The sequence below is a fragment of the Rhizobium sp. G187 genome (assembly GCF_051549525.1).
In the GTDB taxonomy this organism is placed as follows: Bacteria; Pseudomonadota; Alphaproteobacteria; order Rhizobiales; family Rhizobiaceae; genus Allorhizobium.
This window is the reverse complement of sequence record NZ_JBPUGM010000001.1, coordinates 682,448-737,959: the sequence shown is the minus strand read 5'-3', so window position 1 is coordinate 737,959 and position 55,512 is coordinate 682,448. Positions and strand designations below refer to the sequence as shown.

Genomic DNA, 55,512 nt, shown 5'->3' with positions numbered 1-55,512 from the left:
GGTAATCAAGAATCTGCACCACTTGTCCGGAGAAGCCACACTGAGGGAACTGCGGCGTTCCCTTCATGAACAGGACCACGTCATTGGTCTTGACTTCGTTGGCGATGAATTCGTGCGCGCTCATGCATTGTTCCTTTCACATGCGGTTCAAGGCCGCAGCTTTGATCTTGGTGACAAATAGCAAGGCAAAACGGATTTTGCCAGTACCCCGATCGGGTGAGGCTATTGGTTCAGCGACTGCGCTGCACGCTGCGTTTCTGAGCGGAGCGTCGACGGCTAACCTGTTTGCGCGCAGGCTTTGCCGCCTTGCCTGTCCGTTTGGTGGTCTTGCGCGCGGGTTTCGCTCGGGTCGCTGTCGCCGACGCGGCCTTGCGCTTGCGGCGGCGCGTCGTCCGGGAGGTGCCGCTCTTCTTCAGGATCTCGTTCAACACGCCCTGAATAACGTTCTCGACAACTTCCTTGATCAGGTCAGCCATGCCCGCTCTTCTCCGCGACGCACTTATTCGGGAATGCTGGTCTGCAGCGCAAGCGCGTGCAATACGCCGCCCATATTGCCTTTCAAGGCATCATAGACCATCTGGTGCTGCTGGACCCGGCTCTTGCCACGGAAGGCCTCGGCGACGACTTCTGCGGCGTAATGATCTCCGTCACCGGCAAGGTCGCGGATGACCACCTTTGCGCCGGGGATGCCGGCCTTGATCATGTCTTCGATGTCGCCTGGTTTCATCGGCATGTAATGGGTCCCTCATGCAAATCAGCAATAAAGGCGACTATCTTCCATTCGCCGGGGTCTTTCAATGGGGCAGCATCAGGCTGCCCCATGCTCCACAGGGAGGTGGGGTTTTCCGATCAGGCGAGTTCGCCGTCCATGAGTGCCGGGAACCAGGCTTCATGCGCCTGCTTCAGTTCCTCGACGCCAACCGGCTTGGCATCGCCGAGCACGACGTTCGAACCGCCAGTGCGACCGATCCACGGGCAGAAGACGCCAGCGGCTTCGGCGCGGACCTGCACCTGGTCCACATCGGCCTCCTTGACTGTCAGCACATAGCGGCCCTGATCTTCTCCGTAGAAGACGGCAATCGGATTGGCGTCGGTGAGCGCGTTCACATGGGCGCCAATGCCGGATGCCATCGCCATCTCGGCAACCGCAAGAGCAAGACCGCCCGACGAGCAGTCGTGAACGGCGGTCGCCAGACCATCCTGGATCAGGTCGCGAACGAAATCGCCGACCTTCTTTTCATGGGCAAGGTCAACATGCGGTGCCGGACCATCCGTGCGGCCATGGATATCGCGAAGATAAACCGACTGCCCAAGATGCGTACCCCAGCTGGACGGCGCGCCTGCCAGCAGGATGGCTTCACCCTGAGCCGCAAAGCGGATGCGGGCCATCTTCTTCCAGTCCTTCATCAGGCCAACGCCGGCAATCGTCGGTGTCGGCAGGATTCCCTGGCCATTGGTCTCATTGTAGAGCGAGACATTGCCCGAGACGATCGGGAAGTCGAGCGCCTTGCAGGCCTCGCCGATGCCTTTGATCGCGAAGACGAACTGCCCCATGATCTCGGGGCGTTCGGGATTGCCGAAGTTCAGGTTGTCGGTCGCTGCCAGCGGGAGCGCACCGGTCGCGGTGATATTGCGCCAGCATTCGGCGACTGCCTGCTTGCCGCCTTCGAACGGGTCGGCCTCGACGTAGCGCGGGGTGACGTCAGACGAGAAGGCGAGCGCCTTGGAGGCGTGGCCTTCGACGCGGATGACACCGGCGTCACCGCCCGGCAGCTGCAGAGAGTTGCCCTGGATCAGCGTGTCATACTGTTCATAGACCCAGCGGCGTGAGGAGTTGTTGGCTGAGCCGACCAGCTTCAGGAGCGCGTCCGCCACATCGCCAACCGGGATGTCATTCTCGGCGAGCGGGGCAGGGGTCTTGGGCTCGATCCAGGGACGATCGTATTCCGGAGCCTCGTCGCCCAGTTCCTTGATCGGCAGGTTGGCGACTTCCTCACCTTGGTGCAGGACGCGGAAACGCAGGTCGTCGGTGGTGTAGCCGACAATCGCGAAATCGAGACCCCATTTCACGAAGATCGCCTTGGCGACCTCTTCCTTGGAGGGTTCAAGCACCATGAGCATCCGCTCCTGGCTTTCCGACAGCATCATTTCATAGGCCGTCATGCGCTCTTCGCGCACCGGCACCTTATCGAGCTGCAGTTCGATGCCGAGGCCGCCCTTGGCGCCCATTTCGACCGCCGAGCAGGTCAGGCCGGCAGCCCCCATGTCCTGGATAGCGATGACTGCACCGGTTTGCATCAGTTCGAGGCAGGCTTCGAGCAGGCACTTTTCGGTGAAGGGGTCGCCGACCTGGACCGTCGGGCGCTTTTCTTCGATCGATTCGTCGAATTCGGCGGACGCCATGGTGGCGCCACCGACGCCGTCACGGCCGGTCTTGGCGCCGAGATAGACGACCGGCAGGCCGACGCCCTTGGCTTCCGACAGGAAGATGCCGTCTGCCTTGGCAAGGCCGGCTGCGAATGCGTTGACCAGGATATTACCATTGTAACGGGCGTCGAATTCGACTTCGCCGCCAACCGTCGGCACGCCGAAGGAATTGCCGTAGCCGCCGACGCCGGCAACGACGCCAGCGACGAGATGCTTGGTCTTCGGGTGGTCCGGCGCGCCAAAGCGCAGGGCGTTCATGGCAGCGACCGGACGGGCGCCCATGGTGAAGACGTCACGCAGAATGCCGCCGACGCCGGTTGCAGCACCCTGATAGGGCTCGATGTAAGACGGGTGGTTGTGGCTCTCCATCTTGAAAACGACGACGTCGCCGTCATCGATATCGACGACACCGGCATTTTCGCCAGGTCCCTGAATGACGCGCGGACCTTTGGTCGGCAGCGTCTTCAGCCACTTCTTCGAAGACTTGTAGGAGCAGTGCTCGTTCCACATTGCCGAGAAAATCCCGAGCTCGGTGAAGGTCGGCTCGCGTCCGATCAGGTTCAGGATGCGATCGTATTCGTCCGGCTTCAGGCCGTGGCTTGCGATCAATTCTGCGGTGATGGGACGGGAGTTGGAAACGGTCATCTGGCTCTCAGGGCAATGGAGATCGGTGGGAGATCGGTTTCGAGGCAGCCTATATCCCAAGCCTGCGCCGGGCGCACTTGAAAAATGCGCCGTATTGCCGCTTTCCTGCCGCTTTCACGGCAATCTGGTCCGATCTTGGTTGTCTCAGAGGATAGCGCTGGTGCCGAGCGGAGACTGATCGAGAATGCGCCGCACCTTCTTCAGGCCCTCGGTCGAAATCGACCTGTCGCGCCCCTCGCTGAAGCCGATACGCACGTGATGGAACACCCGCGAAGAGCGTGCCGGCTTAAACTCGTCCTCATCGTCGATGAGCACATCGGCATCCAGTGCTGCCTGCTTGAAGGTGCCGGAAAGCCAGGGTTCCTGGAGCTTAAGCCAGAAGAAAGGGAGCTTCGGATGCGAGCGAAACTCGTGGCCTGCGAAGAGATTTCGCACGATCGTCTCGCGTGCGGTGATTTCCGAAAGGACGTCCTTGCGGATTTGAAAAGCGGCGCCAGACAGGACCAGCCGTGCCGACAACTCAGCCAGCAGGAAGGGTAGGCCCCCGCTGACCATCTTCTGCGTAATGCGGATCCTCTGGCTCATATGGGGCGGACAGGCGACCCAGCCGCCACGCACGCCGGCAGCAACTGATTTCGATAGGCCATTCAGCAGAAATGTCCGGTCTGGTGCGATTTCCGCCAAGAGCGGAATGTCATCGCCGATCATTCCGCCGTACAAATAGTCCTCGATCAGCCAGACATTATGCTTGCGAGCAATGTCGACGATCTCCCTGCGGCGCGACAATGGGAGCGTGCTGAGCGTCGGGTTCTGGCCCGACGACATGATGAAAGCCGCCTTCGGGTGCTCTCGGGCGCAGACCCGTTCGAAATCCTCCGGCACGATGCCGTCGGCGTCGGACTCGACCAGTGCAATCTGACGCCCCATCAGATTGGCGCTGCGGGCGACTTGCGAATAGGTCAGGTGCTCACAGACAATCCGGTCGCCCGTGCCGCTGACGGCGGCAATCACGGCGTTTATGCCGGCATGGACGCCGAGCTGGGGCAGGATCTGTCCGGGCTCCGGCGACCATGTGCCGGATGACAGCCATTGGCGCCCTGCCTCGAGCCAGTCAGGGGATAGTGTGCGTGTGTAGCTGGAAATCTCGCCCGGATGCGCGGAAGCAATCTCGGTCATGATCCGCCCGACGATCTCCGCCTGGCCGACATCGATGGCGGCCGTGGTGTCGAACCGAAGTTTGCCCGGCGGCGGAACGATGGCGCGGGTGCCGCCATAGCTCATGGTGACCCGATCTTGCGCAATCGGTGCGCCACTTCGATCGTCGGACTGGACATAGGTTCCGCGCCCGACTTCGCCGGTGACCAGCCCTCTTTCGCGCAGAAGGGCATAAGCTCGTGAAATTGTCCCGATTGTCACCCCGACGTCGTAAGCCAGATCACGCTGCGGCGGCAGCTTGGTGCCATGCGGCAAGACACCTGATTTTATGGCACTTTCGGCATCATCTGCGATGCGCAGATAAAGTGGGCCGGAGCGACTGTCGAGATTGGGGAGCCAATTTGTCATGATGACAATTGTGTAGATTGTCATCGTTGCAAAGTCAATTCATACCGACCGCTACAAGCCAATCGCCGAAAGGAGACGAAGATGGTGACAATAGATACAATCGTGTCTGTGGCCCGGGCGCCCATTGCTGACGGTCAGGCCACTGATCAGATGATTGTCCCCGATAGGTCGGCTTGGATAAAGATCTTCGCCAGATGGCGGCTATGGGGGCGCCGACGCAGGACGCGTGTTCATCTGTCGGAGTTGACTGTTGATCAGTTGCGGGATGTCGGTTTGACGCCCGACGATGCGCGGCGAGAGGTCAGCCGGTCGCGGTTTCTGTCGATCGAGCGGCCATTCCAGCCGCCGTTCTGATCAGCAGTCCTTGGCGCCGTTGGCCCAGCGGACGACGTCCTTGCGGATGCGTGGCGCAACGGCTTCGTTCATCATCGGGCCGAACGCGTCGAGGCGCGCCGGTTTGCCTTCAGCCTGTACGACCAGCAGAGGACGTATATCGGCTGAATTCTTGCGGACAAGTAGAATGCGCGGCCGGCCGGAGAAGGATGTAAGTTCCGGAGCGAGAGAATAGGCCTTGAAAGCCGGATCGCCCGATTTGAACCAGCAGCGATTGGCGCCGACGGCGACCTTCTCCATGATGTCGAGCGCTGACTGGCTTGGTGCGGAGGGCTTCGGTGCCTCTGGCTTGCAGCCTGCCAGCAGGCCGGCGAATGCGAGGGAGGCGATCATGAAAAGGGGGGGGCGGCGCATGGTCTAATCCTGCTTGATGCCGCATCCCTAGCAGCGAAAGCGTTAATCGGAGATTAACTTACGCGGCGATCACGTCCAGAGCTGAAGCAAAAATGCCGCGTCCGTCGTTGCCGCCATGGGCTGCCTCGATCAGGTTTTCCGGGTGCGGCATCATGCCCAGTACATTGCCCTTGGCATTGATCACCCCGGCAATGTCGTTCATGGAGCCGTTCGGGTTGGTGCCGTCTGCATAGCGGAATACGACTTGGCCATTGCCTTCGATTGCCTTCAGCGTCTCAGCATCGGCAAAATAGTTGCCGTCATGATGGGCGACCGGGCAGCGGATGATCTGCCCCTTGGCATAGGCGCGGGTGAAGTCCGTATCGGCATTCGCCACTTCAAGCTTGATTTCCTTGCAGACGAACTTGAGCGACGTATTGCGCATCAAAGCACCTGGCAGCATGCCGGCCTCGACAAGGATCTGGAAGCCGTTGCACACGCCGATCACTTTGACGCCCTTTTCAGCCTTTTCCTTGATCGCCTGCATCACGGGCATCCGGGCCGCGATCGCGCCGCAGCGCAGATAGTCGCCATACGAGAATCCACCGGGGATGACGATCAGGTCGACATCCGGAATTTCCGTTTCTGTCTGCCAGATGGTCACCGGCGCGTGTCCGGAGATCTTGGTCAGGGCCGCGATCATGTCACGGTCACGATTGAGGCCTGGGAGCTGGACGACGGCTGATTTCATGGCTGTGGCTCAAACCTTATCTGGGCTTGCTGGAACTCGCGCAGTTCCAGTCTATTGTCGATCCGATCTAGTCGGCTTTCGAAGTGTCCGGTGGTGGCGCGCAGGTTGTTTACATCACCCTGCAGCGCATGCAGTTGCGCACGCATTGTCTGATTATCCGCGCGCAACTCGCCGATGGCAAAGTCGACCTTGTCAAATCGATGATTGAGCTTCTTCAGAAGCTCGAAGATCAACTCGTTGGTGACTTCGGCCATCGTGCATCCCCCTCAACCCTCAGGCGACGGAGATAGTATAGTTCTCGATGACCGTGTTGGCGAGGAGCTTCTCGCACATCGCCTTCAGCTCATTTTCCGCCTTGGCCTTGTCGTCGCCGGCAAGCTCGAGATCGAAGACCTTGCCCTGGCGAACCTGGCCAACGCCGTCGAAGCCGAGTGCGCCGAGTGCGCCTTCGATGGCCTTGCCCTGGGGGTCGAGAACGCCGTTCTTCAGGGTAACGGTCACACGTGCCTTGATCACTTGTCTTATCTCCAAACCTTACTTGACCAGAACCGGGCCAGTGCCGCGCACCGGTTCATTCTCATTCATGATGCCGAGACGGCGAGCCACTTCCTGATAGGCTTCGAGAAGGCCGCCCATGTCGTGGCGGAAGCGATCCTTGTCGAGCTTCTCGCGGGTTTCGATGTCCCATAAGCGGCAGCTATCCGGCGAGATCTCGTCTGCCAGGATGATCCGCATCATGTCGCCTTCGAAGAGGCGACCACACTCGATCTTGAAGTCGACAAGCTGGATGCCGATGCCAAGAAACAGGCCGGACAGGAAGTCGTTGACGCGGATGGCAAGGGCCATGATGTCATCGAGTTCGGCAGGATTTGCCCAGCCAAACGCCGTGATGTGCTCTTCAGAGACCATCGGATCGGCCAGCGTATCGGACTTGTAGTAGAATTCGATGATCGAGCGCGGCAGAACAACGCCTTCTTCAATGCCGAGACGCGCTGACAGGGAGCCGGCCGCAACATTGCGCACGACGATCTCGAGCGGAATGATTTCCACTTCCTTGATCAGCTGCTCGCGCATGTTCATGCGACGGATGAAATGCGTGGGAATGCCGATCTTGTTCAGATGCGTGAAGACGTATTCGGAGATGCGATTGTTGAGCACGCCCTTTCCGTCGATGACTTCATGCTTCTTCTTGTTGAATGCGGTCGCGTCGTCCTTGAAGAACTGGATCAGCGTGCCGGGCTCAGGACCCTCGTACAGGATCTTTGCCTTGCCCTCGTAAACGCGGCGGCGACGGTTCATGGGTGAATTTCTCTGTTGTTGGCATCGCGGCACATCGGCGCAGATGCTGTGGATCGGTCTTTGAAGCGGTCCCTTAAAGGAAAAGCGTCGTTTTCACAATGCAGCAGTTAAACCCTTCCCGCCAAAACGGCACCCCACCGGGCTTCATGCCGGAATCGATCAAGTTTACATTGCACTTTGTACTCCCTTTTGATTAATGGGGAAACGAATCTGAACGACCATGGACAAAATGGGAGACTGACATGAGCGGCATGAGTGATCGCGAAAAAGCCTTCGAAAACAAGTTCGCACACGATCAGGAACTTCGCTTCAAGGCGGAAGCACGGCGCAACAAGCTGATTGGCCTCTGGGCTGCCGGTCTGCTCGGCAAGGCCGATCCGGATGCTTACGCCAAGGAAGTGATCGCCTCCGATTTCGAGGAAGCGGGTGATGAGGACGTTTTGCGCAAGCTGAGCGCGGATCTTGCAGCCGGTGGCGTGTCGATCACCGATGAAGAGCTTCGCGCCAAGCTGGTCGATTTTCTCGGACAAGCGATCGAGCAGGTTCAGAACACCTGATCTCGCTTCATCGGGTTGAACGAAGCTGCTGCAGTCAGTCGACTGCGGCGGTTTTTTTGTGCTTGGCCAGAAGAGCCGTGGTGGCTGCGAAGTCGAGCGGGCGCGATAGGCCGAAACCTTGCAGGACATCGCAACCCAGCCGCTTCAGGATGCGTGCATGCTCCTCTGTCTCAACGCCTTCGGCGGTGACCTTGATCTTCAGCGATCGGGCGATCTGGATGATTGACATGACAAGAACGCGTTGTTCCTGGCTCGTCGGGAGATGCTCAACCAATTGTCGATCAATCTTCAGCGTGCTGGGCTTCAGATTGAGAAGGCCGACGATCGAAGCGTGACCTGTGCCGAAGTCATCGATTTCAATGTCGATCGAGAGCTCGCGCAGCGTCTCCAGATTGGTCATGACGGTCGCATCTTGCCGGTCCAGGAAGACGCTCTCCAGGATTTCGAAGGAGACGGTACCTGGCCGGATGTTCAGTGAGCCCAGTCCCTGGGCGAGGTCCGGATCCGTGAGCCGTCGAGCTGAAACATTGACGGAGATTTTCGGAAGATTCAGGCCCTGCTGACGCCATGTCTCGAGGTCGGCCAGGGACTTGTCCAGCATGATGCGGTCGATCTGCGCCAGCACACCGCATTCTTCCGCCATTGGCAGAAAACGATCGGGACCAAGAATGCCGTGTTGCGGGTGCTGCCAGCGCGCAAGGCATTCCGCACCGACGATTTGGCGTGTTCGAGCATCATACTGCAGTTGATAATAAGGAACGATCTCATCCTGCTCGAGCGCACGTAGCAGCTCGCTGGAGAGGCGTCTGGCGTCGGCCAGGATCGTTCGGCTCGATTGTGTGTAGAATTCATGCCGGCTGCGGCCGTGGTTCTTGGCGTTATAGAGCGCGATGTCGGCATTTTGCAGCAGTTGCCTCGGGTCTGCGAGTACATCAGTCGAATAGGCAATCCCGATGCTGGCACCAAAGCGGCATTCGTGACCCTTGTGCCATACGGGATGACGCATGGTCCCGATGATCCGGTCTGCCAGCAAGGAGAGGTTCTTCTCGGATCCGTCATAGTCGACCAGCAACACAAACTCGTCGCCACCAATCCGAGCGGCAAAGCCATCTGGCCCGATATTGTCGAGGAGAACGCGGGCCGCATGCTTGAGCATGGCATCACCGGCGCCGTGGCCGAGTGTGTCATTGATCTGCTTGAAGCGATCAAGATCGATATGAAGGACCGCGATACCCTGTCTTGGCGTATCGCCATCCTTGCGCCAGCTGTCGAGGCGTGCCTCAAGGAAGCGGCGATTGGGGAGCCCGGTCAGATGATCGTGCATGGCCGAATACTCGGCATCGATCCTTGTCTTTTCGAGTTCGGCATTTCGGGCCTCGGCAAGCGCCTTTTGTCTCTCCAGCTCTTCCCTCAGCCGGTGATCTTCGGTGACATCCCAGTTGACGCCGATCATCTTAAGGGCGCCGTCCTGATCCAGATAGGGCAGGCTGTTGGAGCGGATGAAGCGGGTCGAGCCGTCCTTGGCGATGATGCGGTATTCATCTGTAAAGGGGCGCAGTTCCTTGATCCGGGCTGCGACATAGGTAAGCGTGCGCTCTCGATCGTCGGGATGCAGCTTGCGCTCCCAGAAGTCGCCCACCTTGATATCGGCGTCGCCGGAAAACTCGAAGATCCGCCGCATACCGTCGTCCCAATCACTGGTCCCGGTTGAAAAATCGGTCTCGAAGATTCCGATCCGCGAAAGATCCAGCGCCAGTTTCAGCCGACGCGAAAGACCTTCCAGCCACTCTTCCTGATCCTTGCGTGCGGTAACGTCCGTATCGGTTCCAACGATCCTTGCAGGCTGGCCACTTTCATTCCGTTCGACGCAGGCCCCCCTGCATTCGATCCAGATGTAGTGTCCGTCCTTGTGTCGCTCGCGATACTCGAAGGTCATGTAGTCCGGATCACCGGCATTCTGTCGCTCGATACAGTGCAGGACCCGCTCGCGATCTTGCGGATGCACGAGTTCCAGCCACTCGTCTGTGTTCGGTGGGATCGGATCCTCTGGTTTAAGGCCGCGGATCGCACGCCAAACGTCGGAATAATAGAGTTCCCCCGTGCTCCTCTGGTCCCAGACGCCCGATACGGAACAGACCAAGGCATGGTTCCAGCGGCTTTCCCGCTCGGCCAGAAGATCGATGCTCTCCCGGAGGGACGTGATCTCGGTCAACTGCAGTAGAATGGCGGGTAGGCGGGGTGGAGGGCCAAGGTGAGGGCGCGCTAGCGCCGCAATGTACGTTTTCGTTGGGTTCGCCTTCGTGCGGATTTCCAATGTGGCGGACGGTCCGCCCATGGCAATCCTGCGCAAGGCAAGCCAAAAGGCGGAAGCATTCTCATCCAGAATGGCTGTCGCGAAATCATGGCCACGCGCGAGGTTGCCGATGACGGAGCGCATCGCCTCGTTTTGATCCTGCAGAATACCCGTTTCGCCGATCCATGCGGCTGGCCATGGCAAGTCGCGGATCTGGATCGAGTTGCTTCGGGCAACTGGCACCTCGGCGGCAACGTCTGGGCGCAAGAGCGGGCTCCGAACTCAAGAGTTTACCCCAAGAGTTTATAAGAGCCACCTTAAGAAGGCTTTAAAAGGTTGTAGTCCGTCTGCGTCTGTCGATCAGCGCGTGTCTGAAAGCCGTGTTTGAAGCTTGCGCTTAAAGCCGTCCTAGGAACTGCGCAAACACCATCGTGCCCTCAGGCCATGGACCATGGCCCGATTCCGCATTGATATGACCGGATTCGCCTGCATCGATCAGGAATGAGCCCCACGCATTGGTGACGTCTTCAGCATGGGCGTATGTCCCGAACGGGTCGTTGCGGCTGGCGATCGTGATCGAGGGAAAGGGCAGGGGATCGCGCGGATAGGGGCCAAAGGTCATCAGGTGTTTCGGCCGAATGTCCGGATTTGCGACATCTGGCGGGGCAACGAGGAAAGCCCCCGCGATCCGCTGCGTCATCCGCGGTACCGCATGGATGACGGTGGGCACGCCCAGCGAGTGGGCCACCAGCACAACGGGACGTGTCGCTCTGTTGACCTCTTCGACCACGCGGTCGATCCAGTCTTCGCGCACCGGCTTCGACCACTCGGCCTGTTCGACACGCCTTGCCGTCGACAGCTTCGATTCCCAGCGGGTCTGCCAGTGATCGGGTCCGGAATTAGTGTAGCCGGGGACAATCAGGATTTCTGCTTCTGAGACTTTCATGGCCCCTATCTGCGTTTCCACCGGCGCGACGTCAAGGTTCCAGAACGGATCCTGGCGAAGCTTTTTGCGCGCGACGGACCTCTTTTCCCGTGTCGATGCCATCACGACAACTTGTGGCGGCGGCCGCGACATCCTGGCCCAGGTCTGATAGTCTTGCCGCCTACGGCAAAGACTGGCCGTTTTATCTCGCTGTCCGATCCAAGAAGATCCCCGGCGGAGACATGGTGCGGCATTCTCAGTCGCCGCCCGCGCATGACACTTTGAAGCCTGCAAATTCATGTTTGAGGAGGAAGTGGAAATGTCGAATTTTCATGTGATGACAGGCGTTACCGGTACGATCGAACGGCCCGCAATCCGCAAGATCGGGGTCTCTGATGTGTTTGCCGCCCTTCAGGCCGGCTATCGTGACTTTGGCGAAAAGCCCACCCACTATGCGTTCGTGGCGCTGATCTATCCGATCGCTGGTGCGATGATGATTGGATGGAGCGCAGGTGTCGAACTCCTGCCGATGGTCTATCCCTTGTTGACCGGATTTGCCCTGGTCGGACCCTTGCTTGCCTTGGGGCTGATGGAAATCAGCCGCCGGCGCGAACGTGGCGAGGATACGGGCTTGGCCGATATGGGCGCGATCCTGAAGTCGCCGTCGCTTCCGGCCCTGCTGATGATGAGTATCTATCTGCTATCGCTGTTCATGGTCTGGCTGGTCGGGTCCCGCGGGTTGTATCTCTCGCTGATTGGTGACTATCCGTCGCCGGGCGTCTTCTCCTTCGCCAGTGACGTGTTGAGCCATCCGAACGCCATGGCCTTCCTCTTCTGGAGCAACGCCTTCGGGTTCGTGCTGGCGCTCGTCGCGTTGGTGATCAGCATCGTCGCCTTTCCAATGCTGCTGGACCGCGATTGCGGCGCTGCCTGCGCCGTGCAAACCTCGGTTCGCGCAAGCATGTTGAACCCGATACCTGTAGCAGTATGGGGGCTGATGGTTGCCGCGTTGCTGGCAATCGGCATGGCGACGCTTTTGGTCGGCCTGGTGGTGATCGTGCCGATCCTCGGACATGCGACCTGGCACTTCTATCGCAGGCTGGTGGTCTGAGCCGCCGTCTCCGCGAGAACGAACTTTTATAAGAAGAGGCCGGCTAGAAGAGTGAAGATCTCTGGCCGGCCAAAAACATGAGCGCCGCCACTCCTGCAAGGGCAAACGCGAGGCATCTTTCACGGAGGGATTCCGTGACGGCAGCGACAGTTCCCTGCGCCAAAAGGGCAGCCGACAGGGCGAGGCCCATCATGACCGTTCGGTTTCCGGCACCTTCGATCTGCGTTGCATCGATGGCGCCCTCCATACTCTCTATCCAGTCATACTCACTGCCACAGAACAGTATCATCACGAGAATGGCGGCGGCGTAGAGGCAATGCGCAAACAGTCGTAGCGGCGTCGTCATGGCCACCTCTTTCAGCGGAGATCATAAAAAAAGCGCCTCAGGTACAATGACCTGAGACGCTTCTCATCTACGGGGTCGATGGTTATCAGCCGAAGACGCGGGCGAAGATCGTGTCGACATGCTTGGTGTGATAGCCAAGATCGAACTTCTCGCGGATCTCAGCTTCCGACAGGGCTGCGCGAACTTCTTCGTCGCCCAGCAGTTCTTCAAGGAAGTCGGCGCCCTTTTCCCAGACCTTCATCGCGTTCCGCTGCACGAGACGGTAGCTGTCCTCGCGCGACACGCCGGCTTGCGTCAGCGCCAGAAGAACGCGCTGGCTCATGACCAGACCCTTGAACTGGTTCATGTTGCGCAGCATGTTTTCCGGATAGATCACCAGCTTTTCGATGACGCCCGCCAGACGGTTGAGCGCAAAATCGAGGGTGATGGTCGTATCCGGACCGATGGCGCGCTCAACGCTCGAATGGCTGATGTCGCGCTCGTGCCAGAGGGCCACATTTTCCAGTGCCGGGACGACCGACATGCGCACGAGGCGGGCAAGACCGGTCAGGTTCTCGGTCAAGACCGGGTTGCGCTTGTGTGGCATGGCCGAAGAGCCCTTCTGGCCCGGCGAGAAGAATTCTTCCGCTTCCAGCACCTCCGTGCGCTGCATGTGGCGGATTTCGATCGCAACATTCTCGATCGACGAAGCGATCACGCCAAGCGTGGCAAAGAACATCGCATGGCGGTCGCGCGGGATAACCTGGGTCGAGATCGGCTCCGGCACCAGGCCAAGCTTTGCGCAGACATGTTCCTCGACACGGGGATCGATATTGGCAAACGTGCCAACGGCACCTGAAATCGCGCCCGTTGCAATTTCTGCACGGGCATTGACCAGGCGGTCGCGGTTGCGGCGCATTTCGGCGTAGAAACGTGCGAATGTCAGGCCCATTGTCGTCGGTTCGGCATGGATGCCATGGCTGCGGCCGATGCGGACCGTATCCTTGTGCTCGAAGGCGCGGGCCTTCAGGGCCGCGAGCACCCGGTCCATGTCGGCCAGCAACAGGTCGGCGGCGCGCACGAGCTGGATATTAAGCGTCGTGTCGAGAACGTCGGACGAGGTCATGCCCTGATGGACGAAGCGCGAGTCCGGACCGATGAATTCGGCGAGATGCGTCAGGAAGGCGATGACGTCATGCTTGGTGACGGCTTCGATCTCATCGATGCGTGCGACGTCGAATTCCGCCGGCCCGCCCTTTTCCCAGATCGTGCGAGCAGATTCCTTCGGGATCACGCCGAGGTCGGCCAGCGCGTCGCAGGCATGCGCCTCGATCTCGAACCAGATGCGGAACTTGGTTTCGGGGGACCAGATGGCGACCATTTCCGGCCGGGAGTAGCGGGGGATCATGGGCTTAAGTCTTTCGTTCGAGCTGAATTCTGGCTCGCTTTAGCAAAGTGGAACGTCAAGCTCAACGGTTGCGGCGCGCCATGGTGAAACTGAGGACAAACAGGATGGCAAAGCCCACCGGAAAAAAGTGCCGGAGACCCGTCACGGCGAACTGGTAGACGGCGGATGCCGATGTGAAGACCTGCTGATACACCCAGATGCGCGAAGGGAATGGCGCATGCCAATGGGCATAGAAGATGCGGTAGTGCAGGGCAAAGAGGCCAGCGGTCGCCAGGATCGTCAAAAGGCCGAGCAGGAGCAGCCAGGCGGCAAGGACAGCCGGTGCTGGTCGCTTCACCGTGAGCCACCCAATCAAGGGTAGGGCGAAAAACCAGCCCAACGCTCCGCCGGCTGCATAGAGCAGGGTGAGGGCCGGTATATGGCTGCCCATATGGTGGCCGAAAACAATCGTCGAGGCGACGAGGCTGGCGGCCATGGCAAAGGCCCAGAGAATAGCACCACCAAACCAGAGCCGTATCGGGGGCAGACGGCGCGGGGCATTTACGCCTGGATCTTGCACTCTGTCTGCGCCCCGCTTCATCATGGTCTCACCGGTACGGCGAGCCAGCGGACATTGTTCCCCTCGAAGCCCAGGGTCAGCATCTGCACCATCACCATGTGCGGCCCTTTTGACCCATACCGAGGCGTAACAACGCCGGCGATCCCGTAACTGCTCGGGCAGTGGCGACTGGTTGGTACCCGCTGGTCCTCGTAGACCTTGCGGGCGTCGGCTGGTTTAGCGTCATCTGCAAGCGTCAGCCGAAATCCCTGAACATCAACCGTAAGGTCCTTACAGATCCCCTCCGCCGATGCGGGAAACTGCTCGAGTTTCAGCCGGTAGATGCCATCGGCGACGTAAAGGCTCGGGGTTGCCTGATAGCGCAGGTTCTGAAACTCTTGCCCAAGCTCGCTTACCGGATTGAAGGCTGCCAAATAGCCAGGATCCTCGCCGATCCCATGGGTCTCGAAGAGTGCCGACGCCTTGGTCGCGCTCTCGCGCCGTGCCTCACCAATGGTCGCATCCTCGCGCTTCACCAGGACATCGATCGGCGTGCCGGGTACAAAACTGTCAGTCTGCGTGTCGATGATGGAGACGCTGGAATACGGAAAGCCCGAACCGTCCTGCTCGCCGAATTCTTCATAGGCGAAGTAACGGCCATCCTGTGAAAAACCATGCGGCCGCATCTCGGCGACATCGCCGGCTTTGGCTGACGTCGTCAGAAGCGCGATCAGGACCAGAACGAGAGCGCTTGCTTTCACATGCGCCCCGTATCTGCAGCCTGGCGCAAGGCAGCGACCGTCTGGCGATAGTCTGCGACGCCCCGACCCTTGTAGATCGCCGATCCGGCAACCAGAACATTGGCGCCGGCGCGCGTGATCTCGGCGGCATTCGCAGCAGTAACGCCGCCGTCGACTTCAAGATCGATCGGGCGGTTGCCGATCAAGGCATGGGCCTTTGCGATCTTGTCGGTCATGGCAGGGATATATTTCTGACCGCCAAAGCCTGGGTTGACGCTCATGATCAAGATGAGGTCTAGATCGTCCATCACGTGCTCAAGGATCGAGAGCGGGGTTGCCGGGTTGAGCGAGACGCCGGCCTTTTTGCCGAGTGCCCGAATGGTTTGCAGCGAACGGTGCAGGTGCGGTCCGGCTTCGGCATGGACTGTGATGATATCACAGCCGGCGTCCGCGAAGGCTGCGAGATAGGGGTCGGCAGGTGCAATCATCAGATGGCAGTCGAACACAGCCGTGGTATGTGGGCGCAGCGCCTTGATGATTGCCGGGCCAAAGGAGATGTTCGGCACGAAGTGGCCATCCATAACGTCGAGATGGACCCATTCGGCCCCCGCTTCCACGACATCCGAGACTTCCTCGCCGAGTCGCGAAAAGTCGGCAGCGAGAATGGAGGGGGAAATCTTCAGCGGGCGGGTCATCGGAGCTCCTCGTTGACAGTCGTGCCATCTGGGTTCCCGGCGGACATCGCTCGGCATCCGCAGGATGGCTCTCTTGGCCGCTCGAATATCATCGGGGGCACGTGGCGGCAACCATGCCTTGGGATGAGGTCAATACCACCTTGACGGCGTGGCGTGGGACCTGCATCCCTGCATCCGCTTGAGGAATTTGTATGGGAGGACGGCATGTCGAAGTTTGCGATCATCACCGGCGGAAGTTCCGGTATCGGGCGTCATCTTGTGCAAGCATTTAGCGACAAGGGTTACGCTGTCGCTTTTACGCATCTCGGACAGACGGATGCGGCGAACGCCGTCGAAGCGGATGTGGCAGCGCAGGGTGGCCGGGCGATCGGCCGCGAATGCGAAGTCGCCAACAGCGCGGCTATTGAAGCTTTTCTCGATGAGGCCATCGCCTGGGCCGGTCAGGTGCCGGATGTGCTCGTCAACAATGCCGGCATCCAGACGTGGGCGTCCCTCCTGGATCTCCCAGAAGAACGTTGGGATGCGGTGATAAATACCAATCTCAAGGGCACATTCCTCAATACCCAGCTGGTGGCCCGCCGTATGGTCGCGGCAAAGACGGGTGGTTCGATCATCAATCTCGGTTCCGGCTGCAACAAGCTCGCCTTTCCCAAGCTCGTCGACTACACAGCCTCCAAGGGCGGTATCGAGCAATTCACCAAGGTCTCTGCAGTCGAGCTTGGACCATACGGAATCAGGGTCAACTGCATCGCGCCGGGCGCAATCGAGACGGCGCGCACCCAGGCTGAATCGCCGGATTATGCCAAGACCTGGGGCGATGTCACGCCGCTGCGGCGGGTCGGAACGCCGGAAGATCTGGCAGGCCCGATCCTCTTTCTCGCTGGCGAACAATCCGCCTTTGTGACCGGCCAGACCATTTGGGTCGATGGTGGCGTCTTTACCCAGGCCTTCTGGCCTTACCGGGAGTAGGTAGGGCTACTGGCTGGCGGCTGCAATCGGGACGAAGTCGCCGCCTCGCCATTCCATCAGTTGATAGGGATTGACGGCAAGTTCATGGTCGTCGCCAAACCGGATCGGCCCCAGTGCGGTCTCGAAATCGGTCCCTACCAGCGTTTCCGCAAGTGGTGTGCCCATGGCCGAGGAGATGCCAAGCGCATCGGCAAGCAGTGTCACGGCGGCATGGGCGGGCACCACATAGCCTTCTGCCGGGATACGCCCGGCGGCAAGCGCTTCTGTGATCGCTGCTGCCGATGGTCCTGCGGGCTTTTCGGCCAGCCCGACGGCAAGCACGCCCTCTTGAAGCGCAACGGGTTCATTCGGTGCCCGCATGGCGTCCCCGCCGAGAAACGTCATCGGGGCAACTTCAGCGGCCGCATCACGAGCCATGATCGCGACGTCATTGCGGTCTGCGCCCGCGAAGACGCGTGTGGCACCCGCACTGCGCAGGCGGCGGATGAGCGCGAGCTGGTTTTCTTGTCCGGGGCGGAAAGTGTCGACAAACACCGGTTTCAGGCCGCGCTCTTCCAGCGCGATGCGGATTGCTTCAGTGAGTTCGCGTCCACGAATGGTACCGTCCTCGACCAGCGCAATAGCTTCGCCCTTCCAGTCGCGCAGAATGATTTCGGTTAGCTTCTGGGCTTCCGAATCGCTGTGCGGTCCGAGCCGGAAGAACGGCCAGCCATTCTTGAGAGCGTCTTCCATCATGCCTTTCCAGCGCACAGAGAGCGTGATGGCTGGAATCTTTGCCTCGGCGAGAACGGGTAGGCCACCGACCAGGCTTTCGCTGCACAGGAAGCCGATCGCTGCCTTCGCGCCGGACTTGGCGATTTGGTCGGCAAGCACCGGTCCGCTGCCTTCCGTGCAGGGTTCGTGAATCTCGATCAGCGAAATGGAGAGACTACCGGCCGCCAATTGTGCCCCCTGGCGAACCTGATTGCCAAGGCTCTCGAAATTGCCGGATTTAGGGGCGACAATCGCGAGCGTCAGTTGTTGTGCACTGGCCGGCACCAGGCATGAGCCCAGAAGCAGCAGCGTCAGTGTCAGTCGTTTCATCAAGCGTCCCCGGATTGGTGACGCGATCCTAACCGAAAGCGCAGGCAATTGGAAACGTTCGCTTTCCAATGAATGGCAACGTCTTCGACAAATTGGTTCTTCATTGTGGAAACGGTAATCCTTGCTCGCCATATTCGATGCACCATCGGTTTGGCCTTAAGGAGATCGCATTGCAGTCGCAAGTCCTGGATTCGACCCTTTATCGCGAGGGTATGAGTCGTTACGCCGGCCATGTCCAGATCGTAACCACAGAATGGGATGGCCTCCGCCGGGGCGTGACCATCACGGCCGCCTGCTCGGTCTCCGACAATCCTGCGACAGTCCTGGTTTGCTTGAACAACGGCAATGCGAACAATGATGTGTTGTTCACCTCTGGCCATTTTGCGCTGAACACGCTGTCGGTTCGGCACCAGGAGCTTGCGAACGCCTTTGCTGGCTTCAAGGGCATGACGTCTGAAGAGCGCTTCGCACTGGCCGAGTGGCAAGTCGCTGTAACCGGATCGCCGCTCCTGTCGGATGCGCTTGTTGCCTTCGACTGTCGGGTCGTCGACCAGAAGGTGACAAACACGCATACCATCCTGTTTGGCGCTGTCGAAGCCGTACATTTTGGTCCCAAGGAGCCCGCACTCATCTATCTGGACCGATCCTACCACGCGCTGTAAGCTCTCTGTCAAAGCCGGGAGGAGACATGGCTGAGACGGATCGAACGCAGGTGCCCAGGTCGATCGATGGGGTCATCGACTTGCTGGCGTCGGAGGATTATCTGGCGGGGCGATCGCTGGCGACGGTGATCTTCCTGGCCCTCACAATGAAGCGGCCACTCTTTCTTGAAGGAGAAGCCGGTGTCGGCAAGACGGAAGTGGCCAAGGTGCTTGCCAAGGCACTCGACAGGCCCTTGATCCGGCTCCAGTGTTACGAGGGGCTCGACATTTCGTCGGCCGTCTATGAGTGGAACTATCCCGCCCAGATGTTGGAAATCCGACTGGCCGAGGCCGCTGGCCAGTCTGACCGTGACCGCTTGCAGCGGGATATCTTTTCCGAACGTTTTCTGATCCGCCGTCCAGTCCTGGAGGCACTTTGCGGTCAGCCGGGGCGAGCCCCGGTCTTCCTGATCGATGAACTCGATCGAACAGATGAAGCCTTCGAGGCGTTCCTGCTGGAGGTGCTCTCCGACTTTCAGGTCAGTGTGCCCGAATTCGGCACTATCAAAGCCGAGGAACCACCGATCGTCATCGTCACCAGCAATCGCACCCGCGAGGTGCACGACGCGCTGCGTCGCCGCTGTCTCTATCACTGGGTCGACTATCCGGCGGCGGCCGAAGAGCTGTCTATCATCCGACGCAAGGTGCCTGGTTGTGGCGATCAACTGTCACGCCAGATCGTCGCCTATGTGCAGAAGCTCCGAACGATCGATCTCTTCAAGAACCCCGGCATCGCCGAAACGCTCGATTGGGCAACGGCGTTGACCGAACTGGACCGGCTGGCACTCGATCCCGAAACCATTTCCGGCACGCTTGGCACGCTTTTGAAATACCAGGAAGACATTGCCCGGATTGGCGGCGGCGAAGGACAGAAGCTTCTGTCCGAAGTGAAGGCCGAACTCTTGAGTGTGGCAGGATGACAATGGAGGATGCGCCTGGACATGACGGGCTTGTCGTTCCTCCTGTGGCTTTCGGCGAGGGGCGACTTGCCGAAAACATCCTGCATTTTGCGCGAGTGCTTCGCCGGGCCGGATTGAAGCCCGGGCCGGGGGCGGTCATTGAGGCCATTGAGGCAATTGATGCCATCGGTATCGGCGCACGGCTCGAGTTTCATGCCGCGCTGTCGGCGATTTTCGTCAAGAAACACGAGGACCAACCCGTCTTTGATGAGGCCTTTGCGATCTTTTGGCGCTCGCGCGATCTCGTCGGCAAGATGATCGCCTTGATGTCGCCCGTCGCCGCCATTGGCGAGCGTCACAAGCCGAAGGCTGGCGCCGCCCGTGTCAGTGACGCGCTGTTTGCCGAGCGTCAACAGGAGGCCGCCAAGTCAGGCGACCCGGATATCGAGATCGATGCGCGCCTCACCGTGTCGGGGAGGGAAGTCCTTCGTCGCCTCGATTTTGGCCAGATGACCGCTGCCGAACTGGCAGAGGCCCGACGCGAGATCCAGCGTTTGTCCATGCCTTTCGATGCCGTACGCACCCGCCGCTTTCGACCGGCACCACAGGGCCGCCATTTCGATGCGCGTAGCACCATCCGCCAGTCCTTGCGCACGGGCGGCGATCTCATGCTGCCGAAATTCCGCGCACCGAGGCTTCGTCCGCCGCCGCTTGTGGTTCTCGCTGATATCTCCGGCTCGATGAGCCAGTACAGCCGGGTCTTTCTGCATTTCCTGCATGCACTGACCGAGAGACGCCGGCGGGTGCATACTTTCCTCTTCGGCACACGCCTGACCAATGTTACGCGAGCACTGCGTCACCGCGACCCCGATGAAGCCGTTGCGCGTTGCAGCGAGGCTGTGGCGGACTGGTCGGGCGGTACGCGCATCGGCGAGACCTTGAAGCAGTTCAACCGCGACTGGGCGCGGCGCGTGCTGGGGCAGGGTGCCATTGTCCTCTTGATCACCGACGGGCTGGAGCGGGAGGACATATCGCTTCTGGCGGATGAAACGGCGCGGCTCCACAGATCGTGCAGACGGCTGATCTGGCTGAATCCGCTTCTGCGCTTTTCAGGTTTTGAAGCCCGGGCCCGCGGTGTGCAGGCCATGCTGCCGCATGTGGACGAATTGCGTGCGGTCCACAATCTCAATGCACTGTCCGATCTTGTGCACGCTTTGGGTGGTCCAACGGATCGATCCGTAGATCCCAGGCGTTTCCTGGTGGCAATGAGGAGTGCCTGACCATGCCTGAACCCGCCATCGCTGAACTACCCATGCAAAAAGCTGCTGTTGCAGATCCTTTGGACACCGCCGAAAGCTGGCTTTCCTCCGGGAGGTCTGTCGCCCTTGCAACCGTCGTTGAGACCTGGGGCTCGGCGCCGCGTCCCGTCGGCAGCCATTTGGTGATCGACGCGGACGGCAATTTCGAAGGCTCCGTGTCAGGAGGGTGTGTGGAGGGCGCAGTGATCACGGAAGCGCTCGACGTCTTGGAGAGTGGCAAGGCCCGGATGCTTGAATTCGGCGTTGCCGACGAGACGGCTTGGCGCGTCGGCCTGTCCTGTGGCGGGCGTATCCGCGTCTATGTCGAAAGGCTCGACTGATGCAGGCATCGCTCGTGTTCGCTCTGAATGCCGCAAGGCGTGCCCGACAGGCCGCCATAGTCCTGACCGATCAAATGTCGGGAGAGACCCGATTGATCCTTGAGAGATCCCCTGAACGGAACAGCCTGGACGATACCCTCGCAACCGAAGTCACGAGCCGCTTTCGCTGTGGAACGTCCGGCAGCGCCGAGATCGACGGCAGGCCCCTGTTTTTCAACGTGCATCTGCCATCACCGCGCATCGCCATAATCGGGGCTGTCCATATCAGCCAGGCGCTCGCGCCGATGGCCGCTATTGCGGGATTTGCCGTCACGGTTATCGATCCCCGAACTGCTTTTGCCACGCCTGAGCGTTTTGCCGGCATAGATCTCGTCACCGAATGGCCGCAGGATGCATTCGCCCTATCGCCTCTCGATGCCCATACCGCGCTGGTGGCTGTGACGCATGATCCGAAGATCGACGATCCGGCGCTTCTTGCGGGCTTTGACGCGGGTGCCTTCTATATCGGCGCGCTTGGAAGCCGAAAAACCCATGCCAAACGCGTGGAGCGTTTGACCGCAGCGGGCGTTGCGCCTGCGGATATCGACCGCATGTCCGCGCCGATCGGCCTCGATATTGGCGCAGCGACCCCGGCAGAAATCGCAGTCGCCGTTCTCGCCGACGTCATTCGCGCCCTTCGCCAACGTGTGGTTCAGTCACCGGGGGCTGATGGATGATCTTCGGTGAATGTCCACTTGATGCAGCAAATGGTGTCATTCTCGCGCATGCGGTCCGCCTTGATGACAGTAAGCTTGCAAAGGGGCATAGACTCACCCCCTCTGATATCGCGAGGTTGAGATCAGAGGGTATCGACCGAGTGATTGCTGTTCGCCTCGAGGCGGGCGATCTGGATGAAGATGAGGCCGCTGACCGGCTTGCTGCATCCGTCGATCTGAAAGGCCTGACACGCAGTCCCGCCTCGACCGGGCGCGTGAATATTTATGCTGCTGACAATGGTCTCTTTCGTGCCGACAAGAAAATCGTTGATCAGTTCAACCGGATCGATCCCGCCATCACCCTGGCAACGCTCGCGGACCGAAGTGATGTGCGCACCGGTGACCTGGTCGCCACGATCAAGATCATTCCGCTTGCTGTGGCCGGATCAGCCGTTGCGCATGCCGAAACCGTCCTCCGTACAGCTGCTGCCTTTTCGCTCAAAGCCTACACGCCCCGCGCGGTCCACCTGATTGCCACCGAACTCCCATCGTTGAAGCCCACGGTGATGGACAAGACTGCACGCGTGCTGGAGATGCGCCTTCAGCCATCGGCAAGCCGTCTGGTGTCAGAGCAACGTGTTCCACACAAAGCGGATGCGGTTGCCGCGGCGATCACACGCAGCCTCGGCAAGACGGAAGCATCAACACCGCTTATGGTCGTCTTCGGTGCCGCCGCGGTCTGTGATGAGAACGACGTGATCCCGGAGGCGATCCGTCGTGCTGGCGGCATCGTTGAGAGGGTCGGCCTGCCGGTTGATCCGGGCAATCTGCTCGTTCTCGGCCATATCGGAGATGTGCCGGTGATCGGCGCACCCGGATGCGCCCGGTCGCCAAAGGAGAACGGCTTCGACTGGGTTTTGAACGGAATTCTGGCCGGCGATCCGCCATCAGAGGATGAGATGAGCGGCTGGGGTGTCGGCGGTTTGTTGATGGAAATTCCGGCAAGGCCGCTGCCGCGGCTGACCGCAACCGGCGACCAGCCGGCGAAGCAAGAGTTGGCAGTCGTGGTGCTCGCGGCCGGCCGTGCCTCGCGCATGGGGGAAAGCGGACAGCACAAGCTCCTCGCCACCTTCGGGGGAGAAAGCCTTGTCCATCGGGTCGTCCGCCATGCCGTGGAGGCAGACATCGGCCCGGTCATCGTTGTCACAGGCCACCGTGCAGCCGAGATCGCCGCCACTGTCCGCGATTTGCCAGTGGAATGCGTGGAGAACGCGCTTTACCTCTCCGGGATGGCCAGTTCTCTCGCCGTGGGTGTCCGTAGAGCGGAAAGCAAGGGCGCATCTGCAGTGATGGTCCTTCTGGCGGACATGCCAAATGTCGGCCCCACCGACCTGAAGCGCCTGGTTGAGGCGCATGTGGGCGCTGGCAAGCGGGCGATCATCCGGGCAACAGCCGGTGGAAAACGCGGCAACCCGGTGATCCTGCCCGTTTCGACCTTCGAGGCCTTAAGGCGGCTTGAAGGTGACATTGGCGCCCGCGCCGTTATCGAAACGGCAGGCGTTCCCGTCATCGATATCGAAATCGGCGCCGCTGCCCGTCTTGATGTCGACACACCGGAGGCTGTCCTCGCAGCCGGAGGCAAGTTGGAGGGCTGAGAATGGACAGTGCAGCGATCGAGGACATGTTCTTTTCCCTGCAGCCGATCTCCATCCGCCGGATGTTCGGCGGCAAGGGCATCTACCGCGACGGGATCATTTTCGCCATCGAGTTCGAAGGAGACATCCTCCTGAAAGCAGATTCGGAAACGGCACCCCTTTTTGCAGCGGCGGGGTCGACCCAATGGGGCTATGAGGGAAAGACCGGCAAGACGGTGATGATGCCCTACTGGTCGTTCCCAGAGGATGCGCTGGACGATCCGGAAGAGATGCAGCGATGGGCGAGACTTGCCTTCGAAGCGGGCGCCAGAAGTGCAAAAGCTATCCCAACGAAATCAGCATCGAAAAAAGGCCGCAAGGCCTGAAAAGCCGATGTGTCAGGTGGATGCCGTCCACCGGGCCGCGGCATCACGAGCAAAGACCGAAAGCGGCTGCGGCAGGTCGTCCGAAGCGAACCAGCCCATGTCGGATAGCTTGTCAGGCTCCGTAATCCGCGCCTCGTTTGCGTAGTCATCCGTCGTGTAGATCACAGAGATCCAGTGCTGGTCATCTGCCACGATCAACTGTTCTGACAGGCAGAGGAATTCGATCGCACCGATCGCAAGCCCTGTCTCTTCCTCGGCTTCGCGGCGGGCAGCATCCTCAGATCGCTCCATGTGGTCGACCTTCCCGCCGGGAATGGACCAGTGGTCCGCTTCCGGCGATTTGACGCGCTTGTAGAGTAGGATCCGACCGTCTGTGTCACGGATCAGCAATCCCACTCCGAATCCGGGAAAATCAATGCCGGGTGCGGCCATCAGGCAATCAGATCTTGGCGCTGGCCACGATCAGCATGAAAGCCGGAATTTCATCGCCGAAACCAACCGGTGTCGGACCGTCATCGTCGTCACGGCGACGGCGGCGCTCGCGGTGATCGTCGTTGGCGGGATAGGGGCGTCCCGGATTGCGGCCGCCCTGAGGTTTGCGATTGTCCGCTCTCTGGTTTTCGACTGCCACGCTTTCCGTCCTTACCGTTACAGGTGCTTCTTCAACTACGATGATGGGAGTATCCTCTCGCGGCGTGTCAGCCTTGTGACTGCGCTTGCCGCGGCCCCGGTCGCGATCACGTTCGCGACCCTTGCCACGACCGCGACCGGCATCTTCGGTTTCTACCCGTTCGGGCAGGCCGGAGAGGTCGCCTCCAAGCCATTCGATCTTCTGATCGATCAGCTTTTCGATGGCATCGAGGAACTTGGTGTCGCTGCGCGTCACCAGGGTGAAGGCGGCGCCCGAGCGGCCTGCACGACCTGTGCGGCCGATGCGGTGGACATAATCCTCCGCATGGATCGGAACGTCGAAGTTGAAGACGTGGCTTACGTCCGGAATGTCGAGGCCGCGGGCAGCGACGTCGGATGCCACCAGAAGCGTGATGGCATTGGCTTTGAAGTTGGCAAGCATGGTCGTGCGAGAGCGCTGGTCCATGTCGCCATGCAGGGCGCCGACGGAAAAGCCATGGCGCTCGAGCGAGCGGAACAGGTCCGCAACGTCCTTTTTGCGATTGCAGAAGATGATCGCATTTTTCAATTCGTCCTGGGCGCGGATCAGATCGCGCAAGGTCGAACGCTTCTCGTAGTCCTTGTTATGGCAGGCGACCAGACGCTGGGTCACCGTCTTGGCGGTCGAAGACGGCGGGGCTACTTCGATTCGCGTCGGGTTCTGCAGGAACTGGTCTGCCAGCTTCTGGATCTCCGGCGGCATGGTGGCGGAGAAGAACAGCGTCTGCCGTGTAAAGGGGATCATCTTGGCAATGCGCTCGATATCCGGGATGAAGCCCATGTCGAGCATGCGGTCGGCTTCGTCGATCACGAGGATTTCGACGCCGGTCATCAACAGCTTGCCGCGTTCGCAGTGATCGAGCAGGCGGCCAGGCGTGCAAATGAGCACATCGGCGCCACGTTCCAGCTTTCGGTTCTGTTCTTCGAACGACACGCCACCGATCAACAGGGCGACATTCAGCTTGTGGTTTTTCCCATATTTATCAAAGTTTTCAGCAACCTGCGCTGCGAGTTCGCGCGTCGGTTCCAAGATCAGCGTGCGTGGCATGCGGGCACGCGCACGGCCCTTCTCAAGAAGGGTCAGCATTGGCAGAACGAAGGATGCCGTCTTGCCCGTCCCGGTCTGAGCGATACCCAGAATGTCCCGACGTTCAAGCGCAGGCGGGATAGCACCGGCCTGAATAGGCGTCGGAATGTTATAGCCGGCATCGGTGACGGCTGAGAGGACTTTCTGGCTCAGGCCAAGGTCAGCAAAAGTGGTCAAAGGGAAATAGTTTCCGTTCCTGTTCAAACGAACATCGATGAGACGGCTCGGATGCGAACCGTATTGGTTGCGCCGAATAGTGGCAAACCATCCGAAAGTCAAGGAAACGGGCAGAATCAACAGAGGAAAGGCTTAACAATGCACGTTAAATTGGGCGGTCCGACAATAAAAGCGGCAGCTAGAAACGGTTGTCATGACGAAGGGCTTGAAAAGCCTTTGCGAATGTCAGTTGATCAGAGGCTCTAGCTTCATGCCGGCATTGAGAAAGCGCATCGGGTCCAATGCGTCACCATTGCGGCGCACCTCGTAATGCAGATGCGGGCCTGTCGACCGGCCAGTCGAGCCAGAAAGCCCGATCACGTCGCCGGCCTGCAGCGTGTCGCCGGCCTTGACCAGAATTCGGGAAAGGTGACCGTAACGCGTTGTCAGACCCAGGCCGTGATCGACCTCGACCATATTGCCGTAGCCACCCGCCATGCCGGCGCTGACCACTGTCCCGGTCCCCGTGGAGCGAACTTCCGATCCGGTCGGTGCGCGAAAATCAATGCCTGCATGCATGGCAAGGCCGCCAAGGAATGGGTCGGGGCGGTTGCCAAAGCGGCTGGTAATGTCGTGGCCAGGGGCGGGGTTGGCAAAAGGCAGCCGCCGGGCTGTGTCACGAACGGCTTCAAGCCGCGTGAGTGTCGTATCCAGCATGTTGAGGGAGGCGTTGAAGCTTTGTTCGTTCCGCGGCGCAAGGTAGGGCCCGCCGATCGCCTCGGGCACGATCTCGGCAGCGGCCGACTCGACTGGCACACCTTGCCGGTCGAGAATGGCTGCGATTTCATCCGCCGTCTTTGCTGCGCCTGTCGTCAGTTCCGCGATCCGCGCCATCTGTTCCGCCTCAATCTCCTTCAGGGAGAGCGTCATGTGGGAAAACAGGCGGTCCGCACGATCAGCAACATTGTCCGTGGTCATCGGCACGTAGCCGAGCGCAAGCGACGCATGTGCCTTTGGCTGATCAGCTCCTGTCGGCGCGCCGAGTAGCGATGCGAACGCACGCGAACCATCCGGGGTCACGCTGGCCTGATCGTCCTGGGCGCCGTCCTTCTTCTGGGCAGGCGAGGGGCTTTCAGACGGAATAGAAGTCCCGACATTTGCATCCTTCAGCAATGCGCCAATCCGACCATGCCGGGAGGTGAGCGCCATCTGCTGTTCGAGAAGCTTTTCAACTTTTTCCTCGACAACCTGCTGGTCGAGCAATTGCCGCGATGTCACGCGATCCACCTGCGCACGAAGTGCCGCGATCCGGTCTTCATATTCATGCTGCATGCGGGCCTGGCGTGCCATGGTGGCGCCAATCAGGTTGTCGCGCAGCACAAGGTAGGTTGTTGCACCCAGGTAGCCGATCGCCATGACACCGAGGAAGCATGCCGTCAGCGCCAGCATCCAGGGCCGTATCGTCATATGGCGGATGCGGTCGCCGCTCGCGAGGATGACGATATGCTGCTGACGACGCTTGCCGAAAACCTGGTTGCTGGAAGTCATACCCGTATTGTCCCCTGCTCTTATCCCCGAGCGTCGCCTCGAACAACTCCGGGAAAATCGCGAGTCGTCACAGATCTTCTCGCGAAGATTAGTAATGCATGATTAGGGTTAATGAAGGGTTAGGTGTCGGAAACTGCACGCTCTTTCAGGAATGGTTCTTGGACGACAGGCTGCGATAGAAGGAGGGCGTCAAACCGGCCTCGGCCCGCGCAACATCGTTGAAAGGCGCCTTCAGCTGGCCGCGAAAATTGGCGCGCACGAGGTCCTGGAATGTGGTCGCCGGGTTGCGTTTTTCGCGGGCGCAAAGAAAACGGAACCATTTGGCGCCTACCGCGACATGGCCCTTTTCATCCTCGTAGATGACAGAGAGCACATCGGCGCTGTCGATGTCGCCGGTTTCCCGCATCTTTTCCTGCAGCGCCGGGGTGACGTCGAGGCCGCGCGCCTCGAGGATGAGGGGTACGACGGCAAGTCGCGCCGTAAGGTCGTTGCGGGTCGAATGCGCGGCCTGCCACAATCCGTCATGCGCCGGCATGTCACCATAGTCCGCGCCGAGCGCCCGAAGACGGTCCCGCACCATGCGGAAATGCTTGGCCTCTTCATATGCCACCTTCATCCAGCCATCGAAGAAGGATTGCGGGACGGGCTCGGTCGCGAAGCGCGCGACGATGTCGAGCGCAAGGTCGACGGCATTGAGCTCGATGTGAGCAAGCGCATGCAGAAGCGCGATCCGGCCGGGAAGCGTATGCAAGGAGCGCTTGCCGACCGCCTTAGGCGGAACGAGTTCGGGCTTGTCCGGGCGGCCCGGTCTGTCGGGCAGGGGCGGATCGAGCGGCGACCGCAAGGACAGACGCCGCTCGTGCCAGCGGACCGCCGCTGTCTGGGCAAGAGCCGTCTTCTCGTCCAGATCAGCGCTTGAGATGGCAAGAGTGGCCGCCCCGCGCAGCGAATGGAAAGCGGTTGCCGGCAAGGGGCCATCCGCGAAACTCATAGCGATTGCGCAGCCCTAAGCACAGCCTCGGCATGGCCGGGGACCTTCACCTTGCGCCAGACCTCTACGATTTTTCCATCTGGGCCGATCAGGAAAGTGCTGCGCTCGACGCCCATGTAAGTCTTGCCGTACATGCTCTTCTCCTTCCAGACGCCATAGGCTTCGAGAGCGGTATGCTCTTCGTCTGCTGCGAGAATGACGGAAAGCGAATGTTTGGATGCGAACTTGTCGTGGCTCTTCACCGAATCAGGCGACATGCCGATGACCACGGTTCCGGCGGCGGCAAAATCCGACGCAAGCCCGGTAAAGTCGACAGCCTCGGTGGTGCAGCCGCTCGTGTCGTCTTTCGGGTAGAAATACAGAACAACCGATTTTCCGGCGAATTCCGAGAGCGATACCGTACCGCCGCCATTGCGGGGAAGGGTGAAATCGGGGGCGCTGTCCCCAGCCGTCAATTCCGTCATGGGATAACCTTTCTTTTGCCCGTTTTGTGAGTGATTGTGGGCGTCATCGATATATAGTCCGCTCCGAGGTCGTCCAGAGCGACTTGATAGCGGCATCGATCAGCGGAGACAATCACCAGGACATGTCTGAGATCCGGGGCGAAAAGCTACGGTTTCGCAAGCGGGACATCGTGCCGCTGCATGCCCTCCCGTCCGCGCAAGCCGAGGACCCCATTATCGTGCATTGCCCTCCGCCGAAGCGATCCATCGCTCGGCGATTGGCGCGCGTTCTGGCGGGTTTTCTGGCGCTGTGGGTTGTGGTCTTTATCGGAATCTATGCCGTGGTCGAAAGCGGCACGCTGGACAAGTCGCTCGCGGCCCGTGCCGAGGCCGTGATGAACAAGGCCGTCGGTCCGGACTTCGAAGCCAGGGTGGGCGCGGCCACCGTGCGTTTCTCGCAAGGCATGGAGATGTCGATCGAGGCACGGGACGTCGTCCTTGTCGATGCGGCTCAGAGACAGCAGATCGCGGTCACGCATTCCGTTCAGTTCGTACTGGACCCCTTGGCGCTACTCGGCGGCCGATTCGTGGTTCGTGAGGTCGTCAGCAATGGGATCAGTCTCGATGCGCGGCTTCTGCCCAAGCGCGAGCCCATGGATCTCTCCGGTGTCCGCATCGATACGGTTCCGGACATTTTCGAAAAGGCTTTTGTCGAACTCGAACGTATCCAGACCTTCCTGGCGCGTGGTGGCCTTGATCGCCTTCGCCTTGGTGGTCTGGAGGTCGAGACCACCAGCGTCAGTGGTCGACCACTGGTGCTTGGCGTTGACGACATTGCCCTGGAGCGTGGCGTCGATAACTCTCTGTCTATCTTCGGCGCAATCTCCGTTAACGGCCAGCAGACAGAACTGACAGCGCTTACCACGAATGAAAATGGCAAACCGCAATCGCTCACTGTCCGGATCGCCGATTTCCGCGTGACGCCGTTCTTGCTGCGGCGTTCGAGCGCCGGAATGGCACGCCAGGGGATCGACGGAACGGCCGAACTCTTGCTCAATGCAAAACGAGGCAGTCAGGATCAGCCGCCACAGATGGCGCTTGCCGTCAACGTCGACGGCGCGACCTTCTACTCGGACGGGCAGCCGCAATCCCTCGATCAGGCCAGGCTAAACCTGCTCTACGACTTTTCGAAGCGTACCGTCGAACTCTCGGACTCGGTCGCTCGATTTGGCGGAACCGTGCTCCCGCTGTCCGGCGGAGTGATCGACCTCGACCGTTTGCCCGAGGGCAAAAATTTCCCGAAGGGATTCGGGGTGGACATCGTCGTCACCGAAGGCCGGTCGAACGTAGCAAGTGCAAACGAAGCGTCCTTGCCCTTTTTCCTGAAAGGTTATGGTCGCTATCTCCCAGGAGAAAAGCGTCTCCAGCTCGATACGCTAGACGTCTCCAGCCCAGCCGGCAGCATGAAGGGCAAGTTGGGTATCCGCTTCGGCGGAACCGGACCTGAAATCCGCTTCAACGCCAAGGTCGAGAACATGAAGACGGCCGCGGTCAAGCAATTCTGGCCATACTGGATCGCCGACAAGCCGCGCAAATGGGTCCTCGAAAACATCTATGGCGGTATCATCCCGGCAGGCACGATCGATGTCTTTATTCCGCAGAACCGCTTGAGCATCGAGCCGAAACCTGTGCGGCTCGACGAGAATGAATTGCGCATCGGCTTCGATATCGAGGATGCCCGGCTCAATCTCACGGGCGAGATCCCTCCGCTGCGTGATGTCTATGGGCGCTTCGACATGGTGGGTGGGAAAGTCGATGTGGATATACGCTCGGCCGGATCCTATTTTCCGTCCGGACGCACAGTCATGCTCGAAGGCGGCGCCTTCAAGCTGGCGGAAGCCTATGACAAGCCGCTCATGGCAGATATCGACGTCAACCTGAGCGGCACGGCGGATGCCGTTGCGGAACTTGTCTCGTTCAAGCCGATTGCAGCTCTGCAACGCATCGGCTTCAAGGCGGATGATTTTACCGGCAAGGTGTCGGGCAACGCCAAGATCCGAGTCGGCCTGGTCGCTGACCAGAAGCCGCCTGCACCCGTATGGAGCGCCGGCCTCACACTCGACAAGGTCGATATCAAGAAACCGTTCGACGGTCGCGAGGTGAAGCAGTTCTCCGGCAAGATCGATGTTGATACAAAGCTGGCACGCATCGAAGGTGATGCCCGCGTCGAAGACGTGCCGATGGAAATTCGAATGGTCGAGCCGGTCGAAAAGAACCAGCTGGCGACTGTGCGTGAGCGCGTGATCAAGGCAAAGCTCGACAATGCGGCGCGGGAAAAGCTGGTGCCGGGCCTTGCGGAGATCATCGACGGCCCCATCTCGGTCGAACTGTCGCGCATCGATGACAAGAAGCAGTCGGTCAGCGTCGATCTTAAAAGTGCCAACCTCACCTTCCCATGGGTCGGCTGGGCCAAGGGGCAGGGCATCGGCGCCAAGGCTGAGTTCGAACTCATGGCAGACGGAGACGGGCAGAGGATCGAGAAATTCAACCTCGCAGGCGAGGGATTTGGTGTCTCCGGTGAGATGTCGCTCAATCGCAGCGGGCTGGTGGCCGCGAACCTCTCTCGTGTGAAACTCAGTCCTGGCGACGAAGTCGCCCTGAAGATCAGTCAGGCCAAGGGGCGATACAGTGTCACAGCAACCGGGGCATCCTTCGATGCGCGCTCGTTGATCTCGAAGGCCAAGAAGCCCTCGGACTCCAGTGGTGGCTCCGGCGGCGGCGCCAGCATTCGTGTGGAGGCGCAGCTCGACCGGGTGGTGGGATTTGGCAACGAGCAACTCTCCGGCGTCTCTGTCATCTATGCCGCGCGGGGCAGTCGGGTGACCGGTGTCGACTTTTCCGGCGTGACGGGACGTGGCCAGGCGCTTGTGGCAAAACTGCGCGACCAGGACGACCAGCGCGAACTGACAATGACCAGCAGTGATGCCGGCGCCGTCGTTCGCTTCCTTGACATCTACAATCGTCTCTCTGGTGGATTGGCCAACATGAAGTTGACCGAGGTTCGCGAGGGCGCGTGGACCGGTGGTCTCGACTTGCGCAACTTCCAGGTCGACAACGAAGAGCGCCTGCAGTCGATCGTCTCCACGCCGGCTGGAGCCGATGGCCAGAGTCTGAACAGTGCGGTGAAGCGGGATATCGACGTAAGTTCTGCCCGATTCCAGCGTGCCTTCGCACGGCTTGCCGTCATCGATGGGACGATCAGCGTCGAGAATGGCATCGTGCGCGGTGAGCAGGTCGGCGCCAGTTTTCAGGGCATCATCCGGGATGCCAGCGGTCGCATCGACATGACCGGAACTTTCATGCCGGCCTATGGTCTCAACCGCCTGTTTGGAGAGCTTCCGGTTATCGGTCTCATTCTCGGCAATGGCCGCGATCGCGGCCTGCTCGGGATCACCTTCAAGCTTACCGGTGCCAGCGATAAGCCGAACCTTGTCATCAACCCGCTCTCGATTATCGCGCCCGGGGTCTTTCGCCAGGTCTTCGAGTTCCGCTAGGTGAAGGCGTATTGAGCGGGATCAATCCCGTTCAAGCATGATGACGGGGATGGCGAGGTTGCGGGCTGCTTCCAGCTTTGCATAGCCCGTCATACCGCCTGAGTTTCGGCACACGAGATGCGTGACGCCAAACCGACGGAGGAGGGAGGCCTCCTCGGAAGCATCCCCGGAAGGCTTGCCCAGCATGAGTGTGTAGTGTGTAAAACCAAGCGGCTGGGTCGGCGGGTCTACCATACGGATAACAAACTGGCAGTCACTCCGCGGCAGAAATGCATCGAGATACTGGCGTCCGAGCGCAAGAAATACGGTCGCCCCCTGCGGCAGGGCGTCGGCCGCGGCCTCCAGGTTTCCGACCGCCGTCCAGAGATCACCCGGCCGGCGGATCCAGGCCGGTCGCTGTAGACGGCGAAGCGGGATGCCGGCAATCGCCGTCGCTCGTGCGGCATTGGCGCTGATGCGATGCGCAAAAGGATGCGTCGCGTCAATCACGCGGTCGAACTGCTCGGCCGTCAGATACTCAACCAGTCCGTCGATGCCGCCGAAGCCGCCGATCCGAACTTCGCCTGGCGGCAGTACGGGCTCCATGGTGCGTCCGGCAAGCGACGTCACCACATGATGGCCTTCGATGACCAATTCGCTGGCCAGGCGTCGCGCCTCCTCGGTGCCGCCGAGAATGAGGATACGTTCCGCTGGCATGGCACTGTCAGGTGGCATGGGCGATGATCTTTCCCTGGCGATCTGTGATGATCACATCGACCGATATTGGCGCGTTTCGAAGGGTAGAGAGCGCCGCGAGGCGAGCCAAGGCCGCGACCGATGGTCCGAGATCAATGTCATTTTCTGATGCTATTTTATAGGCTTCCAGGGCGGTGTTTGCATTCAACATCAGATTTCGTGCAGCGGGTGAAAGTGCTTCGCAGACGGGCAACGAAACAAGGAAGCCAAGATCAACCTGACTGCGCGAGGAATGTAGGTCGAGCGCTCCCTGGGCAAGCTTCGTCAGCTTGGCAAACCCTCCGGCGATCGTGAGGCGCGGAACGGGATGCGCCCGCAGATATTTCAGCAGTCCCCCGGCAAAGTCACCCATGTCGAGAAGCGCCGTCTCCGGCAGATTGTGAAATGCCTGGGCTGTCTTTTCCGAGGTAGACCCCGTGGCGCCCGACACATGGGTCAGACCGGCTGCCCGTGCCACATCAATGCCGCGGTGGATGGAATGGATCCAGGCGGCGCAGGAGAAGGGATGCACGACGCCAGTTGTCCCAAGGACCGACAGTCCGCCGAGGATGCCCAGGCGCGGATTCCAGGTCTTGGCTGCGAGTTCCTCCCCGCCGGGAATGGAGATGGTGACCTCAACATCCGCGCTGATACCCGCTTCGCTACACAGCGCTTCGATCACTGCCGTCATCATCTGACGCGGCACCGGATTAATGGCCGGCTCGCCGACGCCGAGCGGCAGGCCGGGTTTCGTGATCGTGCCGACGCCGGGACCCGCCACGAAACGGATCCCACTCTTCGGCGGCAGCAATCGGACCGTGGAAATCACTGTGGCGCCATGGGTGACATCAGGATCGTCGCCAGCATCTTTGACGATACCCGCGCTGGCCGCGCCGTCTTTCAGGTCTTCTGTGGCGAGCGCGAAGGCGGGGCATTCGCCACGGGGCAGGGTGATGGTGACCGGATCGGGAAAGTGGCCGCTGATCAGCGCCGTTAATGCGGCCTTTGTCGCTGCCGTGGCGCAGGCGCCCGTGGTCCAGCCTTTGCGCAGCGGCGCACCGTCAGGCTTGTCCAGCCTGTGCTGCTCTTCGTGCGGTTGGTTCGGCTGCTTCGCGTCGCTCATGGCATGCTTATAGGCGAGCGCGGAGGATCGCGGAAGGCATGGTCTCGGCAAGCTGTATCTGGTGTCGTGGGAGTGGCGCCGATGTGGAATTGCATTTTGCAGCGAGGAGACCTAGAGCTTGAGCATGAGTGACACGATGCGTCTTGCCCTGCCCACAAGCCTGCCCGCGATCGAGCCGGGGCACGTCTGGCTGGCTGGCGCTGGCCCGGGGGATCCAGGCCTGCTGACGCTGCTCGCTGCCAAAGCCCTCTCGGTAGCTGATGTCATCGTGCATGACGCGCTCGTCAATGAGGAGTGCCTGAAACTCGCGCGACCCTCAGCGCTCTTGGAATATGCCGGCAAGCGCGGCGGAAAGCCCTCGGCCAAGCAACGCGACATCTCGCTGAGGTTGGTAGAACTTGCCCGCGCCGGTCACCGGGTGCTCAGATTGAAGGGCGGCGATCCCTTCGTCTTCGGTCGCGGTGGCGAAGAGGCTCTGACGCTCATCGAACATGGTGTGCCCTTCCGCATCGTGCCGGGCATTACCGCCGGCATTGGCGGGCTCGCCTATGCCGGCATTCCGGTCACCCATCGCGAAGTCAACCACGCCGTCACCTTCCTCACCGGCCATGATTCGTCAGGCCTTGTCCCTGACCGGATCGATTGGGACGCGATCGGGCGGGGTTCGCCCGTCATCGTCATGTATATGGCGATGAAACATATGGGCCAGATCGCACGCAATCTGATTGCCGCGGGAAGGCGAGAGGAAGAGCCCGTCGCCTTCGTCTGCAATGCGGCGACCTCCGAACAAAGCGTTTTGGAGACGACACTTGGCCGAGCCGAAGCTGATATGCTGGCTGCCGGCATCGAACCGCCAGCGATCGTGGTGATCGGCGAGGTCGTGCGGCTTCGCCCATCACTCGACTGGGTCGGCGCCCTGTCAGGTCGTGAACTTCTGCCCGACCCGTTTGCCGAAGTCCGGAAAGACAGCGCGTGAGTGGTCTGCTGATCGCAGCGCCTGCGTCGGGCTCGGGCAAGACAGTGGTGACGCTGGGCTTGTTGCGTGCCTTGAAGCGCCGCGGCATTCCGCTGTCCCCGGCCAAGGCTGGACCCGATTACATCGACCCCGCCTTTCATGCTGCAGCCGCCGGCACCGATTGCCAGAACCTCGATCCCTGGGCCATGCGCCCTTCGCTTCTGACGAGCCTGTCCGAACGCGCTTCCATGGGCAAGTTCCTTGTTGTCGAGGGAATGATGGGATTGTTCGACGGCGCCGCCGACGGAACCGGCAGTGCTGCCGATCTCGCGCAGCTTCTCGGCCTCCCGGTTGTGCTCGTCGTTGATTGTGGCCGCACATCGCAGTCCGTCGCGGCCCTCGTCAGCGGCTTTGCCCAGTTTCGCGCAGGCGTGACCATAGCCGGCCTCGTTCTCAACAAGGTCGGCAGTGATCGCCATGAAACCATGCTGCGGGCGGCGCTGGACGCCGTGGGCGTGCCTGTCATCGGTGTGCTGCGCAACGACGCGGCACTCGTCCTGCCGGAACGTCATCTCGGCCTTGTGCAGGCTGCAGAACATGACGGGATCGAGCAGTTCATCGAAGCCGCCGCTGATGCAGTCGAACGCGGCTGTGATCTGGACGCACTTCTGGATCTGGCGGGACGGCGCGTCGAACCCGGCCGATCTTCACAACCGGATGAAATTCGCCGTCTGGGACAACGGATCGCCATTGCCCGCGACATCGCCTTCGCCTTTGCCTATCCGCACCTGATGGATGGCTGGCGACGACAAGGGGCGGAACTCACCTTTTTCTCGCCGCTCGCCGACGAAGGGCCGGCTGCTGATGCCGATTCGGTCTATCTGCCGGGCGGCTATCCTGAACTGCATGCCGGGCGGCTGGCCAATGCTGCCCGCTTTCAGTCAGCCATGAGACAGGCTGCTCACCGCCACGCCCGCATCTATGGTGAGTGCGGCGGCTACATGGTGCTGGGCGAGGGGCTGATTGACGCCGCCGGCACGCGCCATGCCATGCTCGGCCTATTGCCGCTGGTCACCAGTTTCGCCGAGCGAAAGCGCCATCTCGGCTACCGCCGCCTCCGCTCCCTCGCGTCGGATCTTTTTGATGGGTGCTACACCGCCCATGAGTTTCACTATTCGACCATTGTCGAGGAAGGTCAGGCCGACCGGCTCTTTGAAGCTACCGACGCGCTTGGTACCAATCTCGGACCCTCGGGATTGCGGCGGGGTGCCGTCTGTGGTTCCTACATGCACCTGATCGACAGGGCAGGAGCGTGAGATGAACGGCAGGATAACGCATGGTGGCGGTATTGCTGCAGCAGTCGCCATCCACGGCGGACGGATCGAGGATTGGCTCGACCTGTCGACCGGCATCAATCCTTGCCCGCCCGCCTTGCCGGATATCCCCGCGCGGGCATGGCATCGTCTGCCGGATCAGGAGTTGGAACTTGCGGCCCGTGAGGCGGCCCAGCGCTACTATGGGTCCGGTGATCGGTTGCCCTTGCCGGTGCCCGGCACACAGTCCGTCATCCAGCTCCTGCCGCGTCTGGTGCCGGCCGGCGGCCGGGTTGCCATTCTCTCGCCGACCTATGGCGAATACCGTCGTGTCTTCGAGCTCGCTGGTTTTACTGTCGATGCGATTTCTGATCTTGACGAAGTCACGGAGCGCCATGCGCTTGTCGTGGTGGTCAACCCAAACAATCCGGACGGCCGCGCTTTTCATCCGCAGCAACTCGCTCCGCTCATCGAACAGCTCGGCCGACAGGGTGGTTACCTCGTTGTTGATGAGGCTTTTGGCGATGCCACACCGGAGATCACGATTGCCGCCACGGACGACCCGCATGTCATCGTCTTCAGGTCCTTCGGCAAATTCTTTGGTCTGGCGGGTATCCGCCTGGGTTTCGTCATTGCAGGCAAACCGATCGCAGAGCGTATGGCGGATTGGCTCGGTCCCTGGGCTGTCTCAGGACCGGCCCTGACGCTCGCCACGCACCTTCTGTCTTCGGATGTCGAGCCAATCCATGCGCGTATCGCCGAGCGCTGGAACGGGCTCTACCAGGTCCTCAGCCGTGCCGGTCTGGAGATTGCGGGCGCTGCGGGTCTGCTGACGCTGGTCCAGCATGAGAGAGCCGCCGAACTCCACGAACATCTCTGTCGCCATCACATCCTGACGCGCCGGTTCGATTATCGGTCCGACTGGTTGCGCTTCGGTCTTGCCCCCGATATGGCCGGTGATGCCCGCCTCGCCGAGGCGCTCGACCGCTTTTCCCGGTGACGCCATGATACACATAGCCATCCTCGTCCTTGCGCTCATCCTCGATCGGGTTGTCGGGGATCCACCATGGCTCTGGCGACGTCTGCCGCATCCGGTCGTGATCTTCGGCAAGGCGCTCGACGTCTTCGAAAGCCGTCTCAACGGATCAGATCGCTCTTATGAAAATCGAAAGCTGAACGGCGTCGTCACAATTGTTGTTCTGCTGGGGCTTGCAAGCCTTTTCGGCTGGTTCCTGTCCTCGATCTTCTCTGCACTCGGACCGCTTGGATATCTGCTGGAAGCGGTCGTGGTCGCGATCTTTCTCGCCCACAAAAGCCTCGGAGATCACGTCGAGGCTGTGCTGGATGGACTGCGTCGTGATGGACTTGAGGGCGGCCGGCTCGCCGTCTCGATGATCGTCGGCCGTGACCCTAAAACGCTCGATACGTCTGGCGTGGTTCGGGCAGCACTCGAAAGCCTGTCGGAGAACTTCGCCGACGGCGTCGTGGCCCCGGTCTTCTGGTATGCGGTCGCAGGCCTCCCCGGTCTCCTGGCCTACAAGATGTTGAATACTGCTGATTCGATGATCGGTCACAAGAACGAGCGTTTTCGTGCTTTTGGCTGGGCATCGGCCCGGCTGGATGATGTCGCCAACTGGCCAGCAGCCCGGATATCGGCCATCCTGATTGCCTTTGGTGCGGCCCTCCGGCTCGGTCCCGCAGCCGGTCGTCTTTCCTTGTCGGTGGCCCTGCGTGATCACGGGCTGCACAGATCGCCGAATTCTGGCTGGCCGGAAGCCGCCATGGCTGGCGCTCTTGATCTTCAGCTCGCCGGCCCCCGCGTCTATCAGGGGGAGCGCGTGAACGAGCCAATGATGCACGCGGCGGGGAGGGAAGAGGCAAGGGCAGCCGATATCGTCAAGGGCCTGTGCGTGTTTCACGCGGCCTGGATCGGGCTTCTGGCCTCAACGCTTCTGCTTCTGGCGATCATCTGCGCATTCTGAGAATGCCTGACGCTGAGCGACCCGAGCCAGAAAAGATCAGCGATCAGCGTCGATGCCTGCCGAATCGCGCAGTCGGTCCAGCTTCGGCACGATCACATGGCGATTGTTCTCGATCACGATCACCCCGTCCTTGCGCAGTTTGGTCATCTGCCGGCTGACGGTTTCGATGGTCAGCCCGAGGAAGTCGGCGATATCCGCGCGTGACAGTGGCAGATCAAACGTTTGCGCGTGGCCGTGTTCCGGATCGATATGTGTGGCGATCAGATAGAGAAAGCTCGCCACCTTTTCCTGGGCGGTCTTGCGGCCAAGCGTCAGCATCCAGTCGCGCGCTTCGTCGAGTTCCTTCAGCGACTGGCTGTGCAGCTTGCGCTCCATATCGGGGACTTCACCGAGCATCCGATCGACAACGTGGCGCGGGAAGGAACAGATCTCTGTGTCCGTCGCAGCTTCCGCTGTCATCGTGCTTTCGCCCTGGAAGGGGCGACCGAGGAAGTCAGGCGCAAACTGCAGTCCGACAATCTGCTGCCGGCCGTCTGCCATCATCTTCGAGAGCTTGATGACGCCTTTGAGAATGTTGCTGTAGCTGCCGACCAGTTCGCCTTGGCCGATCACTTCGTTACCGCAATCAACGCGACGGCGAACCGAATGCTTATTGAGTTCTGTCAGCTGGCTTGCGGTCAATACGGAGCACAGTCCGCCATGACGCGCTTCGCAGGAACGACAAACCGCCGGCGCTTCGCACTCCGGCAGATGTTTACGATATGTGTCCATGGTCGAGCCGTCCCATCAACCGTCCAGCCCTCAATGGACCGCCGGTTTAGCGCCCTGTCGCGCTGCCGAGTTTCGCTGAACTCTACGTGATCAACCTAACATCGAATTGATCGAAGTCAAAGGGTGGATCCAGTTCCTGCGCTATCTTTGGTCGCAGTCTCGATACAGATCCTGGGTCCCGTGCGCCATGCAAAATTCGCTCCTGTCCAAATATTCCGGTGCGGTTCCGCGCTATACCAGTTATCCGACGGCCCCACATTTCCACGAGGGGGTCGACTGCGGCATATATACACAGTGGCTGAAGGCGGTGACCGGACGCGAGCGCATCTCGCTCTATTTGCACATTCCTTATTGTGATCGGCTTTGCTGGTTCTGCGCCTGCCACACCAAACATACGCTGAAATACGAGCCAATAGCGATCTATCTGGAATCGTTGAAGAAGGAGATTGCCGCTGTCGGTGCGATCGTCACTCCGGAAGCTGAGGTTACGGCCGTACATTTCGGCGGGGGATCGCCCACCATGCTGCGCCCCGAAGACATGATTGGCCTGATGGATGCGCTAAAGGCAGCCTTCCATTTTGCCAGTGATGTTGAGATCAGTGTCGAAATGGATCCGAACGACCTGGATGAACCACGCTATGATGCGCTCGCGGCCATCGGCATGACGCGCGCAAGTCTCGGCGTTCAGGACTTCCACCCAGACGTGCAGCGGGCGATTAATCGAATTCAAACCTTCGATCACACCAAGTCGGTGGTTGAGGCCGTGCGTGCGCGGGGCGTCCATTCGGTCAACTGCGACATTCTCTACGGATTGCCACACCAGACGGAAGCCACCCTCACGGACACTGTGAATGACATCCTCTCGCTCAAACCCGACCGTATTGCGCTCTTCGGTTATGCGCATGTGCCGTGGATGAAGAAGCATCAGACGATGATCCAGGAAGATATCTTGCCGGGTCTGGAGGAGCGGTTCGCCCAGATGAGCCTCGCGGCGGCCATGCTCGTCGCGGCAGGCTATGAGCCTGTCGGCATCGACCACTTCGCGCTTCCATCCGATTCGATGGCTGTGGCGGCCAGGGAAGGGCGTCTGAAGCGAAATTTTCAAGGTTATACGGAGGATGCGGCGGAAGTCTTGATCGGGCTCGGTGCTTCCTCCATTGGCCAGTTACCGCAAGGTTATGTCCAGAACATGCCGGCAACCGGCGAGTACCAGCGTATGGCCGACGGCCAAGGCTTGGCGACCGTGCGCGGGGTGGCGCTCACCGAGGACGATCGGATGAGGCGCACCGTGATCGAGGAAATCATGTGCCGTTTCTCACTGAGCTTTGATGCGCTGCGTGACGCCTTTGGTCCGCTTGCAACCGATGTCGTCGCCGAAGCGCGCAGCTTTGCAGCAGGCAATCGCGATGGTATCTGTCGCATCGAAGGCGAGCGTTTCGTCATCACGGACGCCGGTCGACCCTTTGCGCGCACAATCGCGGCCGTCTTCGATAGCTATCTTTCCAACGGTAAAGGGCGGCATTCGGTTGCTGTTTAGGCAACACTGAAGTCGCAAATTTCGCTGCTGCGAAAAACGGCCATTGGCATTTCGAGCCGTTTTCCCTATGTGGAACACAGAATTTGAGACTTAAGAGGTACAGGCGTGACCGCTACATTCGACAAAGTTGCCGACATCATTGCTGAAACCAGCGAAATCGATCGCGAGTCGATTACGCCGGAAAGCCACACGATTGATGACCTCGGCATCGACAGCCTTGACTTCCTCGACATCGTATTTGCGATCGACAAGGAATTCGGCATCAAGATCCCGCTCGAGCAGTGGACGCAGGAAGTCAACGAAGGCAAGGTTTCGACCGAAGAATACTTCGTTCTGAAGAACCTCTGCTCCAAGATCGACGAATTGCGGGCTGCCAAGGGCTGATCTGCCTTGAAAGGCGGAGATCGTCATGCTGCTTGAATATTTCCAGATGATTGACAAGGTCGAGAGCGTGGATCTCGGCCTTGGTCGTTTGAAGGCCACCTCTGTCGTGCCGATGGAAAGCCCCGTCTTCGAGGGGCATTTTCCGGGCATGCCGCTGGTGCCCGGTGTCCTTTTGATCGAAACCATGGCGCAGGCCTCCGGCATGCTGCTGCTGGCGGTCAAGGATTTTGAGGCCATGCCTTTCCTGATGTCGGTGGATGGTGCCAAGATGCGCACCTTCGTCGAGCCGGGTGCGGTCCTCGAAATCGAGGCGGAGCTTGAGCACGACGGATCCGGTTTCGCAGTGACCAAGGCGCGCATCACGAGTGGCGGCAAGAAGGTCTGCGATGCGCAGCTCAAGCTTCGCACCATGCCCTTTTCAGAAGTGCCGCTCGCACCCATCGTGCGCAAGCGCGCCGAGGAAATCGGGCTCCTGACGGCCATGGTCGCCGGAGCTTGAACCCTTCATTGCACCCAGGCTGTGCGATCTGCTCTTGACCTTGGGGCCTTATTCGGGAAAACCCGCATTTTACGCCGGCAGAGCTGCCCGCGAAAGGATTGCATATGGCCAGACAACCGAATGACGTGGTGATCACAGGTATCGGGATCGTCACCTGCCACGGGACCGGCAAGGAGCCGCATGTTGCGCTTCTGTCCGCCGCTTCTGCGCCGGAGCCGGTGCTCGAGACGGAAAAGTTCAAGCCGTATGTTGTGCATCGCCTGCCGGACATCGACTGGTCGACCCAGGTCGGTCGCAAGGACCAGCGGCAGATGGAGAACTGGCAGCGGCTCGGTGTCTTTGCAGCCGGTCTCGCGCTCGACGATGCCGGGATGAAGGATGACTTGGAAGCGTGCGGCTCCATGGATCTTATCGTAGCCGCCGGTGGTGGCGAACGTGACATTGCCGTTGACAGCCTGATCGTCGACGAAGCTTTGAAGCGCAATGATCGCGAGAAGCTTCTGATCGAGAAGCTGACCACCGAACTGCGCCCGACACTGTTCCTGGCGCAGTTGTCCAATCTCTTGGCCGGCAACATTTCCATCGTTCACAAGGTCACAGGCTCCTCGCGCACCTTCATGGGTGAGGAGTCGGCCGGCATTTCCGCAATCGAAACCGCATTTGCCCGGATCAAGGCGGGGCAGTCGACCCATACGCTGGTCGGCGGTGCCTTCATCGCTGAGCGTGCCGATATCCTGCTTCTGGTCGAGGGCATCCGCGCCCATCAGACTGGGCCTTGGCAGCCCCTTTGGGCCCGCGATGGTTCTGAAGGCGGCGGCATGATCCTTGGCACGGTCGGCGCTTTCCTGGTCTTGGAATCGCGCGAACACGCCGAAGCCCGCGGCGCCCATGTTTACGCCGTGCTCGACGCGGTCGAAGGCGATCGCGGCAATCGCGACAATGGGCGTTTTGAACAGCGCCTCGAACGCATTGCGCCGGAAGCCTCTGCGCTGTCGGCTGCTGATACGCTCGTCTTCTCCGGCGCCTCCGGTCTCGCTGATCTGACGCAACGTGAGAAGACTGTCCTTGCTGAACGTTTTCCAGGCATGCCCATCCGCGGTTTCGCCGGTTCGATCGGCCATTCGCTGGAAGCACAGTTTCCGGCAGGTCTGGCGCTCGCAGCTCTTGCAATAGACAGCGGCGCCATCGTTCCGGCTTTCGATCCGGCACATGAAGGTGCCCAGGCGACGCCCGCGAAACATGCCATCGTCTCGACGGTCGGATATGTGCGCGGCGAAGGCCTCGCCGTCCTGTCGTCCGACGCGCTGTAAGGAGAGATCCATGACCGACAACCGCTTCAAGGATCATCTTGGCCGCCCGATTGTTGCCGTCACCGGCATGGGTGTGATCACCTCGCTTGGCCAGGGATTGGCCGACAACTGGGGCAAGCTGACAGCCGGCCAGTCCGGTATTCACTACATCAAGCGCTTCGATACCGAAGGCATGTCGACCCGGATCGGCGGTACCGTCGATTTCGTCGCGGTGCCGGCCAACAATGCGGTCGAGCGTTCTTATGCGCTGGCACGCGAGACGGCGATCGAGGCGCTGGCCCAAGCCGGCATCAATGGCGATTTCAATGGTCCGCTCTTCCTGGCCGCCCCGCCGGTTGAACCGGAATGGCATGACCGCTTTGCTCTCGCCGAGCGCGCGCCGCCATCGACCGAACCTGGCGATGCCTACGTACGTTTTCTTGCCGCCATGCGCGAAAGGCCGGATCCGGTCTTCCTCGAAGCCGTTCAGTTCGGGTCTATCTCGGAGCGCCTCGCTGACAAGTTCGGTACACGCGGCTTGCCGGTCACCCTGTCGACGGCCTGCGCGTCTGGCGCAACTGCGATCCAGCTCGGCGTCGAGGCCATCCGCCAGGGACGCACGGAGCGCGCTTTGACGGTCGCAACGGACGGATCGATCAGCCCAGAAGCGGTAATCCGCTTTGCGCTTTTGTCCGCGCTTTCCACCCAGAATGACCCGCCGGAAAAGGCATCGAAGCCGTTCAGCAAGGAGCGCGACGGTTTCGTGATCGCCGAAGGGGCTGCGACGCTGGTTCTCGAATCGTTGGAGGCGGCAATCGCCCGCGGCGCCAAGGTCCTCGGCGTGATCAAGGGCTGCGGCGAAAAGGCCGATCATTTCCACCGCACGCGCTCGTCGCCGGACGGTGGCCCGGCCATTGCGACGATCAAGGCAGCACTCGCCGATGCCGGATTGTCGGAAGAAGCGATCGGTTACATCAATGCCCATGGAACATCGACGCCGGAAAACGACAAGATGGAATATGGCGCCATGCTGTCTGTCTTTGGTGAGCGCCTGAAGGATGGCATTCCATGCTCGTCCAACAAGTCGATGATTGGCCATACCCTGACCGCCGCTGGCGCCGTCGAGGCGGTGTTCTCGATCCAGACCATGCTGACCGGCACCGTGCCGCCGACGATCAATTATACCAATCCCGACCCTTCGATCGTGCTCGACGTCGTGCCGAACGAAAAGCGGGAAGCTTCGGTTTCGGCGGTGCTTTCGAATTCCTTCGGCTTCGGCGGCCAGAACGCCAGCCTTGTCATGACGCGGGAACCGGCGTAATCGCCCTCGCAACAAGCCTATAGACCAGATTTGACGCCCAGGGGGCGAGGACAGAACAATGCGCGCACTGCAACTGATCGATGACCGCAAGCTCGAAGCCGTCGACGTTCCCGAGCCGGACGCACCGGGCCCTGGCGAAGTGAAGCTGAGGGTCAAGGCTGTCGCTCTCAACCACATCGACGTCTGGGGCTGGCGCGGCATGGCATTTGCCAAGCGCAAGATGCCGCTGACGATCGGTGCGGAAGCATCTGCCGTCGTCGAGGCGATCGGCCCCGGCGTATCCAACGTCCTGCCGGGCCAACTCGTGTCAGTCTATGGCGCGCGCACCTGTGGTCTCTGCAAGCCCTGCCGCGAAGGCCGCGACAATCTCTGCGAACATGTCCAGGGCGTGCACGGCTTCCATCTCGACGGCTTCGCCCAGGAGCTGATCAACATTCCCGCCCGTCAGCTCGTGCCCGCACCGCATGGTGTCGATGCGATCGGCGCCGCACTTGCACCCGTAACGTTCGGAACCGTCGAGCATATGCTGTTCGACAATGCCAAGCTCGAACCCGGCGAAACGATCCTCATTCATGCTGGTGGATCCGGTATCGGCACGGCGGCAATCCAGCTTGCCAAGAAGATGGGCTGCACGGTCATCACCACTGTCGGCTCGGACGATAAGATTGAAAAGGCGAGGGCGCTCGGCGCCGATCATGTGATCAACTATCGCTCGGACCGTTTCGAAGGCGTTGTGCGCAAGCTGACCAAGAAGAAGGGTGTTGACGTCGTCTTCGAACATGTCGGCAAGGACACTTTTGCCGCCTCGATGTTCTGCCTCAAGCGTGGTGGACGCCTGGTGACCTGCGGATCGACCTCCGGCGTCTCGACAGATGTCAACCTGATGATGCTGTTCCAGCAGCAGCTGAAATTGCTCGGCTCTTTCGGTTGCCGGATGGAGAACATGGCGAACGCGATGCAGAAGATGGCGCGCGGCATCGTTCACCCGGTTATCGATACCGAAGTCACTTTCGGCGAGATCGACAAGGCGCTCGAGCGGATGGAAGGTCGCCAGATCTTTGGCAAGATCGTCCTCAGAATGGATTGATCCCGTGCGGATGCTGATCACCCGTATCGTTCTGGCGCTGCGAAAGTTTTACCACTGGTCGGTGGCGCAAGCGGTTTTCGGGTTTCTGACAGCGTTGAAAATCCTGCCGGCGGATGCGGCGATCAACTTTGCTGACAGGCTGATGCGCTGGCTTGGTCCGAAGACCTCTCGCCATCGCCTGATGCTGGTCAATCTGCGCAATGCATTCCCGGAGAAGAGCGAGGCGGAGCGCGAGGCAATCGCCTCGGCGAGCTGGGGCCATATGGGCCGGCTTGCTGCGGAGTATATCTTTCTCGACCGGCTGTTCGATTTTGATCCGAGCCGTCCGGGCGAGGGACGTATCGAGGTTTCCGGCATCGAACAATTCCTCGATCTGCGTGACAATCCGCGGCCCTTCATCGTCTTTACCGGCCATACGGCCAATTTCGAACTGCTTCCAGTCGCGGGTGCTGCTTTCGGTCTTTTTGTCAGCGTCCTGTTCAGGCCGCCAAACAACCCCTACATCGCGGAGAAGGTCTTCAACTTCCGCCGAAAGCGTATGGGGGACCTGGTGCCGTCGCATGCAGGCTCGTCCTTTGCACTCGCACGTCAGCTGGAAAAGGGCGGTGGCGTCGGCGTTCTTGTCGACCAGAAGTTCAAGAAGGGCGTGGAGACACGCTTCTTCGATCGCCCGGTCAAAACCAATCCTCTGCTTGCCAAGCTTGCCCGTCAGTTCGAATGCGAGGTCTATCCGGCGCGCTGCATCCGTCTGCCTGGAAATCGGTTCCGCCTCGAAATAGAGCCGCGAATCGCATTGCCACGCAATGCCAAGGGACAGATCGACGTGAACGCCACCGCCCAGGTGCTCAACGACAAGGTTGAAGCTTGGGTGCGTGAATATCCGGAGCAGTGGCTCTGGTATCACGACCGCTGGAACATCAAGCACTCCATCTAATTAAAGGATGTTCTTACAGAGGCTTACGTCTCATATTCGCGACACATCGCTCGCGGATATTTTTTGGGCTGCACGATCGAACTGCATACGAAATATTGAATGTGATTTGACCTCATGTTACGCCTTACGCACGGGTAGATTGTGATGGTGCGGGGCACGCCATCACATCCAATGCGGCGAGGTACGGATGTCCAGCGAATTTCAAGCAGCCAGTTTACTGGACCTGTTCGAGCAGGTGTCGAACAAGAATCAGCAGTTGCAGCGCGCCATCCATAGCGGTGATGATGCCCTGGTGGCCGCGCTTGACCGCGAAATCGATCCGTTGATCACGGAGATGATCAACCATCGCGCCAGCGAGCCGGAACAGATCTACCTTCAGCTCAGCCTCCTCACGCGTCTGTTGCGAGAAGATGCAGACGACCGCTCCTGCGTCTTGCGCCATGCCTCCATGCTGTCAGTTTTGATAGAGCGCTACTTTGGGCCACGTAAGCCGCAGCCAGCGCTCGATATGGGATCGTCTGCGGTGGATTGTCTTGCCGAACTGGGTGATGACGAGCAGCTCAACGAATCGATCCTGAACAACTTGCCGGATCGGGTTGCGGTCGTAACCCGCGATGATCGCTACCTCTTCGCAAATCCGGCGATGGCGGCATTGCTTAAGGTTCGCCAGATGGATCTGATTGGCCGCAGCATCTTCGACTGCAATCTCTCATCGGCCGCTGTGGTCGACATGCGCATGGCGCTTGATGCCGCTTTCGCGGGGCGCAGCGGCGAGTTCGCCAGCGCCTTCCACGATGGGTATGGCGATGAAGTTGTCTTCAAGGGGCGTTATGCGCCTTTGAAGGCCCGCCAGGGCCTGATCAACGGTGCAGTCCTCACATTGACCGACAGCATCAGTGTGGCCGAGGGCGTCGCTGCCTGAGCGGACATAGGCCGTCCTCAACTGTTGGCCGAAGCGGTCTATCCGTCCTGCATGTCCCGGAACAGATATTCGCGTTCGAATGCGATATGGCGGCGGATGCCCTCAAAGAAACCGCGCAGCATGTAGCCGACGGCTTCCATATTGACGATATCGCCTGAGCCCAGTTTCAAAAGTGCGTCCGTCAGCTCTTCCGCGAAACACTCATCTTCACAGTGTTCAAACTTGAGGCGCTCCAGCGTGGCGTCGATATTATGTCCGGCCCGCGGATCGGCGAGAAGCTGCGGAAAGAGAATGCTCTCTTCATAGCGGTGAATTCCCTGGATTAAGGGCCCCAGAGCCTTGGCGGCATAGATGCATTTCTGCCGGTTGACCGCAGATGGCAAGGAGTCGGCAATCGCCTCCAGCTCGCTGCATAGTGCCAGCTGTTCGTCATGGGCCCGACGAAGCCACTGGAGGTCCTCGCCGGTCCTGTCCGCCATTCCGCCCGCAGCTCCTCCGCCCGTATCCTGCTCGCCTGCCGTCTGCAGGAGCACCTGTGGAGCCGTCGCTTTGGTCAGCATGTGCATTTCTCCTCGCAGACAATGCTTGCGCCATCGCACGCACAGCACACCGGGTGCTCTGATGGCCAAGGTTCAAGCTATCGTCTCAATCGCCGCTTGTTTGCCCAGCTTCGCCAGTTGCACGCGATCCTGCATTGACTTGGATCAAGGTGGCTTCGTGTCCGCGATGCGATGGATGCAGACGACGCGAGAGGATTCCCTTCCCGAGGGCCTTCCGCGAAGAGATCAGCAAGCCGTTGGGGGATTCCAACAATGAACTATACGCTAGAGACTTTGGTGATGGCGGTGCTCGCCTTCGCCGCGCTGCTCGGGGTGGCTTTCGCCCATGACAGCCTCTTTGCGGCCCATATGTGGGTCGCCTTCTTTACACTGGCTGCGGGCACCGTGGTCATGCTGCGGCGGATGAAATTTGCGCCCGTCGGCGCAAAGCCGGTCACCGCGCCAAAGTCCGAATATTTCGACGAAGTCGTCAAGTATGGCGTCATCGCTACAGTCTTCTGGGGCGTCGTGGGCTTCCTGGTTGGCGTGGTCGTCGCCTTGCAGCTCGCTTATCCCGACCTCAATATCGAGCCGTTTCTGAACTTCGGGCGCCTGCGGCCGCTGCACACTTCCGCGGTCATCTTCGCCTTCGGTGGTAATGCGCTGATCGCCACCTCTTTCTATGTGGTGCAGCGAACCTCGCGTCAGCGACTGTTTGGCGGAAATCTCGGTTGGTTTGTCTTCTGGGGCTATCAGTTCTTCATCGTCATGGCGGCCACCGGTTATCTTCTGGGTATCACCCAGGGCAAGGAATATGCCGAGCCGGAATGGTATGTCGATCTGTGGCTGACCGTCGTGTGGGTGGCGTATCTGATCACCTTCATGGGCACGGTGATGACCCGCAAGGAGAGCCACATCTATGTGGCCAACTGGTTCTACCTGGCCTTCATCGTCACCATCGCAATGCTCCACATCGTCAACAACCTGTCGATGCCGGTCTCATTCCTGGGTGTGAAGAGCTACTCGGCTTTTGCGGGCGTGCAGGATGCTTTGACGCAGTGGTGGTACGGCCATAACGCTGTTGGCTTCTTCCTGACCGCAGGCTTCCTCGGCATGATGTATTATTTCGTGCCGAAGCAGGCCGGTCGTCCGGTCTATTCCTACCGCCTGTCGATCATCCACTTCTGGGCCCTGATCTTCATGTATATCTGGGCAGGTCCCCATCACCTGCACTATACGGCACTGCCCGACTGGGCGCAGACGCTTGGCATGGTATTCTCGATCATGCTGTGGATGCCGTCCTGGGGTGGCATGATCAATGGTCTGATGACGCTCTCTGGCGCCTGGGACAAGATCCGCACTGACCCGATCATCCGCATGATGGTCATCGCGATTGCCTTCTATGGCATGTCGACCTTCGAAGGTCCGATGATGTCGATCAAGGCCGTCAATTCGCTCAGCCACTACACCGAATGGACCATCGGTCACGTTCACTCTGGCGCTCTGGGCTGGGTCGGCATGATCACCTTTGGTGCGATCTACTACCTGACGCCGAAGCTGTGGCACCGCAATCGCCTTTATTCGATGCGCATGGTCAACTGGCACTTCTGGCTCGCCACCCTCGGCATCGTTGTCTACGCCGCGGTCCTTTGGGTTGCCGGCATCCAGCAGGGTCTGATGTGGCGCGAATACGACGAGCAGGGCTTCCTGGTCTATTCCTTCGCGGAATCGGTCTCAGCCATGCATCCCTACTTCGTGCTGCGTGCGCTGGGCGGTGCCATGTATCTCCTCGGCGGATTCATCATGGCCTACAACGTCCTGATGACCATCCTCGGCTATGAGCGCCAGGAAGCGCCTATCGCCGGAACGGTCGCGCCTGTTGCTGCTCAACCGGCTGAATGAAAGGAAGGCTCACATGTCCATTCTTGATAAACACGCAATCCTCGAGAAGAACACGAGCCTTCTCTTCCTCGGTTCGCTGCTGGTCGTGACCATTGGCGGTATCGTGGAAATCGCTCCGCTCTTCTACCTCGAGAACACCATCGAGAAGGTGGAGGGCATGCGGCCCTACGCACCGCTCGAACTGGCCGGCCGCAACATCTACATCCGCGAAGGGTGCTATGTCTGTCACAGCCAGATGATCCGTCCCTTCAAGGACGAGGTCGAGCGTTATGGCCATTACTCGCTGGCCGCGGAATCGATGTACGACCATCCGTTCCAGTGGGGTTCAAAGCGCACCGGGCCGGATCTCGCCCGTGTCGGGCAACGCTATTCCAACGAGTGGCACGTCCAGCACCTGATAGAGCCGCGCGATGTCGTGCCGGAATCGATCATGCCGAGCTATTCCTACCTGAAGGAAACGCCCCTCAAGGTGGCAAACGTCGGGATGGAGCTGATTGCCAACCGTCGTGTCGGCGTTCCCTATAGCGACGAAATGGTCGAGCAGGCCGAGGCGGATCTGGCGGCCCAGGCTGATCCGAATGCGGATACGACAGCGCTTCTGGCACGCTACCCCAAGGCACAGATTGGTGATTTCGACGGCGATCCGGCCAAGCTCACAGAGATGGACGCACTCGTTGCCTATCTCCAGATGCTCGGCACGCTGGTCGACTTCTCCACCTATGACGACGCAACCGGGTATCGCTAAGGAGGGCACCATGGAAACCTATACCGCCATGCGGCACTTCGCCGACAGCTGGGGCCTTCTTGCAATGGCTCTGTTCTTCGCCGGCGTCGTGCTCTTCACCTTCCGCCCCGGCGGCAAGACGCTTGCCGACGATGCGGCCAGCATCCCTCTCAAGGAGGATTGAGTTATGGCAGACAAGAAACACATCGACGAGATCAGCGGCGTCGAAACCACTGGCCATGAGTGGGATGGCATACGCGAACTTAACAACCCGATGCCGCGCTGGTGGGTCTACACCTTCTACGTGACCATCCTTTGGGCCATCGGTTACACGGTCATGTACCCGGCCTGGCCGCTTCTGACCGGCAACACCAAGGGGTGGCTTGGATATTCCAGCCGCGCCGAGGTCGCTCAGGAGCTTGAGGTGGCGAAGTCATCGCAGGCCGTCTACCTGGAAAAGATCTCCGCAATGTCCCTTCAGGATATCGTCGCCGACCGTGAGCTGGCCCAGTTTGCTGTCGCCGGTGGTGCTGCAGCCTTCAAGGTCAACTGCTCGCCCTGCCATGGGTCGGGTGCCGCCGGCGGCGCCGGTTATCCGAACCTGAACGACGACGATTGGCTCTGGGGCGGGGATCTGGACGCGATCCACACCACGATCGCACACGGGATCCGCTACGATCAGGACGCCGATACGCGCGTCTCGGAAATGCCGGCCTTCGGTGAAATTCTCGACGCCGATCAGGTCAAGCAGGCCGCGGCTTATGTGGTCAGCCTGACCGGAACGCCTCTCGATGCCACCATGGTCGAGCCGGGCAAGGCAGTCTTCGCTGAAAACTGCGCATCCTGCCACGGTGAAGATGCCAAGGGTGGCCGGGACTTCGGTGCGCCGAACCTTGCGGATGCCATCTGGCTCAAGGTAGATGGGGAAGCACAGATCGCAGCCCAGATCCGCCAGCCGAAACACGGTGCGATGCCGGCGTGGAGTGCGCGTTTGGGCGACACTACGGTCAAGCAGCTGACAGTCTACGTCCATTCTCTGGGCGGCGGCGAGTAAGTCTGAAAACCGACATCGCGGGCGGGCGTATCGAAAGGTGCGCCTGCCCGTTCTTCGATATAGGCTTTTCTCTATCTGTTGCGACGCTTCGCCGCTGCTTGACTTAAGTCAAGGCGGGATGGTGCCGGGGGTGGGACAAGGCGAACATCAGAAGAAGGTTCTCCTGCCATGACCATGCATACCGATGAGATGCGCTCAACCGAAGCCGGCGACGTCGAGAAGCTCGATGCTGCGCCGGTTATGTCCGCCCGGACACGCCAGCCGCTCTATGAGGCACGCAAGAAAATCTTCCCGAAGCGGGCCGAAGGCAATTTCCGCCGCTTCAAATGGTTCGTCATGGCGATTACGCTCGGCATCTATTACCTGACGCCGTGGCTGCGCTGGGACCGTGGGCCATTCGCTCCGGATCAGGCTGTCCTGATTGATCTCGCCAATCGCCGATTCTACTTCTTCTTCATCGAGATCTGGCCGCAGGAATTCTTCTTCGTGGCCGGTCTGCTCGTCATGGCCGGTTTCGGCCTCTTTCTCGTGACGTCGGCTGTCGGCCGCGCCTGGTGCGGCTATACCTGTCCGCAGACGGTCTGGGTGGACTTGTTCCTGGTCATAGAGCGCTTCATCGAAGGCGACCGCAACGCGCGCATCAAGCTCGACTCAGCACCCTGGAGCTTCGACAAGCTTTGGAAGAGGGTGTCCAAGCACGCGATATGGATCCTGATCGGCGTGCTGACCGGCGGCGCCTGGATCTTCTACTTCGCAGACGCTCCGACACTGGCGCGTGACTTCATGACCGGCAATGCCGATCCTGTCGCTTACATCACTGTCGCCATCCTCACGACCACGACCTATGTCTTCGGTGGGCTCGCTCGCGAGCAGGTCTGCATCTACATGTGCCCCTGGCCCCGCATCCAGGCAGCCATGCTGGATGAGAATTCGCTCGTTGTCACCTATAACGACTGGCGCGGCGAACCGAGAACGCGGCATGCCAAGAAGGCAGCGGCCGCCGGTGAAGCGGTGGGCGACTGCGTTGACTGCAATGCCTGCGTCGCCGTCTGTCCTATGGGGATCGATATTCGCGACGGCCAGCAGCTGGAATGCATAACCTGTGCGCTCTGCATTGATGCCTGCGACGGTGTCATGGACAAGATCGGCAAGCCGCGCGGACTGATCGCCTATGCGACGCTCGATGAGTACCAGTCGAACATGGCACTTGCGACCAACAACGGCGCAACGGCAATTGACCCGCGCCAGGTGCGCAATCCTGATGGCAGCTTCTCCGACAAGATTCGTCATTTCGACTGGCGCGTCATTTTCCGTCCCCGCACGCTACTTTACATGGGCGTATGGAGTGCAGTCGGTATCGGACTGCTGATCGCTCTCGTTGGACGTGACAGGCTCGAGCTCAACGTCCTGCATGATCGCAATCCGCAATACGTGCTGGAATCGGATGGTTCAATCCGCAACGGATATACGCTGCGCATCCTCAACATGGTCGCGGTCCCGCGCGACATTATCGTCCAGTTGGATGGCTTGCCGGAGGCAACCATGAAAATCAACGGAGTCAGCGAGATGCCGGCACGGTCGTTCACCGTCTCCGTTGAACCCGATGAAGCCACCACGTTGAAGGTCTTTGTCACCATGGCAGGAAAGATGGTGACGAACGAGAAACAGGACCTTCGCTTCGTCGCCAAGGACGTCGCCAGCGACGAACAAGCCATCTATGACGCCGTCTTCATCGGCCCAGGAGCCAAAAAATGAGCGCTGACGCAAAAAAGCCTTTCACCTTTACCGGCTGGCATATGGTGGCCGTCATGGTTTCGTTCTTCGGCGTCATTATCGCCGTAAACTTCACCATGGCCTATCTGGCAACCTCAAGCTGGAGTGGCCTCGTTGTGAAGAATACCTATGTCGCGAGCCAGGAGTTCAACGGCAAGACGGCGGCGATCCGCGAAATGCTCTCGACGGGCATTGTCGGCGAAACCAAGGTCACGGTGTCAGGCATTCGCTATCGCTTGATGCTTCCCGGGAATGTTCCCGTGGTTGCAGACAGCGTTCTGGCGCATTTCAAGCGTCCGGTCGGCGTTGAACATGATTTCGAACTGGCCCTAACCCCGGCTGGCGATGGGCTTTATATTGCCGACAGGGACATCCAGCCCGGCAACTGGATCGTCGAGATCATGGCTAAGACAGACGGCCGAACGATCATGCATGAAGCAAACCGGATCACCGTTTCGGGGGAATGACGATGAGTTGCTGTGCAGCCGGGACAGAAGGCGCATTGGATATGGAGCGGGCCGGACACGCGCTTCCCTCGGCCGAAGAGTTGCGACTGTCGAGCCGCCCGGTCGGTCCGGGGCTTCTGCAGGTCGATCTCAGCGTGCCGGCCGTGCATTGTGGCACTTGCATCACCACGATCGAAGGTGTCCTGAAGGCCTTGCCGCAAGTCGAGCGCGCCCGCGTCAACCTCTCGACCAAGCGGGTTTCCGTCGTGTGGAGAGAAAGCGTAAACGGCTTGGAGACGGATCCTGTCTCGCTGCCGCGCGCAATTGCCTCGACCGGGTATGAATCGCATCTGTTCACGGCAGCCGAGGAAGCATCTGACGCTTTGCGAAACCAGTTGATCCGCGCTGTAGCGCTGTCCGGCTTTGCGGCGACAAACATCATGCTGTTGTCGGTCTCTGTATGGTCGGGGGCCGAAGCCTCGACCCGCGACCTGTTTCACTGGATATCCGCTCTGATCTGCGCACCGGCGCTGATCTATGCAGGGCGCTTTTTCTATCAGTCAGCCTGGAACGTGATTAAGCATGGCCGCACCAATATGGATGTTCCGATCGCGATCGGTATCTCGCTGTCCTATTTCGCATCGCTCTGGGAAACGATCCATCATGGCGAACACGCCTATTTTGATGCGACGGCCTCGCTGCTCTTCTTCCTGCTGATCGGCCGCACACTCGATCACATCATGCGCGACCGCGCGCGATCGGCAATCAGCGGCCTGGCGCGGCTAAGCCCTCGGGGTGCCATGGTGCTGACGGCCGAGGGCGGCCGCGATTTCCGCACGGTCGAGGAGATCAGGGTCGGCGACCATGTGGCAATCGCCGCCGGTGACCGCATTCCTGTCGACGGCGTCGTTTTGACTGGTGAAAGCGACCTCGACATGTCGATCGTCAATGGTGAGAGCGCGCCCGTCTCTGTGCGTCCGGGAACGCAGGTCCAGGCCGGCACGATGAGCCTTACCGGCTCGTTGACAATCAGAGCAACGGCAACGGCGCAGAACTCCTTCCTGGCGGAAATCATTCACCTGATGGAGGCGGCGGAAGGGGGCAGGGCGCGTTACCGGCGCATCGCCGACCGCGCGGCGCAATACTATTCGCCAGCCGTCCATTTGCTCGCGATCACCTCCTTCACCACCTGGGGCCTTTACGACGGTGACTGGAAACATGCGATGATGGTGGCGATTACCGTCCTCATCATCACCTGCCCATGTGCGCTTGGCCTTGCCGTGCCGGTGGTTCAGGTCGTCGCGGCCGGGCGCCTGTTTAAGGCCGGCATCATGGTCAAGGACGGATCTGCCATGGAGCGGCTCGCCGAAATCGAGGCAATCGCTTTCGACAAGACGGGAACGTTGACGCTTGGACGACCTCGGCTTGTCGACAGCGGTCGGATCGACGCCCGAACCTTTGCCATTGCGGCCGGTCTTGCCGCCCATTCCCGCCATCCGCTGTCCAGGGCCTTGTGGGGTGCCTATGGCGGTCAGCCCGAAAGCTTCGACGCGGTGCGGGAAGTGCCGGGTGCAGGCGTCGAGGCGGAAACGGCCGAAGGCCGCTGGCGCCTCGGAAATCGTCGCTTTGCCGTCACTGCCCGGCCGATGGAAGACGCGGCAACTGATCAACCCTTCTCGGAAGTCGTGCTGTCTCTCAATGGCCTGGAACGGGGAATTTTCCTCTTCGAAGACATTCTTCGTCCGCGTGCGGTACAGGCCGTTGCCCAGTTGAAACAGGAAGGGTT

Annotated in this window: 58 protein-coding genes (2 of these 58 only partly in view); 31 read left to right on the top strand and 27 right to left on the bottom strand. The window is 60.3% G+C overall.

The annotated features are described in order from the left end of the window. From grxD to ACSV9I_RS03470, 5 genes are all read right to left on the bottom strand, one after another. A protein-coding gene (grxD, locus tag ACSV9I_RS03490; RefSeq protein WP_438327281.1) for a Grx4 family monothiol glutaredoxin crosses the window boundary here: on the bottom strand, positions 1-124 show its 5' portion. It extends 209 nt beyond the left edge of the window; the window shows 124 of its 333 coding nt (coding positions 1-124); it begins with the start codon at positions 122-124; its stop codon lies beyond the left edge, outside the window. 106 nt (positions 125-230) lie between these two features. Further along, positions 231-476, bottom strand: a complete 246-nt coding sequence (locus tag ACSV9I_RS03485) for a hypothetical protein (protein WP_438327279.1) — start codon at positions 474-476, stop codon at positions 231-233. 23 nt (positions 477-499) lie between these two features. Next, positions 500-733, bottom strand: a complete 234-nt coding sequence (locus tag ACSV9I_RS03480; RefSeq protein WP_062278593.1) for a BolA/IbaG family iron-sulfur metabolism protein — start codon at positions 731-733, stop codon at positions 500-502. Positions 734-849: 116 nt separating this feature from the next. Next, entirely contained in the window at positions 850-3,072 is a 2,223-nt protein-coding gene (gene purL, locus ACSV9I_RS03475; RefSeq protein WP_438327277.1) for a phosphoribosylformylglycinamidine synthase subunit PurL, read from the bottom strand. Positions 3,073-3,216: 144 nt separating this feature from the next. After that, positions 3,217-4,635: a PLP-dependent aminotransferase family protein gene (locus ACSV9I_RS03470; protein WP_438327275.1), complete on the bottom strand. Its 1,419-nt coding sequence runs from the start codon at positions 4,633-4,635 to the stop codon at positions 3,217-3,219. A gap of 81 nt (positions 4,636-4,716) precedes the next feature. Between ACSV9I_RS03470 and ACSV9I_RS03465 the strand changes: the two genes are divergently transcribed. Beyond that, the gene (locus tag ACSV9I_RS03465; protein WP_438327274.1) at positions 4,717-4,989 is read left to right on the top strand and encodes a DUF1127 domain-containing protein; all 273 of its coding nucleotides are present in this window, start codon (positions 4,717-4,719) and stop codon (positions 4,987-4,989) included. Here ACSV9I_RS03465 and ACSV9I_RS03460 read toward each other — a convergent pair whose 3' ends face one another. The 5 genes from ACSV9I_RS03460 to purC are packed head-to-tail and all read right to left on the bottom strand — an operon-like array spanning position 4,990 to position 7,411. Beyond that, entirely contained in the window at positions 4,990-5,382 is a 393-nt protein-coding gene (locus ACSV9I_RS03460; protein WP_438327271.1) for a hypothetical protein, read from the bottom strand. 58 nt (positions 5,383-5,440) lie between these two features. After that, positions 5,441-6,112, bottom strand: coding sequence for a phosphoribosylformylglycinamidine synthase subunit PurQ (purQ, locus tag ACSV9I_RS03455; RefSeq protein WP_054158415.1), 672 nt, complete (start codon positions 6,110-6,112; stop codon positions 5,441-5,443). Continuing rightward, positions 6,109-6,366 (bottom strand): hypothetical protein, encoded by a 258-nt coding sequence (locus ACSV9I_RS03450; protein ID WP_438327269.1) that lies wholly within the window; start codon positions 6,364-6,366, stop codon positions 6,109-6,111. Before ACSV9I_RS03450 ends, purQ begins: the two co-directional genes overlap by 4 nt. A 19-nt stretch (positions 6,367-6,385) precedes the next feature. Next, positions 6,386-6,628, bottom strand: coding sequence for a phosphoribosylformylglycinamidine synthase subunit PurS (gene purS, locus ACSV9I_RS03445; RefSeq protein ID WP_438327267.1), 243 nt, complete (start codon positions 6,626-6,628; stop codon positions 6,386-6,388). Positions 6,629-6,646: 18 nt separating this feature from the next. Further along, complete coding sequence (purC, locus tag ACSV9I_RS03440; protein ID WP_054158417.1) at positions 6,647-7,411, bottom strand: phosphoribosylaminoimidazolesuccinocarboxamide synthase; 765 nt, start codon at positions 7,409-7,411, stop codon at positions 6,647-6,649. Between the two features lie 242 nt (positions 7,412-7,653). Between purC and ACSV9I_RS03435 the strand changes: the two genes are divergently transcribed. Next, complete coding sequence (locus tag ACSV9I_RS03435; RefSeq protein ID WP_054158418.1) at positions 7,654-7,968, top strand: DUF1476 domain-containing protein; 315 nt, start codon at positions 7,654-7,656, stop codon at positions 7,966-7,968. Positions 7,969-8,002: 34 nt separating this feature from the next. Here ACSV9I_RS03435 and ACSV9I_RS03430 read toward each other — a convergent pair whose 3' ends face one another. Continuing rightward, positions 8,003-10,528 carry an EAL domain-containing protein gene (locus ACSV9I_RS03430; protein WP_438327264.1) on the bottom strand — a complete coding sequence of 842 codons (2,526 nt, stop codon included), beginning with the start codon at positions 10,526-10,528 and terminating at the stop codon, positions 8,003-8,005. 130 nt (positions 10,529-10,658) lie between these two features. Then, positions 10,659-11,207: an RBBP9/YdeN family alpha/beta hydrolase gene (locus tag ACSV9I_RS03425; protein ID WP_438327262.1), complete on the bottom strand. Its 549-nt coding sequence runs from the start codon at positions 11,205-11,207 to the stop codon at positions 10,659-10,661. A 298-nt stretch (positions 11,208-11,505) separates the two neighbouring features. On the opposite strand from ACSV9I_RS03425, the gene ACSV9I_RS03420 reads away from it, so the two are divergent. Further along, entirely contained in the window at positions 11,506-12,297 is a 792-nt protein-coding gene (locus tag ACSV9I_RS03420; protein ID WP_438327260.1) for a DUF2189 domain-containing protein, read from the top strand. A gap of 43 nt (positions 12,298-12,340) precedes the next feature. On the opposite strand, the gene ACSV9I_RS03415 is transcribed toward ACSV9I_RS03420, so the two are convergent. From ACSV9I_RS03415 to rpe, 5 genes are all read right to left on the bottom strand, one after another. Beyond that, entirely contained in the window at positions 12,341-12,643 is a 303-nt protein-coding gene (locus ACSV9I_RS03415) for a hypothetical protein (protein WP_438327258.1), read from the bottom strand. Between the two features lie 85 nt (positions 12,644-12,728). Beyond that, complete coding sequence (purB, locus tag ACSV9I_RS03410; RefSeq protein WP_054158420.1) at positions 12,729-14,030, bottom strand: adenylosuccinate lyase; 1,302 nt, start codon at positions 14,028-14,030, stop codon at positions 12,729-12,731. 61 nt (positions 14,031-14,091) lie between these two features. Further along, positions 14,092-14,589: a hypothetical protein gene (locus tag ACSV9I_RS03405; protein WP_438327256.1), complete on the bottom strand. Its 498-nt coding sequence runs from the start codon at positions 14,587-14,589 to the stop codon at positions 14,092-14,094. Between the two features lie 20 nt (positions 14,590-14,609). After that, a complete protein-coding gene (locus ACSV9I_RS03400) occupies positions 14,610-15,329 on the bottom strand; it encodes a DUF2259 domain-containing protein (RefSeq protein ID WP_438327254.1) in 720 nt (239 codons plus the stop codon). After that, on the bottom strand, positions 15,326-16,003 hold the full coding sequence (rpe, locus tag ACSV9I_RS03395) for a ribulose-phosphate 3-epimerase (RefSeq protein ID WP_054158423.1): 678 nt from the start codon (positions 16,001-16,003) through the stop codon (positions 15,326-15,328). The genes ACSV9I_RS03400 and rpe overlap by 4 nt, the downstream gene beginning before the upstream one ends. Positions 16,004-16,207: 204 nt before the next feature. Here rpe and ACSV9I_RS03390 point away from each other — a divergent pair, with 204 nt between their 5' ends. Beyond that, positions 16,208-16,972: an SDR family NAD(P)-dependent oxidoreductase gene (locus tag ACSV9I_RS03390; RefSeq protein ID WP_438327252.1), complete on the top strand. Its 765-nt coding sequence runs from the start codon at positions 16,208-16,210 to the stop codon at positions 16,970-16,972. Between the two features lie 6 nt (positions 16,973-16,978). Here the strand turns inward: ACSV9I_RS03390 and ACSV9I_RS03385 are convergent, their stop codons facing one another. After that, a complete protein-coding gene (locus ACSV9I_RS03385) occupies positions 16,979-18,055 on the bottom strand; it encodes a branched-chain amino acid ABC transporter substrate-binding protein (RefSeq protein WP_438327251.1) in 1,077 nt (358 codons plus the stop codon). Positions 18,056-18,192: 137 nt separating this feature from the next. On the opposite strand from ACSV9I_RS03385, the gene ACSV9I_RS03380 reads away from it, so the two are divergent. From ACSV9I_RS03380 to ACSV9I_RS03350, 7 genes are read left to right on the top strand one after another with little or no spacing between them, the layout of a single operon-like run. After that, positions 18,193-18,717 carry a flavin reductase gene (locus ACSV9I_RS03380; RefSeq protein ID WP_438327249.1) on the top strand — a complete coding sequence of 175 codons (525 nt, stop codon included), beginning with the start codon at positions 18,193-18,195 and terminating at the stop codon, positions 18,715-18,717. Positions 18,718-18,743: 26 nt separating this feature from the next. Beyond that, entirely contained in the window at positions 18,744-19,676 is a 933-nt protein-coding gene (locus tag ACSV9I_RS03375) for an AAA family ATPase (protein ID WP_438327247.1), read from the top strand. A gap of 2 nt (positions 19,677-19,678) precedes the next feature. Further along, a complete protein-coding gene (locus tag ACSV9I_RS03370; protein WP_438327245.1) occupies positions 19,679-20,935 on the top strand; it encodes a vWA domain-containing protein in 1,257 nt (418 codons plus the stop codon). Between the two features lie 2 nt (positions 20,936-20,937). Beyond that, positions 20,938-21,294 (top strand): XdhC family protein, encoded by a 357-nt coding sequence (locus ACSV9I_RS03365; protein ID WP_438327244.1) that lies wholly within the window; start codon positions 20,938-20,940, stop codon positions 21,292-21,294. Further along, a complete protein-coding gene (locus tag ACSV9I_RS03360) occupies positions 21,294-22,010 on the top strand; it encodes an XdhC family protein (RefSeq protein WP_438327242.1) in 717 nt (238 codons plus the stop codon). Before ACSV9I_RS03365 ends, ACSV9I_RS03360 begins: the two co-directional genes overlap by 1 nt. After that, positions 22,007-23,644 (top strand): NTP transferase domain-containing protein, encoded by a 1,638-nt coding sequence (locus tag ACSV9I_RS03355; protein WP_438327240.1) that lies wholly within the window; start codon positions 22,007-22,009, stop codon positions 23,642-23,644. Before ACSV9I_RS03360 ends, ACSV9I_RS03355 begins: the two co-directional genes overlap by 4 nt. Before the next feature lie 2 nt (positions 23,645-23,646). Next, positions 23,647-24,009: a TfoX/Sxy family protein gene (locus tag ACSV9I_RS03350; RefSeq protein WP_438327238.1), complete on the top strand. Its 363-nt coding sequence runs from the start codon at positions 23,647-23,649 to the stop codon at positions 24,007-24,009. 12 nt (positions 24,010-24,021) lie between these two features. On the opposite strand, the gene ACSV9I_RS03345 is transcribed toward ACSV9I_RS03350, so the two are convergent. From ACSV9I_RS03345 to bcp, 5 genes are all read right to left on the bottom strand, one after another. Beyond that, the gene (locus ACSV9I_RS03345) at positions 24,022-24,441 is read right to left on the bottom strand and encodes an NUDIX domain-containing protein (RefSeq protein ID WP_438327236.1); all 420 of its coding nucleotides are present in this window, start codon (positions 24,439-24,441) and stop codon (positions 24,022-24,024) included. A 7-nt stretch (positions 24,442-24,448) separates the two neighbouring features. Further along, positions 24,449-25,942, bottom strand: coding sequence for a DEAD/DEAH box helicase (locus ACSV9I_RS03340; protein ID WP_438327233.1), 1,494 nt, complete (start codon positions 25,940-25,942; stop codon positions 24,449-24,451). 225 nt (positions 25,943-26,167) lie between these two features. Beyond that, positions 26,168-27,469: a M23 family metallopeptidase gene (locus ACSV9I_RS03335; protein WP_438327231.1), complete on the bottom strand. Its 1,302-nt coding sequence runs from the start codon at positions 27,467-27,469 to the stop codon at positions 26,168-26,170. A gap of 145 nt (positions 27,470-27,614) precedes the next feature. Beyond that, positions 27,615-28,439 (bottom strand): ferritin-like domain-containing protein, encoded by an 825-nt coding sequence (locus ACSV9I_RS03330; protein WP_438327228.1) that lies wholly within the window; start codon positions 28,437-28,439, stop codon positions 27,615-27,617. A 17-nt stretch (positions 28,440-28,456) separates the two neighbouring features. After that, a complete protein-coding gene (bcp, locus tag ACSV9I_RS03325; RefSeq protein ID WP_438327225.1) occupies positions 28,457-28,924 on the bottom strand; it encodes a thioredoxin-dependent thiol peroxidase in 468 nt (155 codons plus the stop codon). Between the two features lie 122 nt (positions 28,925-29,046). On the opposite strand from bcp, the gene ACSV9I_RS03320 reads away from it, so the two are divergent. Beyond that, on the top strand, positions 29,047-32,457 hold the full coding sequence (locus ACSV9I_RS03320) for a hypothetical protein (protein ID WP_438327223.1): 3,411 nt from the start codon (positions 29,047-29,049) through the stop codon (positions 32,455-32,457). Between the two features lie 21 nt (positions 32,458-32,478). Here ACSV9I_RS03320 and ACSV9I_RS03315 read toward each other — a convergent pair whose 3' ends face one another. Next, positions 32,479-33,171, bottom strand: coding sequence for a cobalt-precorrin-6A reductase (locus ACSV9I_RS03315; protein ID WP_438327222.1), 693 nt, complete (start codon positions 33,169-33,171; stop codon positions 32,479-32,481). Then, positions 33,161-34,294: a cobalt-precorrin-5B (C(1))-methyltransferase gene (locus ACSV9I_RS03310; RefSeq protein WP_438327220.1), complete on the bottom strand. Its 1,134-nt coding sequence runs from the start codon at positions 34,292-34,294 to the stop codon at positions 33,161-33,163. The genes ACSV9I_RS03315 and ACSV9I_RS03310 overlap by 11 nt, the downstream gene beginning before the upstream one ends. A gap of 124 nt (positions 34,295-34,418) precedes the next feature. Here ACSV9I_RS03310 and cobA point away from each other — a divergent pair, with 124 nt between their 5' ends. Genes cobA through cbiB form a run of 4 tightly spaced genes read left to right on the top strand, consistent with a single transcriptional unit; the run spans position 34,419 to position 38,544 of the window. Continuing rightward, positions 34,419-35,270 (top strand): uroporphyrinogen-III C-methyltransferase, encoded by an 852-nt coding sequence (gene cobA, locus ACSV9I_RS03305; RefSeq protein ID WP_438327218.1) that lies wholly within the window; start codon positions 34,419-34,421, stop codon positions 35,268-35,270. After that, positions 35,267-36,565: a cobyrinate a,c-diamide synthase gene (locus ACSV9I_RS03300; RefSeq protein ID WP_438327217.1), complete on the top strand. Its 1,299-nt coding sequence runs from the start codon at positions 35,267-35,269 to the stop codon at positions 36,563-36,565. Before cobA ends, ACSV9I_RS03300 begins: the two co-directional genes overlap by 4 nt. 1 nt (position 36,566) lies before the next feature. Continuing rightward, a complete protein-coding gene (cobD, locus tag ACSV9I_RS03295; RefSeq protein ID WP_438327215.1) occupies positions 36,567-37,562 on the top strand; it encodes a threonine-phosphate decarboxylase CobD in 996 nt (331 codons plus the stop codon). 4 nt (positions 37,563-37,566) lie between these two features. After that, positions 37,567-38,544, top strand: coding sequence for an adenosylcobinamide-phosphate synthase CbiB (gene cbiB / locus ACSV9I_RS03290; protein WP_438327213.1), 978 nt, complete (start codon positions 37,567-37,569; stop codon positions 38,542-38,544). A gap of 36 nt (positions 38,545-38,580) precedes the next feature. Here the strand turns inward: cbiB and ACSV9I_RS03285 are convergent, their stop codons facing one another. Continuing rightward, positions 38,581-39,315: a Crp/Fnr family transcriptional regulator gene (locus tag ACSV9I_RS03285; RefSeq protein WP_054158443.1), complete on the bottom strand. Its 735-nt coding sequence runs from the start codon at positions 39,313-39,315 to the stop codon at positions 38,581-38,583. A gap of 187 nt (positions 39,316-39,502) precedes the next feature. On the opposite strand from ACSV9I_RS03285, the gene hemN reads away from it, so the two are divergent. The 8 genes from hemN (at position 39,503) to ACSV9I_RS03245 (ending at position 47,288) form a co-directional block, all read left to right on the top strand. Further along, entirely contained in the window at positions 39,503-40,852 is a 1,350-nt protein-coding gene (hemN, locus tag ACSV9I_RS03280) for an oxygen-independent coproporphyrinogen III oxidase (protein ID WP_438327209.1), read from the top strand. A 105-nt stretch (positions 40,853-40,957) separates the two neighbouring features. Continuing rightward, entirely contained in the window at positions 40,958-41,236 is a 279-nt protein-coding gene (locus ACSV9I_RS03275) for an acyl carrier protein (RefSeq protein ID WP_054158445.1), read from the top strand. 25 nt (positions 41,237-41,261) lie between these two features. Next, complete coding sequence (locus ACSV9I_RS03270) at positions 41,262-41,735, top strand: 3-hydroxyacyl-ACP dehydratase FabZ family protein (RefSeq protein WP_438327206.1); 474 nt, start codon at positions 41,262-41,264, stop codon at positions 41,733-41,735. A 104-nt stretch (positions 41,736-41,839) separates the two neighbouring features. Beyond that, positions 41,840-43,045, top strand: coding sequence for a beta-ketoacyl-ACP synthase (locus ACSV9I_RS03265; protein ID WP_438327204.1), 1,206 nt, complete (start codon positions 41,840-41,842; stop codon positions 43,043-43,045). Positions 43,046-43,055: 10 nt separating this feature from the next. Next, on the top strand, positions 43,056-44,345 hold the full coding sequence (locus ACSV9I_RS03260) for a beta-ketoacyl-ACP synthase (RefSeq protein WP_438327201.1): 1,290 nt from the start codon (positions 43,056-43,058) through the stop codon (positions 44,343-44,345). A 58-nt stretch (positions 44,346-44,403) separates the two neighbouring features. Further along, positions 44,404-45,432, top strand: coding sequence for a zinc-binding dehydrogenase (locus tag ACSV9I_RS03255; RefSeq protein ID WP_438327198.1), 1,029 nt, complete (start codon positions 44,404-44,406; stop codon positions 45,430-45,432). A gap of 4 nt (positions 45,433-45,436) precedes the next feature. Beyond that, positions 45,437-46,366, top strand: coding sequence for a lipid A biosynthesis lauroyl acyltransferase (locus tag ACSV9I_RS03250; RefSeq protein WP_438327197.1), 930 nt, complete (start codon positions 45,437-45,439; stop codon positions 46,364-46,366). 187 nt (positions 46,367-46,553) lie between these two features. Then, positions 46,554-47,288 (top strand): PAS domain-containing protein, encoded by a 735-nt coding sequence (locus ACSV9I_RS03245; RefSeq protein WP_438327195.1) that lies wholly within the window; start codon positions 46,554-46,556, stop codon positions 47,286-47,288. Positions 47,289-47,326: 38 nt separating this feature from the next. Here ACSV9I_RS03245 and ACSV9I_RS03240 read toward each other — a convergent pair whose 3' ends face one another. Then, the gene (locus ACSV9I_RS03240) at positions 47,327-47,848 is read right to left on the bottom strand and encodes a hemerythrin domain-containing protein (RefSeq protein ID WP_438327193.1); all 522 of its coding nucleotides are present in this window, start codon (positions 47,846-47,848) and stop codon (positions 47,327-47,329) included. Between the two features lie 252 nt (positions 47,849-48,100). Here ACSV9I_RS03240 and ccoN point away from each other — a divergent pair, with 252 nt between their 5' ends. From ccoN to ACSV9I_RS03205, 7 genes are all read left to right on the top strand, one after another. After that, entirely contained in the window at positions 48,101-49,729 is a 1,629-nt protein-coding gene (gene ccoN, locus ACSV9I_RS03235; RefSeq protein WP_054158452.1) for a cytochrome-c oxidase, cbb3-type subunit I, read from the top strand. Positions 49,730-49,742: 13 nt separating this feature from the next. Next, on the top strand, positions 49,743-50,474 hold the full coding sequence (gene ccoO / locus ACSV9I_RS03230; RefSeq protein WP_438327191.1) for a cytochrome-c oxidase, cbb3-type subunit II: 732 nt from the start codon (positions 49,743-49,745) through the stop codon (positions 50,472-50,474). Positions 50,475-50,484: 10 nt separating this feature from the next. Continuing rightward, positions 50,485-50,637, top strand: a complete 153-nt coding sequence (locus tag ACSV9I_RS03225) for a CcoQ/FixQ family Cbb3-type cytochrome c oxidase assembly chaperone (RefSeq protein ID WP_054158454.1) — start codon at positions 50,485-50,487, stop codon at positions 50,635-50,637. Between the two features lie 3 nt (positions 50,638-50,640). Next, positions 50,641-51,507: a cytochrome-c oxidase, cbb3-type subunit III gene (ccoP, locus tag ACSV9I_RS03220; RefSeq protein WP_438327190.1), complete on the top strand. Its 867-nt coding sequence runs from the start codon at positions 50,641-50,643 to the stop codon at positions 51,505-51,507. Between the two features lie 174 nt (positions 51,508-51,681). Further along, positions 51,682-53,262, top strand: a complete 1,581-nt coding sequence (ccoG, locus tag ACSV9I_RS03215; protein ID WP_438327685.1) for a cytochrome c oxidase accessory protein CcoG — start codon at positions 51,682-51,684, stop codon at positions 53,260-53,262. Then, positions 53,259-53,747, top strand: coding sequence for a FixH family protein (locus tag ACSV9I_RS03210; protein ID WP_438327188.1), 489 nt, complete (start codon positions 53,259-53,261; stop codon positions 53,745-53,747). The genes ccoG and ACSV9I_RS03210 overlap by 4 nt, the downstream gene beginning before the upstream one ends. A 2-nt stretch (positions 53,748-53,749) precedes the next feature. Continuing rightward, positions 53,750-55,512: the 5' portion of a cation-translocating P-type ATPase gene (locus ACSV9I_RS03205; protein WP_438327186.1), read on the top strand. Its footprint extends 550 nt past the window's final position; only the first 1,763 of its 2,313 coding nucleotides appear in the window; the start codon lies at positions 53,750-53,752; its stop codon lies off the right edge, out of view.

Excerpts from the sequence above, each read along its gene's own strand:
- ACSV9I_RS03485 (WP_438327279.1), bottom strand. The coding sequence starts at position 476 with ATGGCTGACCTGATCAAGGAAGTTGTCGAGAACGTTATTCAGGGCGTG.
- ACSV9I_RS03480 (WP_062278593.1), bottom strand. The coding sequence starts at position 733 with ATGCCGATGAAACCAGGCGACATCGAAGACATGATCAAGGCCGGCATC.
- purL (WP_438327277.1), bottom strand. The coding sequence starts at position 3,072 with ATGACCGTTTCCAACTCCCGTCCCATCACCGCAGAATTGATCGCAAGC.
- ACSV9I_RS03470 (WP_438327275.1), bottom strand. The coding sequence starts at position 4,635 with ATGACAAATTGGCTCCCCAATCTCGACAGTCGCTCCGGCCCACTTTAT.
- ACSV9I_RS03465 (WP_438327274.1), top strand. The coding sequence starts at position 4,717 with ATGGTGACAATAGATACAATCGTGTCTGTGGCCCGGGCGCCCATTGCT.
- ACSV9I_RS03460 (WP_438327271.1), bottom strand. The coding sequence starts at position 5,382 with ATGCGCCGCCCCCCCCTTTTCATGATCGCCTCCCTCGCATTCGCCGGC.
- purQ (WP_054158415.1), bottom strand. The coding sequence starts at position 6,112 with ATGAAATCAGCCGTCGTCCAGCTCCCAGGCCTCAATCGTGACCGTGAC.
- ACSV9I_RS03450 (WP_438327269.1), bottom strand. The coding sequence starts at position 6,366 with ATGGCCGAAGTCACCAACGAGTTGATCTTCGAGCTTCTGAAGAAGCTC.
- purC (WP_054158417.1), bottom strand. The coding sequence starts at position 7,411 with ATGAACCGTCGCCGCCGCGTTTACGAGGGCAAGGCAAAGATCCTGTAC.
- ACSV9I_RS03435 (WP_054158418.1), top strand. The coding sequence starts at position 7,654 with ATGAGCGGCATGAGTGATCGCGAAAAAGCCTTCGAAAACAAGTTCGCA.
- ACSV9I_RS03425 (WP_438327262.1), bottom strand. The coding sequence starts at position 11,207 with ATGAAAGTCTCAGAAGCAGAAATCCTGATTGTCCCCGGCTACACTAAT.
- ACSV9I_RS03420 (WP_438327260.1), top strand. The coding sequence starts at position 11,506 with ATGTCGAATTTTCATGTGATGACAGGCGTTACCGGTACGATCGAACGG.
- ACSV9I_RS03415 (WP_438327258.1), bottom strand. The coding sequence starts at position 12,643 with ATGACGACGCCGCTACGACTGTTTGCGCATTGCCTCTACGCCGCCGCC.
- purB (WP_054158420.1), bottom strand. The coding sequence starts at position 14,030 with ATGATCCCCCGCTACTCCCGGCCGGAAATGGTCGCCATCTGGTCCCCC.
- rpe (WP_054158423.1), bottom strand. The coding sequence starts at position 16,003 with ATGACCCGCCCGCTGAAGATTTCCCCCTCCATTCTCGCTGCCGACTTT.
- ACSV9I_RS03390 (WP_438327252.1), top strand. The coding sequence starts at position 16,208 with ATGTCGAAGTTTGCGATCATCACCGGCGGAAGTTCCGGTATCGGGCGT.
- ACSV9I_RS03385 (WP_438327251.1), bottom strand. The coding sequence starts at position 18,055 with ATGAAACGACTGACACTGACGCTGCTGCTTCTGGGCTCATGCCTGGTG.
- ACSV9I_RS03380 (WP_438327249.1), top strand. The coding sequence starts at position 18,193 with ATGCACCATCGGTTTGGCCTTAAGGAGATCGCATTGCAGTCGCAAGTC.
- ACSV9I_RS03375 (WP_438327247.1), top strand. The coding sequence starts at position 18,744 with ATGGCTGAGACGGATCGAACGCAGGTGCCCAGGTCGATCGATGGGGTC.
- ACSV9I_RS03370 (WP_438327245.1), top strand. The coding sequence starts at position 19,679 with ATGGAGGATGCGCCTGGACATGACGGGCTTGTCGTTCCTCCTGTGGCT.
- ACSV9I_RS03365 (WP_438327244.1), top strand. The coding sequence starts at position 20,938 with ATGCCTGAACCCGCCATCGCTGAACTACCCATGCAAAAAGCTGCTGTT.
- ACSV9I_RS03360 (WP_438327242.1), top strand. The coding sequence starts at position 21,294 with ATGCAGGCATCGCTCGTGTTCGCTCTGAATGCCGCAAGGCGTGCCCGA.
- ACSV9I_RS03355 (WP_438327240.1), top strand. The coding sequence starts at position 22,007 with ATGATCTTCGGTGAATGTCCACTTGATGCAGCAAATGGTGTCATTCTC.
- ACSV9I_RS03350 (WP_438327238.1), top strand. The coding sequence starts at position 23,647 with ATGGACAGTGCAGCGATCGAGGACATGTTCTTTTCCCTGCAGCCGATC.
- ACSV9I_RS03345 (WP_438327236.1), bottom strand. The coding sequence starts at position 24,441 with ATGGCCGCACCCGGCATTGATTTTCCCGGATTCGGAGTGGGATTGCTG.
- ACSV9I_RS03335 (WP_438327231.1), bottom strand. The coding sequence starts at position 27,469 with ATGACTTCCAGCAACCAGGTTTTCGGCAAGCGTCGTCAGCAGCATATC.
- bcp (WP_438327225.1), bottom strand. The coding sequence starts at position 28,924 with ATGACGGAATTGACGGCTGGGGACAGCGCCCCCGATTTCACCCTTCCC.
- ACSV9I_RS03320 (WP_438327223.1), top strand. The coding sequence starts at position 29,047 with ATGTCTGAGATCCGGGGCGAAAAGCTACGGTTTCGCAAGCGGGACATC.
- ACSV9I_RS03315 (WP_438327222.1), bottom strand. The coding sequence starts at position 33,171 with ATGCCACCTGACAGTGCCATGCCAGCGGAACGTATCCTCATTCTCGGC.
- ACSV9I_RS03310 (WP_438327220.1), bottom strand. The coding sequence starts at position 34,294 with ATGAGCGACGCGAAGCAGCCGAACCAACCGCACGAAGAGCAGCACAGG.
- cobA (WP_438327218.1), top strand. The coding sequence starts at position 34,419 with ATGAGTGACACGATGCGTCTTGCCCTGCCCACAAGCCTGCCCGCGATC.
- cobD (WP_438327215.1), top strand. The coding sequence starts at position 36,567 with ATGAACGGCAGGATAACGCATGGTGGCGGTATTGCTGCAGCAGTCGCC.
- cbiB (WP_438327213.1), top strand. The coding sequence starts at position 37,567 with ATGATACACATAGCCATCCTCGTCCTTGCGCTCATCCTCGATCGGGTT.
- ACSV9I_RS03285 (WP_054158443.1), bottom strand. The coding sequence starts at position 39,315 with ATGGACACATATCGTAAACATCTGCCGGAGTGCGAAGCGCCGGCGGTT.
- hemN (WP_438327209.1), top strand. The coding sequence starts at position 39,503 with ATGCAAAATTCGCTCCTGTCCAAATATTCCGGTGCGGTTCCGCGCTAT.
- ACSV9I_RS03270 (WP_438327206.1), top strand. The coding sequence starts at position 41,262 with ATGCTGCTTGAATATTTCCAGATGATTGACAAGGTCGAGAGCGTGGAT.
- ACSV9I_RS03265 (WP_438327204.1), top strand. The coding sequence starts at position 41,840 with ATGGCCAGACAACCGAATGACGTGGTGATCACAGGTATCGGGATCGTC.
- ACSV9I_RS03260 (WP_438327201.1), top strand. The coding sequence starts at position 43,056 with ATGACCGACAACCGCTTCAAGGATCATCTTGGCCGCCCGATTGTTGCC.
- ACSV9I_RS03255 (WP_438327198.1), top strand. The coding sequence starts at position 44,404 with ATGCGCGCACTGCAACTGATCGATGACCGCAAGCTCGAAGCCGTCGAC.
- ACSV9I_RS03245 (WP_438327195.1), top strand. The coding sequence starts at position 46,554 with ATGTCCAGCGAATTTCAAGCAGCCAGTTTACTGGACCTGTTCGAGCAG.
- ACSV9I_RS03240 (WP_438327193.1), bottom strand. The coding sequence starts at position 47,848 with ATGCTGACCAAAGCGACGGCTCCACAGGTGCTCCTGCAGACGGCAGGC.
- ccoN (WP_054158452.1), top strand. The coding sequence starts at position 48,101 with ATGAACTATACGCTAGAGACTTTGGTGATGGCGGTGCTCGCCTTCGCC.
- ccoO (WP_438327191.1), top strand. The coding sequence starts at position 49,743 with ATGTCCATTCTTGATAAACACGCAATCCTCGAGAAGAACACGAGCCTT.
- ACSV9I_RS03225 (WP_054158454.1), top strand. The coding sequence starts at position 50,485 with ATGGAAACCTATACCGCCATGCGGCACTTCGCCGACAGCTGGGGCCTT.
- ccoP (WP_438327190.1), top strand. The coding sequence starts at position 50,641 with ATGGCAGACAAGAAACACATCGACGAGATCAGCGGCGTCGAAACCACT.
- ccoG (WP_438327685.1), top strand. The coding sequence starts at position 51,682 with ATGCATACCGATGAGATGCGCTCAACCGAAGCCGGCGACGTCGAGAAG.
- ACSV9I_RS03210 (WP_438327188.1), top strand. The coding sequence starts at position 53,259 with ATGAGCGCTGACGCAAAAAAGCCTTTCACCTTTACCGGCTGGCATATG.